The 56,178-nt window shown below is 67.3% G+C and carries 48 protein-coding genes (2 of these 48 running past the window's edge); 30 read left to right on the forward strand and 18 right to left on the reverse strand.

Annotated features, from left to right (window positions below):
* Together AB4Z37_RS27335 and AB4Z37_RS27340 are read left to right on the forward strand one after the other, a co-directional pair.
* Window positions 1-875, forward strand: the 3' portion of a protein-coding gene (locus tag AB4Z37_RS27335) for a DegT/DnrJ/EryC1/StrS family aminotransferase (RefSeq protein ID WP_441519860.1). Its footprint begins 229 nt before the window's first position; only the last 875 of its 1,104 coding nucleotides appear in the window; its start codon lies beyond the left edge, outside the window; it ends in the stop codon at window positions 873-875.
* A 154-nt stretch (window positions 876-1,029) separates the two neighbouring features.
* A complete protein-coding gene (locus AB4Z37_RS27340; protein ID WP_441519861.1) occupies window positions 1,030-1,347 on the forward strand; it encodes a hypothetical protein in 318 nt (105 codons plus the stop codon).
* A gap of 190 nt (window positions 1,348-1,537) precedes the next feature.
* Here AB4Z37_RS27340 and AB4Z37_RS27345 read toward each other — a convergent pair whose 3' ends face one another.
* Window positions 1,538-2,863: a glycosyltransferase family 61 protein gene (locus tag AB4Z37_RS27345; RefSeq protein WP_441519862.1), complete on the reverse strand. Its 1,326-nt coding sequence runs from the start codon at window positions 2,861-2,863 to the stop codon at window positions 1,538-1,540.
* Window positions 2,864-3,330: 467 nt separating this feature from the next.
* Between AB4Z37_RS27345 and AB4Z37_RS27350 the strand changes: the two genes are divergently transcribed.
* Both AB4Z37_RS27350 and AB4Z37_RS27355 read left to right on the forward strand, forming a co-directional pair.
* Window positions 3,331-4,164, forward strand: a complete 834-nt coding sequence (locus tag AB4Z37_RS27350) for an ABC transporter permease (protein ID WP_441519863.1) — start codon at window positions 3,331-3,333, stop codon at window positions 4,162-4,164.
* A 6-nt stretch (window positions 4,165-4,170) separates the two neighbouring features.
* Entirely contained in the window at window positions 4,171-4,875 is a 705-nt protein-coding gene (locus tag AB4Z37_RS27355) for an ABC transporter ATP-binding protein (RefSeq protein WP_441519864.1), read from the forward strand.
* A gap of 62 nt (window positions 4,876-4,937) precedes the next feature.
* Here the strand turns inward: AB4Z37_RS27355 and rfbC are convergent, their stop codons facing one another.
* Genes rfbC through AB4Z37_RS27380 form a run of 5 tightly spaced genes read right to left on the reverse strand, consistent with a single transcriptional unit; the run spans window position 4,938 to window position 9,248 of the window.
* On the reverse strand, window positions 4,938-5,453 hold the full coding sequence (gene rfbC / locus AB4Z37_RS27360; protein WP_441519865.1) for a dTDP-4-dehydrorhamnose 3,5-epimerase: 516 nt from the start codon (window positions 5,451-5,453) through the stop codon (window positions 4,938-4,940).
* Window positions 5,450-6,334 carry a glucose-1-phosphate thymidylyltransferase RfbA gene (rfbA, locus tag AB4Z37_RS27365; RefSeq protein ID WP_441519866.1) on the reverse strand — a complete coding sequence of 295 codons (885 nt, stop codon included), beginning with the start codon at window positions 6,332-6,334 and terminating at the stop codon, window positions 5,450-5,452. Before rfbA ends, rfbC begins: the two co-directional genes overlap by 4 nt.
* A complete protein-coding gene (rfbD, locus tag AB4Z37_RS27370) occupies window positions 6,331-7,221 on the reverse strand; it encodes a dTDP-4-dehydrorhamnose reductase (protein WP_441519867.1) in 891 nt (296 codons plus the stop codon). The genes rfbA and rfbD overlap by 4 nt, the downstream gene beginning before the upstream one ends.
* Window positions 7,218-8,312 carry a dTDP-glucose 4,6-dehydratase gene (gene rfbB / locus AB4Z37_RS27375; RefSeq protein ID WP_441519868.1) on the reverse strand — a complete coding sequence of 365 codons (1,095 nt, stop codon included), beginning with the start codon at window positions 8,310-8,312 and terminating at the stop codon, window positions 7,218-7,220. The genes rfbD and rfbB overlap by 4 nt, the downstream gene beginning before the upstream one ends.
* On the reverse strand, window positions 8,313-9,248 hold the full coding sequence (locus AB4Z37_RS27380) for a glycosyltransferase (protein ID WP_441519869.1): 936 nt from the start codon (window positions 9,246-9,248) through the stop codon (window positions 8,313-8,315).
* Between the two features lie 394 nt (window positions 9,249-9,642).
* On the opposite strand from AB4Z37_RS27380, the gene gmd reads away from it, so the two are divergent.
* Entirely contained in the window at window positions 9,643-10,734 is a 1,092-nt protein-coding gene (gene gmd, locus AB4Z37_RS27385; RefSeq protein ID WP_441519870.1) for a GDP-mannose 4,6-dehydratase, read from the forward strand.
* A gap of 85 nt (window positions 10,735-10,819) precedes the next feature.
* Window positions 10,820-11,983, forward strand: a complete 1,164-nt coding sequence (gene lptF, locus AB4Z37_RS27390; RefSeq protein WP_441519914.1) for an LPS export ABC transporter permease LptF — start codon at window positions 10,820-10,822, stop codon at window positions 11,981-11,983.
* Between the two features lie 29 nt (window positions 11,984-12,012).
* On the opposite strand, the gene AB4Z37_RS27395 is transcribed toward lptF, so the two are convergent.
* On the reverse strand, window positions 12,013-13,584 hold the full coding sequence (locus AB4Z37_RS27395; protein ID WP_441519871.1) for an ArnT family glycosyltransferase: 1,572 nt from the start codon (window positions 13,582-13,584) through the stop codon (window positions 12,013-12,015).
* Window positions 13,585-13,658: 74 nt separating this feature from the next.
* Window positions 13,659-15,152 carry a glycosyltransferase family 39 protein gene (locus AB4Z37_RS27400; protein WP_441519872.1) on the reverse strand — a complete coding sequence of 498 codons (1,494 nt, stop codon included), beginning with the start codon at window positions 15,150-15,152 and terminating at the stop codon, window positions 13,659-13,661.
* A gap of 440 nt (window positions 15,153-15,592) precedes the next feature.
* Here AB4Z37_RS27400 and AB4Z37_RS27405 point away from each other — a divergent pair, with 440 nt between their 5' ends.
* Window positions 15,593-17,134, forward strand: a complete 1,542-nt coding sequence (locus tag AB4Z37_RS27405; RefSeq protein ID WP_441519873.1) for a glycosyltransferase family 39 protein — start codon at window positions 15,593-15,595, stop codon at window positions 17,132-17,134.
* A 220-nt stretch (window positions 17,135-17,354) separates the two neighbouring features.
* The gene (locus AB4Z37_RS27410; protein ID WP_441519874.1) at window positions 17,355-18,791 is read left to right on the forward strand and encodes a glycosyltransferase; all 1,437 of its coding nucleotides are present in this window, start codon (window positions 17,355-17,357) and stop codon (window positions 18,789-18,791) included.
* Between the two features lie 24 nt (window positions 18,792-18,815).
* Here the strand turns inward: AB4Z37_RS27410 and AB4Z37_RS27415 are convergent, their stop codons facing one another.
* Window positions 18,816-19,778: a lysylphosphatidylglycerol synthase transmembrane domain-containing protein gene (locus tag AB4Z37_RS27415; protein ID WP_441519875.1), complete on the reverse strand. Its 963-nt coding sequence runs from the start codon at window positions 19,776-19,778 to the stop codon at window positions 18,816-18,818.
* Between the two features lie 436 nt (window positions 19,779-20,214).
* On the opposite strand from AB4Z37_RS27415, the gene AB4Z37_RS27420 reads away from it, so the two are divergent.
* Window positions 20,215-21,231, forward strand: coding sequence for an NAD-dependent epimerase (locus tag AB4Z37_RS27420; RefSeq protein WP_441519876.1), 1,017 nt, complete (start codon window positions 20,215-20,217; stop codon window positions 21,229-21,231).
* 11 nt (window positions 21,232-21,242) lie between these two features.
* Window positions 21,243-22,655 carry a mannose-1-phosphate guanylyltransferase/mannose-6-phosphate isomerase gene (locus tag AB4Z37_RS27425; RefSeq protein ID WP_441519877.1) on the forward strand — a complete coding sequence of 471 codons (1,413 nt, stop codon included), beginning with the start codon at window positions 21,243-21,245 and terminating at the stop codon, window positions 22,653-22,655.
* A 6-nt stretch (window positions 22,656-22,661) separates the two neighbouring features.
* Here the strand turns inward: AB4Z37_RS27425 and AB4Z37_RS27430 are convergent, their stop codons facing one another.
* Complete coding sequence (locus AB4Z37_RS27430) at window positions 22,662-23,720, reverse strand: acyltransferase family protein (RefSeq protein WP_441519878.1); 1,059 nt, start codon at window positions 23,718-23,720, stop codon at window positions 22,662-22,664.
* A 327-nt stretch (window positions 23,721-24,047) separates the two neighbouring features.
* Here AB4Z37_RS27430 and AB4Z37_RS27435 point away from each other — a divergent pair, with 327 nt between their 5' ends.
* The 5 genes from AB4Z37_RS27435 (at window position 24,048) to AB4Z37_RS27455 (ending at window position 30,750) form a co-directional block, all read left to right on the forward strand.
* On the forward strand, window positions 24,048-25,034 hold the full coding sequence (locus tag AB4Z37_RS27435; protein WP_441519879.1) for a Gfo/Idh/MocA family oxidoreductase: 987 nt from the start codon (window positions 24,048-24,050) through the stop codon (window positions 25,032-25,034).
* 32 nt (window positions 25,035-25,066) lie between these two features.
* Entirely contained in the window at window positions 25,067-26,212 is a 1,146-nt protein-coding gene (locus tag AB4Z37_RS27440; RefSeq protein WP_441519880.1) for a DegT/DnrJ/EryC1/StrS family aminotransferase, read from the forward strand.
* An 89-nt stretch (window positions 26,213-26,301) separates the two neighbouring features.
* Window positions 26,302-27,828 carry a murein biosynthesis integral membrane protein MurJ gene (gene murJ / locus AB4Z37_RS27445; protein WP_441519881.1) on the forward strand — a complete coding sequence of 509 codons (1,527 nt, stop codon included), beginning with the start codon at window positions 26,302-26,304 and terminating at the stop codon, window positions 27,826-27,828.
* Between the two features lie 86 nt (window positions 27,829-27,914).
* The gene (locus AB4Z37_RS27450; protein WP_441519882.1) at window positions 27,915-30,215 is read left to right on the forward strand and encodes a xanthine dehydrogenase family protein molybdopterin-binding subunit; all 2,301 of its coding nucleotides are present in this window, start codon (window positions 27,915-27,917) and stop codon (window positions 30,213-30,215) included.
* A 103-nt stretch (window positions 30,216-30,318) separates the two neighbouring features.
* The gene (locus tag AB4Z37_RS27455) at window positions 30,319-30,750 is read left to right on the forward strand and encodes a c-type cytochrome (protein ID WP_441519883.1); all 432 of its coding nucleotides are present in this window, start codon (window positions 30,319-30,321) and stop codon (window positions 30,748-30,750) included.
* 95 nt (window positions 30,751-30,845) lie between these two features.
* Here AB4Z37_RS27455 and AB4Z37_RS27460 read toward each other — a convergent pair whose 3' ends face one another.
* Complete coding sequence (locus AB4Z37_RS27460) at window positions 30,846-31,262, reverse strand: CHRD domain-containing protein (RefSeq protein ID WP_441519915.1); 417 nt, start codon at window positions 31,260-31,262, stop codon at window positions 30,846-30,848.
* A gap of 189 nt (window positions 31,263-31,451) precedes the next feature.
* Here AB4Z37_RS27460 and AB4Z37_RS27465 point away from each other — a divergent pair, with 189 nt between their 5' ends.
* Window positions 31,452-32,381: a c-type cytochrome gene (locus AB4Z37_RS27465; RefSeq protein ID WP_441519884.1), complete on the forward strand. Its 930-nt coding sequence runs from the start codon at window positions 31,452-31,454 to the stop codon at window positions 32,379-32,381.
* A 131-nt stretch (window positions 32,382-32,512) separates the two neighbouring features.
* On the opposite strand, the gene AB4Z37_RS27470 is transcribed toward AB4Z37_RS27465, so the two are convergent.
* The gene (locus AB4Z37_RS27470; RefSeq protein WP_441519885.1) at window positions 32,513-34,030 is read right to left on the reverse strand and encodes a porin; all 1,518 of its coding nucleotides are present in this window, start codon (window positions 34,028-34,030) and stop codon (window positions 32,513-32,515) included.
* Window positions 34,031-34,547: 517 nt separating this feature from the next.
* Here AB4Z37_RS27470 and AB4Z37_RS27475 point away from each other — a divergent pair.
* Complete coding sequence (locus AB4Z37_RS27475) at window positions 34,548-35,153, forward strand: MarR family winged helix-turn-helix transcriptional regulator (protein WP_441519886.1); 606 nt, start codon at window positions 34,548-34,550, stop codon at window positions 35,151-35,153.
* 107 nt (window positions 35,154-35,260) lie between these two features.
* Window positions 35,261-36,220 carry a DMT family transporter gene (locus AB4Z37_RS27480; RefSeq protein WP_441519887.1) on the forward strand — a complete coding sequence of 320 codons (960 nt, stop codon included), beginning with the start codon at window positions 35,261-35,263 and terminating at the stop codon, window positions 36,218-36,220.
* A 36-nt stretch (window positions 36,221-36,256) separates the two neighbouring features.
* On the opposite strand, the gene AB4Z37_RS27485 is transcribed toward AB4Z37_RS27480, so the two are convergent.
* Complete coding sequence (locus AB4Z37_RS27485; RefSeq protein WP_211963801.1) at window positions 36,257-36,493, reverse strand: Lrp/AsnC ligand binding domain-containing protein; 237 nt, start codon at window positions 36,491-36,493, stop codon at window positions 36,257-36,259.
* Window positions 36,494-36,703: 210 nt separating this feature from the next.
* Between AB4Z37_RS27485 and thiD the strand changes: the two genes are divergently transcribed.
* From thiD to AB4Z37_RS27510, 5 genes are all read left to right on the forward strand, one after another.
* Window positions 36,704-37,537, forward strand: a complete 834-nt coding sequence (thiD, locus tag AB4Z37_RS27490) for a bifunctional hydroxymethylpyrimidine kinase/phosphomethylpyrimidine kinase (protein WP_441519888.1) — start codon at window positions 36,704-36,706, stop codon at window positions 37,535-37,537.
* A gap of 146 nt (window positions 37,538-37,683) precedes the next feature.
* Window positions 37,684-38,343, forward strand: a complete 660-nt coding sequence (locus tag AB4Z37_RS27495; RefSeq protein ID WP_441519889.1) for a class I SAM-dependent methyltransferase — start codon at window positions 37,684-37,686, stop codon at window positions 38,341-38,343.
* A 54-nt stretch (window positions 38,344-38,397) separates the two neighbouring features.
* Window positions 38,398-39,213, forward strand: coding sequence for a UDP-2,3-diacylglucosamine diphosphatase (locus tag AB4Z37_RS27500; protein ID WP_441519890.1), 816 nt, complete (start codon window positions 38,398-38,400; stop codon window positions 39,211-39,213).
* Window positions 39,213-40,265 (forward strand): glycosyltransferase family 4 protein, encoded by a 1,053-nt coding sequence (locus AB4Z37_RS27505; protein WP_441519891.1) that lies wholly within the window; start codon window positions 39,213-39,215, stop codon window positions 40,263-40,265. Before AB4Z37_RS27500 ends, AB4Z37_RS27505 begins: the two co-directional genes overlap by 1 nt.
* A 54-nt stretch (window positions 40,266-40,319) precedes the next feature.
* Window positions 40,320-41,306: a threonine/serine dehydratase gene (locus AB4Z37_RS27510; protein ID WP_441519892.1), complete on the forward strand. Its 987-nt coding sequence runs from the start codon at window positions 40,320-40,322 to the stop codon at window positions 41,304-41,306.
* A 79-nt stretch (window positions 41,307-41,385) separates the two neighbouring features.
* Here the strand turns inward: AB4Z37_RS27510 and AB4Z37_RS27515 are convergent, their stop codons facing one another.
* On the reverse strand, window positions 41,386-42,522 hold the full coding sequence (locus AB4Z37_RS27515) for a hypothetical protein (RefSeq protein WP_441519893.1): 1,137 nt from the start codon (window positions 42,520-42,522) through the stop codon (window positions 41,386-41,388).
* Window positions 42,523-42,658: 136 nt separating this feature from the next.
* On the opposite strand from AB4Z37_RS27515, the gene AB4Z37_RS27520 reads away from it, so the two are divergent.
* Complete coding sequence (locus AB4Z37_RS27520) at window positions 42,659-43,849, forward strand: MFS transporter (protein ID WP_441519894.1); 1,191 nt, start codon at window positions 42,659-42,661, stop codon at window positions 43,847-43,849.
* Between the two features lie 5 nt (window positions 43,850-43,854).
* Here the strand turns inward: AB4Z37_RS27520 and dgcA are convergent, their stop codons facing one another.
* Window positions 43,855-44,850, reverse strand: a complete 996-nt coding sequence (gene dgcA / locus AB4Z37_RS27525; protein WP_441519895.1) for an N-acetyl-D-Glu racemase DgcA — start codon at window positions 44,848-44,850, stop codon at window positions 43,855-43,857.
* 138 nt (window positions 44,851-44,988) lie between these two features.
* On the opposite strand from dgcA, the gene AB4Z37_RS27530 reads away from it, so the two are divergent.
* Genes AB4Z37_RS27530 through AB4Z37_RS27540 form a run of 3 tightly spaced genes read left to right on the forward strand, consistent with a single transcriptional unit; the run spans window position 44,989 to window position 47,818 of the window.
* On the forward strand, window positions 44,989-46,128 hold the full coding sequence (locus AB4Z37_RS27530) for an ABC transporter permease (RefSeq protein ID WP_441519896.1): 1,140 nt from the start codon (window positions 44,989-44,991) through the stop codon (window positions 46,126-46,128).
* Window positions 46,129-46,130: 2 nt separating this feature from the next.
* The gene (locus tag AB4Z37_RS27535) at window positions 46,131-46,910 is read left to right on the forward strand and encodes an ABC transporter ATP-binding protein (protein ID WP_441519897.1); all 780 of its coding nucleotides are present in this window, start codon (window positions 46,131-46,133) and stop codon (window positions 46,908-46,910) included.
* An 11-nt stretch (window positions 46,911-46,921) separates the two neighbouring features.
* Entirely contained in the window at window positions 46,922-47,818 is an 897-nt protein-coding gene (locus tag AB4Z37_RS27540; RefSeq protein ID WP_441519898.1) for an MlaD family protein, read from the forward strand.
* Window positions 47,819-47,833: 15 nt separating this feature from the next.
* Here AB4Z37_RS27540 and AB4Z37_RS27545 read toward each other — a convergent pair whose 3' ends face one another.
* Both AB4Z37_RS27545 and AB4Z37_RS27550 read right to left on the reverse strand, forming a co-directional pair.
* Window positions 47,834-48,160 (reverse strand): hypothetical protein, encoded by a 327-nt coding sequence (locus AB4Z37_RS27545; protein ID WP_441519899.1) that lies wholly within the window; start codon window positions 48,158-48,160, stop codon window positions 47,834-47,836.
* A gap of 92 nt (window positions 48,161-48,252) precedes the next feature.
* Window positions 48,253-53,715: a hypothetical protein gene (locus AB4Z37_RS27550; protein WP_441519900.1), complete on the reverse strand. Its 5,463-nt coding sequence runs from the start codon at window positions 53,713-53,715 to the stop codon at window positions 48,253-48,255.
* A 504-nt stretch (window positions 53,716-54,219) separates the two neighbouring features.
* Here AB4Z37_RS27550 and AB4Z37_RS27555 point away from each other — a divergent pair.
* Together AB4Z37_RS27555 and AB4Z37_RS27560 are read left to right on the forward strand one after the other, a co-directional pair.
* Window positions 54,220-54,597: an Hpt domain-containing protein gene (locus AB4Z37_RS27555; RefSeq protein WP_441519901.1), complete on the forward strand. Its 378-nt coding sequence runs from the start codon at window positions 54,220-54,222 to the stop codon at window positions 54,595-54,597.
* 122 nt (window positions 54,598-54,719) lie between these two features.
* A complete protein-coding gene (locus tag AB4Z37_RS27560; RefSeq protein ID WP_441519902.1) occupies window positions 54,720-55,040 on the forward strand; it encodes a 2Fe-2S iron-sulfur cluster-binding protein in 321 nt (106 codons plus the stop codon).
* A gap of 444 nt (window positions 55,041-55,484) precedes the next feature.
* Here the strand turns inward: AB4Z37_RS27560 and AB4Z37_RS27565 are convergent, their stop codons facing one another.
* The gene (locus tag AB4Z37_RS27565; RefSeq protein ID WP_441519903.1) at window positions 55,485-55,937 is read right to left on the reverse strand and encodes an acyl-CoA thioesterase; all 453 of its coding nucleotides are present in this window, start codon (window positions 55,935-55,937) and stop codon (window positions 55,485-55,487) included.
* Between the two features lie 180 nt (window positions 55,938-56,117).
* On the opposite strand from AB4Z37_RS27565, the gene AB4Z37_RS27570 reads away from it, so the two are divergent.
* Window positions 56,118-56,178 carry the 5' end (the start) of an NAD(P)/FAD-dependent oxidoreductase gene (locus AB4Z37_RS27570; protein ID WP_441519904.1) on the forward strand. The gene runs 968 nt beyond the window's last position, so the window shows 61 of its 1,029 coding nt (coding positions 1-61); it begins with the start codon at window positions 56,118-56,120; its stop codon lies off the right edge, out of view.

Below are 56,178 nucleotides of genomic sequence, written 5' to 3' on the forward strand. Positions count from 1 at the left end.
GTGATGAGGTCATCGTTCCCAGCAATACCTTCATCGCGACCTGGCTGGCGGTGACCGGCGTTGGCGCCACCATCGTCCCGGTGGAGCCTGATCCTCAATCCCACAATCTCGATCCCGCCGCGCTCGAGCAGGCGATCACGCCGCGTACCAAGGTCATCATCCCGGTGCATCTCTACGGGCATCCGGCGGATATGGATCCGATCAACGCGGTGGCGCAGCGGCATGGCCTCAAGGTGATCGAGGATGCCGCCCAGGCGCATGGCGCGCTCTATCGCGGCCGCAAGGCCGGCTCGCTCGGCCATGCGGCGGGTTTCAGCTTCTATCCCGGCAAGAATCTCGGCGCGCTGGGCGACGGCGGCGCCGTCACCACCGATGACGATGCGCTGGCCGACCAGATCCGGCTGATCCGTAACTATGGCTCGAAGAAGAAATATGAGCACCTCGTGCAGGGCTGCAATTCGCGCCTCGACGAGCTGCAGGCGGCGCTGCTGCGTGTGAAGCTGCGAACGCTCGAGCAGGGCAATGCTGTCCGGCGCGCGATCGCGGACCAGTACATCGCCGAGCTCGCCAACCGCGGGATCGAGGTCGTCGAGCCGCTGGCGGACACCGTATCGTCCTGGCACCTGTTCGTGGTCAGCGCGGCGGATCGCGAGCGCCTGCGTACGCACCTGCAGGATCACGGCGTCGAGACGATGATCCACTATCCGGTGGCGCCGCACCTGCAGCCGGCCTATGCCGGGCAGAACCACAATGGCAGGACATTCCCGATCGCGGAGCGCTTGCAGAACCGTGTGCTGAGTCTGCCGCTGTTCCCGGGGATGACGGGTCAGCAGGTGGAGCAGGTGCTGGGGGCGATCACGGCCTGGCGGCCGTGAGCCGCGGCCGGGGGCGCCGCCTGATGGAACTTGTTCCGTTCAGGGATTTGCGATCGGGGGCCGTTGTTGGCGTGGCAAGCGTTTGCTAGGTAGCAGAAGGCGTTTGAGGGTTCGGCTGTGAGGCCGGGCCTGTTGATCTTGGGGACCAGCTTCGATGGGTGAGTACGAAGAGCGCTTCGGCCGGGAGTTCGACGGCTTCATCCTTCAACGTGGGCTTGGTGTTCTCAAGGCCATCGTGATCGCGATCATGATGTTCATTTCCATCGATCTGTTGAACGGCAGTGCCGCCAAGGCGCTTGCGGTCGCTTTGATCTGCGCCGTCGTGTCGCTGTTCCGGACCTGGCGCCGCTATCTCGAGCCGATCAGCTTCATTCTGCTGTGCGTGGCGATCGCGGGCTGGCTCGGCTTTCGCTGGGACAGCCTGCGGCTGGTGATCGCTTCGCTGAAGGCCGCAACCGGCCCCAACATGTAGCCTTTCGGCAATTCGAACCCGCGCGCGCCAGCCCTGCCGTTACGCAGCTACCGCTGCGCCGTGATGATGTTTCGTGCTCCGGCGCGGCAACTCCATGCCCGCCGCATCCGGCCAGCCTACGCCGACCACTGCACCCGAACGGAGGTACCCGAACAGAGGCACGCTAACGCGGCCATGCGAACGGGCTGCGTCACGCGAATTGCCGGAATGCCTTTTCCAGCGCGCCGATATCGATCTTGAAGTTTTTATGAAACGGGTGGCCTTCGCCGATCTGGGGGCCGACGACATAATACAGCTCGTGTTTCAGCATGCCGAACAGATTGGACCAGAAATAGTAGCTGGCGTCCTCGTAGTAGGGCGACATCACGATGACCTTGCACTGCTGCCGGGCGAAGATCACGTTGGAGAGTGCGGCGCCGATCTGCCCGACCACCAGTTCCGCATCGCTGAAGATCGAAAGCTGCTCGCGGAATGACAGGCCGCCGGGCTCGATGGTTTCGAAGCCGTAACGGCGGGCGAGCGCTTCCGCCTCGTGATCGTTGACCGCGGTGCGGGTGTTGCCGTTGTTGGCGCGGCGCAGATAGAGCTTGCGGTACTTCTTCTTGCCGGGTGCAGCGGCCTTCAACGCGACATCGCGCAGGCCGAGCAGCGCGGTTCGCGAAAACGGAAACTCGTCCGGGCCTGTTTTCAGGATCTTGCCGCTGGTGACGTATTCCCGGTACTCGGCGGGGATGTAGGCGACCGGTGCGACATGGACGACGCGTTCGGACGCCACCATTTCCCAGCGCTCGACCTGGATGAGCGGCCGCTTGTTGTGGTTCACCACCTGCAGCGCCTCATGGAGGTTGGGGTGAACCCAGCCATCGATCAGCAGCGGCAGGTCCTTGTCCGCGGTGCTGCTGTCGAGCACCACCAGTTTCGGCAGGATTTCCGTGAGCCAATGGGCGTAGTTGCCGGCACATTGGCCGATGATGGTCGCCGCCGGGCCGACGCGCCGCCGGCCGCGGGGCACCCTGGTCCGTATCAGCCTCTGGTCCGGATCGAGGCCCGCCTCGCCGAATGTCTCGGCCGGGCAGACTTCACGCGCCGGATTGTAGAAGCTGGAATGGATGGCTTCGTCACCGACCAGCACGAAGTCGGTGCCGCCGATCACATTGGCTTGTGGAACCTCGGTCAGCGCCAGCCTGGGAGAGGGAACACGAACGGTCTTGAGGCCGGCATATTCATCCGGCGTGAAGCCGATGAAGCGCGGCGAGGGAATCTCGATCAGGGTCTCAGGCTCGATGGTCTGCCTGGAGAGATGATGCTCCTGCGCATAGGTGTCGATCTGCACCAGCGCAAAGGTGTCGCCGCGGTAGCGCAGCGACAGCCGGATCCACTCTCGCCGGTAGCGATCGTGAACCGAGAACACCCAATTCCGCAACGTGCGAAAGGCGGAATAGCGGGAGAGGCGCTTGCGGTAGAACGAGCGAAGCTCTCCCTTGAGCCCGTGGGCCCGCCAATAAGTCGACAGCAAGGTATCCTTGAAGAATCTGAAAATCGGAAAGTGCAGAAGCCGGCTGCGATAGATCGGCCGGAGCGGGGCGAGTGAGCCCGTCTCTAAGCCCAATTCCGCGTCGATGTCGATATCGGGTCGAGGATGTTGACGCTGCATACGGGCCATCGATCTACGGTCGCACGGACAGGGAGTATACGGACAGAAGGATATTCCAGGCTGGACGCAAACTTGCAGGAACTCGTCAAAGCCTATCCGAAAGTATCGGTTCCTTCAATGTTCCGAACCGCTGGTGTCCAGCGCAACCATTGCCATTTTCATAGGTATACCAGTGGCCTGAGCCCTGTGCGGTTCCTCGGGAGCGGCCGCGGCGCGGCCGGGCGATCCCCCGATGTCAATCAGGTGACTTGGCGGACGGTGAGTGATAAGAGGCCCGCGCGATGGTTCCGCTGGGGGCGGATGCAACGATTCTGACCGGTCAGGGGCGGATGCCAGAGAGTGCCAAGAAAAAGCCGAGCTACACGATCACGGCAACAGCGATTCCAGCACAGGCGGTCAATGATCTGCTCGAAGGCGGGCGTCGCTACGAGATGTGGTGGCGCTTTGCGCTGCATGACATCAGGCAGCGCTTTCGCCGCTCGCTGATCGGCCCGTTCTGGCTGACGCTCAGCATGGGCATCATGGTCGGGGCCATGGGCCTCGTGTTCTCGACCATCTTCCAGCAGGAGATCGCCGGCATCCTGCCCTACATTTCCGTCGGCCTCATTCTCTGGGGCTTCATCAGCTCGTGCGTGAACGAAGGCGCCGGCGTGTTCATCACCAGCGCCGACTATGTCCGCAACGTGCCAATTCCGCTCAGCGTGCACGTCTATCGCATGATCGCGCGCAACGTCATCATTCTCGCCTTCAACATGACCATCTACCTTCTCGTGCTGGTGGTCTTTCCGCATCCGCTGAACGCGAACTATCTGCTGGCCATTCCCGGCTTCGCGCTGCTGCTGGTCAATGTCGCATGGTCGTCGATCGCGCTCGCGGTGCTGTCGGCCCGGTATCGCGATATTCCCCAGGTGGTCGCGAGCCTGCTGCAGGTGATCTTCTTCGTGACGCCGGTATTCTGGTCGGCGCAGACGCTGCCCAACCGGCCGGCGTTCATTCTTTTCAATCCGATCTACCATCTGCTCGAGATCGTCCGGACACCGCTGCTCGGCGGGCTGCCGCACCTGATGTCGTGGGGCGTGGCGCTCGGCTGTGCCGTGATCGGATGCGCCGCGACGGCGCTGCTTTATCGGCGCGCCTATCCGCGTGTGGCTTATTGGGTGTAAGCGGGCATGGCTCACATATCGATCTCCAATCTCACGGTCGAGTTTGCGATCTTCGGCGCCAGCTCGCGCTCCCTGAAGAACAGCATCATCGCTCAGGCGACCGGCGGCAAGGTGATGGCCGGCGCGCGTGACGTCGTCGTGGTGCGCGCGATCGACAGCCTCGACCTGGAAATCCGCGACGGCGACCGCATCGGGCTGACGGGGCACAACGGCTCCGGCAAATCCACCCTGCTGCGCGTCCTGTCGGGCATCTACAAGCCGAGCGCCGGCCGTATCGAGATCGAGGGGCGGGTGGGCACGCTGCTCGATCCCGCCGCCGGCATGGACATGGAAGCGACCGGCTACGAGAACATTTATCTGCGCGGCCAGCTGCTCGGCATGTCGATGCGGGAGATCAAGTCGAAGCTCGACGATATCGCCGACTTCACGGAGCTCGGCGACTTCCTCGCCCTGCCGATGAAGACCTATTCCGCCGGCATGGCGGCGCGCCTCGCCTTCGCGATTTCGACCGCGCCGGAAACCGATATCCTGCTGGTGGACGAGGGCATCGGCGCCGGCGACGCCGACTTCCAGAAGAAGGCCGAGCAGCGCATCCAGCGGCTGTTCGAGAAGACCTCGATCGTGCTGATCGCAAGCCATTCCGAGGAGCTGCTGGCGCGCTTTTGCAACCGTCGCATCCGGATGGAGCACGGCCAGCTGATCACGTCATAGACGCGCCCGGCAAAGCCTTCCGGCGGCAGCGTGATCAGCGCCGAGCGGTCCGCGGCCCTGCCTCAGGTCACGGCGTCCTTATCCGACAGGATCGGGGCGCGGACCGGCCACTCGATGCCGATGGCGGGGTCGTTCCAGGGAATGATGCGCTCGCTCGCGCGATCGTAGTAGTCGGTGGTCTTGTAGATGACCTCGGTGCCGTCCTCCATGGCGACGAAGCCATGGGCAAAGCCGGGGGGAATCCAGATCTGCCTGCGGTCGTCCGCGCTGAGGTGCTGGCTGACCCAGTGGCGATAGCTGGCAGAGTCTTCGCGGATGTCGACTGCGACATCGAAGATGGCGCCGCGAACGACGCGCACGAGCTTGCCCTGCGCATGCGGCGCGACCTGATGGTGCAGGCCGCGCAGCACGTTCTTCCTGCTGATCGAATGATTGTCCTGGACGAAGTCGGCATCGATGCCGACCAGGCGCTCGAAATCGCGCCGGCTGAAGCTCTCGAAGAAGCAGCCGCGCGCGTCGTCGAAGACGGTGGGTTCGAGCAGGACCACATCCGGGATGGCGAGGCGGGTGGCTTTCATTTCAGGAGTTGTTCCCGCGGCAGGTTTTCGAGGTAGCGGCCGTAGCCGCTCTTGCCCAGCGGCTTGGCCAGCGCGAGCAACTGCTCGTCGGTGATCCAGGATTTGCGCCAGGCGATCTCTTCGGGGCAGGCCACCTTGAAGCCCTGGCGCTTCTCCAGCGTGGCGATGAACTGGCCGGCTTCGAGCAGCGAGTCGTGGGTGCCGGTGTCGAGCCAGGCGTAGCCGCGGCGCATGACCTCCATCCGCAGCTGCCCCTCGTCGAGGTAGAGGCGGTTGAGGTCGGTGATCTCCAGCTCGCCCCGTGGCGACGGCTTGAGCGATTTCGCCCGCGCCACCACCGTATCGTCGTAATAATAAAGGCCGGTGACCGCATAGGACGAGCGCGGCCGCTCCGGCTTTTCCTCGATGCTCACGACCTTGCCGTCGGCGCCGAACTCGGCGACGCCGTAACGCTGCGGATCCTGAACGTGATAGGCGAAGATCGTCGCCCCTTCCCGGCGCTCGTCGGCGCGGGCCAGCAGCTGGTCGAAGCTGTGGCCGAAGAAGATGTTGTCGCCAAGCACCATGGCGCTGGGGCTGCCGGCGAGAAAATGCTCGGCGATCAGGAAAGCCTGCGCCAGGCCATCGGGGCTGGCCTGCACGGCGTAGGACAGGTTGATGCCCCACTGATGCCCGTCGCCGAGCAGGCGCTGAAAGCGCGGGGTGTCTTCCGGCGTGGAGATGATCAGGATGTCGCGCAGCCCGCCGAGCATCAGCGTCGTCAGCGGATAATAGATCATCGGCTTGTCGTAGACCGGCAGCAGCTGCTTGGAGATCGACAAGGTCGCGGGATGGAGGCGGGTGCCGGAGCCGCCCGCGAGCACGATGCCTTTGCGTGTCATGTTGCACTCTCGATCAGGGCGCGGACGGTGCGCTCGACGCCGGGGCGCCAGTCGGGCAGCGCCACGTTAAACTGCCGGACGAGCTTGCTGGTGTCCAGCCGCGAGTTGTGGGGGCGGACGGCGCGCGCGCCATATTCCGCCGATGTCACGGGATCGATGCCGTCGGATCCGCAGGCGAGCTTCACGCCATGGCTGCCGGCGATCTGCAGGAGATAGCGGGCGTAGCCGTACCAGCTCGTCGCGCCGGTGCAGGTGAGATGGTAGAGGCCTGACGGCACGTCGCCCGTGAAGGCCTGGGCCAGCGCCTGCGCCGTGACGTCGGCAACGACATCCGCGCCGGTCGGTGCGCCCAACTGGTCGGCGACCACCCGCAGGCGGTCGCGCGTGCGCGCCAGTCGCAGGATGGTGGCAATGAAGTTTGCGCCATGCGGCGCGTGCAGCCAGCTCGTCCGGAAGATCAGGTGCCGGCAGCCCGCTTCCGCGATCGCGACTTCGCCGTCGCGCTTGGTGCGGCCATAGACGCCGAGCGGGTTGGTGGCATCGGTTTCGGTATAGGACGAGGTCGAGACGCCGTCGAACACGTAGTCGGTGGAGTAGTGGACCAGCCAGATGCCGCGGTCACGGGCGAACTCCGCCAGCACGCGCACGGCGTCGACGTTGACGGTGCGCGCGAGCTCAGGCTCGTCCTCGGCGAGGTCGACATGGGCATAGGCGGCGGCATTGATGATCGCGTCCGGGGCGCGGTCGGCGACAAAGGCGCGCAGCGCATCCGGCCGGGACAAGTCGACGTCGCTGCGGCCCACGGCCACGACATCGCCCAGCGGACGCAGCGCGCGCTGCAATTCCGTGCCGACCTGTCCGTTCCTGCCGAAGACCAGAAGGTTCATGCGTACTGCTTCTGAACCCAGTCGCGATAGGCTCCGCTCGTCACGTTGGCGATCCAGTCGGAATTGTTGAGGTACCAGTCGACGGTCTTGGCGATGCCGGTCTCGAAGGTCTCCGACGGCGTCCAGTTCAGGTCGCGCCTGATCTTGTCGGCGTCGATCGCATAGCGTCGGTCGTGGCCGGGCCGGTCTTTCACGAAGGTGATCTGTTCGGCGTAGGGGCGGCCGTCGGCGCGCGGGCGCAGGCCGTCGAGGATCGCGCAGATGGTCTTGACCACCTCGAGATTGGCCTTCTCGTTGTTGCCGCCGATATTGTAGGTCTCGCCGACCGCGCCGGCCGCGAGCACGCGGCGGATCGCGCTGCAGTGATCGCCGACATAGAGCCAGTCGCGCACCTGCTGGCCGTCGCCGTAGATCGGCAGCGGCTGGCCGTTGAGGGCGCGGTCGATCACCAGCGGGATGAGCTTTTCCGGAAACTGGTAGGGCCCGTAATTGTTCGAGCAGTTGGTGATCAGCGTCGGCAGGCCGTAGGTGTGGTGCCACGCCCGCACCAGGTGGTCGGACGCCGCCTTGGAGGCCGAGTAGGGGCTGTTCGGCATGTAGCGGTTGGTTTCGCTGAACGGCGCGCAGGTCGGCGTCAGCGAGCCATAGACCTCGTCCGTCGACACATGCAGGAAGCGGAAGTGCTCACGCTCCGGCGCTGGCAGGTCGAGCCAGTATTCGCGAGCCGCCTCGAGCAGGCGGAAGGTGCCCGCGATGTTGGTGGTGATGAAATCCTCGGGCCCGTGGATCGAGCGGTCGACATGGGATTCGGCGGCAAAGTTCAGGATCGCGCGCGGCTTCACGCGGGCGATCAGCGCGCGGACGAGGTCGGCATCGCAGATGTCGCCGCGAACGAAGGTGTGCCGGGGATTGCCCTGCAGCCCGACGAGATTGTTGAGGTTGCCGGCATAGGTCAGCTTGTCGAGCGTGACCACGGGCGAGGGTTCCGCGCCGAACCAGTCCAGCACGAAATTGGCGCCGATGAAGCCGGCGCCGCCGGTCACCAGAACCGGGCGTGCCTGATCCGTATCCGCCGACCCAGTCGCCATCATTCAAAACCTTCTGAAGATTGCCGCGGTAAGAAGTCCAAGGTTGCCGAGGAGCGTCTGCCGATAGACCCCCGACCGTTTCAGGTTGTATATCCGAAATGGCAGCGAGCTGGCCCGGGCTTTTGCAAAAAATTCCAGGCTTTTGCGGCTGTCTGGTGTCATGCGGGGCAGGAATGGCCTGAGCATGGCGATATTGGTCTCGGTCCAGCTGGCAAACTGTCCGGCAAACAGCATCTGGATGCGCCGCAGGTGTGCCGACAGGTTGCGGTTCGAGCCGAGGGTGTTCGAGGTGTGCTGGCGATAGTCGAGGCTCGGCGCCGGGTCGTACCAGGTCCGGCCGCCCACCGCGGTGACGAGCTGGTAGGCAGCCCAGTCATGGGACGCAATGTCGCCGTCGATCGCTTCCATCAACCGCTTGGTGGCGCGGTTGAACACCATGGTGTTGGCGCCGCCGATGTTCTGAACCAGCGCATTCTGGAAGCTCGGCGGCCTCGTGAACAGCACCGAATGGCCCATGGGCGCGCCATTGGCCTCGATCAGCTCGGTACGAGAGAAATACAGCCCGGGCACATCGTCCGGGGTCGTCGCCATCCAGGCCATCGCGCGATCGAGCTTGTCGGCGTGCCAGACGTCATCCTGGTCGCTGAACGCGAAGCAATCGCCCTGGATGGCGGGATTTTGCGCCAGGCTGAGGAAGTTGGCGGCAAAGCCGCGGCGCGGGCCCGCGATCACCTCGACAGGCTGTGGAACGCTGGACTTGAAGCGCTCGAGCACGGCGAGGGTTTCATCCGAGGAACCATCGTCGGAGACGTAGAGCCGCCAGTTGCTGTAGCTCTGCTGCGCGAACGACTGCAGCTGCTGCTGCAGGTAGGGACCCCCGTTCCAGGTCCCGAGCAGGATGGCGACACACTTTGAAGGTGAGGATGAGGAACCGGCCATCTTGATCGCAGGTGAGTTGTTGACCAATCGAGACGGTCTGCGCCCATTCTGGCAGCAACGAGATCGGCCAGCGATGTGTTGGTGCCGAGGTGTCAACCGAAAAATCGGTGTGATGTCAATACGCTGTGTGTGCTATTTTTGCCACATGGCGTGGCAGCCTCCATGAAACGTTGCTGCGGCGCGTCGGTTCGCACGGCGGTGACGCGGTAACCATGTCGCGCACTGACCCTCGCGGGCCGGTATCACCCTGGGGGGCTACGGGTTCCAGACAATTGTCATTGTTGGATGTGCCCGCTAATGGTTTGACAGAATTTCCGCCGGGCGTTTCGTCGACCCGCCGCGTCGCGGTCGTGCCGAGCTGCGGATCCCCGCTTGCAGACTGTTGGATGATCGCATGTCGAAAAAGACTGCCCTGATCACGGGTGTCACGGGCCAGGACGGCGCCTATCTGGCGGAACTGCTGCTGTCCAAGGGCTACAGCGTGCACGGCATCAAGCGCCGCACCTCGCTGTTCAACACCGATCGCATCGATCACCTGTACCACGACCTGCACGAGAAGGGGCACGACTTCACGCTGCATCATGGCGACCTCACCGACGCTTCCAGCCTGATCCGCATCGTGCAGCAGGTGCAGCCGGACGAGATCTACAATCTCGCGGCGCAGAGCCATGTCGCGGTGTCGTTCGAGGAGCCGGAATACACCGCCAATTCCGATGCGCTGGGACCGCTGCGCCTGCTGGAGGCGATCCGGATTCTCGGGCTGGAGCGCAAGACGCGGTTCTATCAGGCGTCGACCTCCGAACTGTACGGCCTCGTGCAGGAGGTGCCGCAGAAGGAGACGACGCCGTTCTATCCGCGCTCGCCCTATGCGGTCGCCAAGCTCTACGCCTACTGGATCACGGTGAACTATCGTGAGGCCTACGGCATCTATGCCTGCAACGGCATCCTGTTCAACCACGAATCCCCGGTGCGCGGCGAGACCTTCGTGACGCGCAAGATCACGCGGGCGCTGGCGCGCATCAAGCTCGGCCTGCAGGACAAGCTCTATCTCGGCAACCTCAATGCCCGCCGCGACTGGGGCCACGCCCGCGACTATGTCGAGATGCAGTGGCTGATGCTGCAGCAGGACGCCCCCGAGGACTATGTGATCGCCACCGGCGAGCAGCATTCGGTTCGTGAGTTCGTCGAGCTGGCGGCGCGGGAAATCGGCGTCACGCTGCGCTGGGAGGGCAGCGGCGTCGATGAGAAGGGCTACGACGCCCTGACCGGCGCCTGCGTCGTGGAGGTGGATCCGCGCTACTTCCGGCCGACGGAGGTCGAAACCCTGCTCGGCGATCCCGCCAAGGCCAAGCGCAATCTCGGCTGGTCGCCGGCGACATCATTTGCCCAACTTGTGGCGGAAATGATGCAGGAGGACATGAAATCGGCGCAGCGCGACGAACTGGTCAAGCAGCACGGATTCAAGTACTTCAACTACCATGAGTAGCCTGCAGCCGCCTTCGTCCCCGGGGGAGGCCGCGCGACCGGACAACCAGAGACGCCATCGCCGCGTCGTGATGCGATAACAGATGATCAGCGCCATCGACGGTTATGTCATCAAGACGACCCTGACGTCGTTCCTGATCGTCCTCATCTCGCTGACGGGCGTGATCTGGATCACCCAGGCGCTGCGCAACATCGACCTGATGACCAGCCAGGGCCAGACCATTCTGGTGTTCATGGGGATTTCGGGCCTGGCGATTCCGCTGCTGATCGCCATCATCTCGCCGATCGCGGTGCTGGTCGCCACCATGTACGCGCTGAACCGCTTCGCCACCGACTCCGAGGTCATCGTCATCAGCGCCGCCGGCATGCCGCCGCTGCGCTTTCTGCGTCCGTTCCTGATCGCAACGCTGGCGGTGAGCGTGCTGGTCGCCGTCATTTCGCTGTACATCGCGCCGGAGGCGCTGCGCACGCTGCGGCGCTGGAACACCCAGCTCGGCGCCGACGTCGTCGCCAACATCATCCAGCCGGGCCAGTTCATCAAGCTCGACAAGCTCACCATCCGCATCCAGGAGCGGCGGCCGGGCGGCGTGCTGAGCGGGCTGTTCATCGACGACAAGCGCGATCCGGCGCAGCGCGTCAACATCGTTGCCGACCGCGGCACCGTGATTAAGAACGAGCGCGGCTCGTTCCTGATCCTCGAGGACGGCAACCTGCAGCAGTTCGAGACCGGCAAGCGCGATCCGGCGCTGGTGGCGTTCAAGAGCTACGCGTTCGACCTGTCGCAGTTTTCCAGCAATGCCCAGAACGTCACCTACAACGTCTCGGAGCGGCTGACGCCGGAACTGCTCAATCCGCCGCAGGACGATCCGTTCTATGTCCGCGCGCCCGGCGAGTTCCGGGCCGAGTTCCACAACCGCATCTTTGCGCCGCTCTATCCCATCGCCTTCGCGCTGCTGGCATTCGCCTTTCTCGGCATGCCGCGGACCACGCGGCAGAGCCGCAACTTCGCGGTCTCCAGCCTGCTGCTGACCGTGCTGGTGGTACGTATCGCCGGCTTTGCGCTGTCGACCGTCTCGGTGCGGATGCCGGGGGCGGTCATCCTGCAATACCTGATGCTGGTGGTGGTCAGCGGGCTCAGCAGCTGGTCGATCGTCCGCGGCATCATTGTCGAGGCGCCGGCGAACCTGATCGAGGCGGCGAACCGGCTCGGCGAGCGCCTGATGCCCGCGCGCCTGCGCGGGCAGGCCTGATCCGGCGGCCCGGCCAGCCGGTATTCATATTACCAGCTGCACTCTTTCAGGATGCCGGGCTCGCCGCGCGGGTCGGTGAGCCGCCAGGCGAAGAAGCCGCGCTTGCCGGTGGTCGAGGCGGGCACGGTGAACGCGCCGAGGCTCTCGACGCCGGCGTAGAACGGCTGCAGGCGGTCGGTGTCCGGGCAGGAGGTGATGAACAGCAGGGGCTGTTTCGCCTCCCGCGTCAGCGGGTGGGCGACGTCGAATTGCGGGCTGTCGGACGTGCCCCAGGACAGGATCGGCTCCGGCCTGCCGCGCAGGTAGTAGCGCAGTGCCGCGACCTCGCCCCGGTAGTCGTTGACGATGGTCGGGGCGCCGACCTCGCTTGCGAGCTGGCCGGCCCGTTCCGCATAGGCCCGCCAGCCCAGCGTGCGATTGTAGGGGTTGGCTTGCTTGACGAGGGGCAGGGCGATCCGCGTCGCCACCGTGTCGGTGACCAGCAGCAGGGCCTGCAGGGCGACGCCGAGGGCAATGCTGGCGGTCAGCCAGCCCCGCCGCCCGGTGCGCAGCAGCAGGCCGGCGGTCAGGATCAGGCCGGAGATGGCCGAGACCGAGGCCCAGTTGGCGTAGGTGTGGACGCCGACGGCGATCAGGGTGATCAGCACCACTGGCACGACGAAAAAGCACACCATCAGCCGGTCCTGGGCGATCAGGTCCGCGGAGCGCAGTTTCACGGTGGCCGCGATCATCACCGCGAACACCACCGGTCCGAACACCCCGAACTGGGCGCCGAAGAACTCCAGCACGCGGCCGATGTTCGGCCGGAACTGTTCCCCGAGCACGAGGTCGCCGGTGTGGCGGAAGGTCATGAACGAATGGCTGGCGTTCCAGATGATGTTGGGCGCCACCACCAGCGCGCCGATGCCGAGCGCCGCCCAGACATATGGCTCGCGGAACACCGCCCGGGCGCGCGGGCTCGTCGCCGCCGCCAGCAGCATGCCCGGCAGCAGGTAGATCATGGCGTATTTCGACAGCAGGCCGAGCCCGAGCGCCAGCCCGAGCGCCAGCGCCCAGCCCCAGCGCGGGGCGATCAGCAGGTGCAGATAGGCCCACAGCGCCAGTGTCCAGAACAGCAGCAGCGGCACGTCGGTCGAGATGATGCGGGCGGAGAACACCACCCCGGTCGTCAGCGCGGTCAGGACGGCCGCCCAGAAGCCGGTGCGCTCGTCATAGAGCAGGCGGGCCGCGGCATAGACCGCAAGGCTGGTCGCGGCGTAGAGCAGCGGCGCCGGGGCCCGTACGCACCATTCCGCGTCGCCGCACACCTGCCGGGTGCCTGCCAGCAGCCAGGCCAGCAAGGGCGGCTTGGAGAAATAGCCGAAGGCGAGGTCCTGCGCCCAGGTCCAGTACTGCGCCTCGTCATAGAACAGGTCGACCACCGACAGCCGCAGGCCGATCAGGCGGGCGAGGGTCAGGCCGAGCAGGATGAGCAGCAGCCAGGGCAGGTGGGTCGCCGGCAGGCCGGCTGCAAGCCTCTGGCGCCGCTCCAGAATCCAGCCGTCCGGCGGGGCAGCCGAGGGTGCAGGCGGTGGCGGTCGGCTCGACATGGCGTCGGTCATGGCAACTCGGTCATGGCAATTCGGGTCGGGTGAGGAGAGGCGAACGGGCGTCTCCTGCCGGGATCACAGTTCGGTCAGGAGCCGCAGTCCTGCGGAGCGGCGAAGCGGTAGGAATAGGTGATGGTCTTGGCCTTGTGGGTGCGCCGCAAGGGCAATGTGACCTGTTTTGCCTCGGTGGTCACGAGGCCGGGGAGGAATGTGGCGAGCAGCCCGGGGGTCATCGGACCGTCGTCGATCACCACGGCGCCGCCGGCCCGCACGGCGGCTGGATCGAACCACGGGGCGCCGGTGATCGCGTGATAGTCGATGACGCTGACCGAGCGCGGCATGGCGATGCCGACCCCGTACACGCCCTGCCGGCCGCCGATGATGTAGGCCGGGCCGCAGCGGTAGCGGCTGGTCCAGTCGTCGCGGATCGCCTTCGCGGCCGCGGCGATGGGTTCCTGCAGGCCGCTGTGGCTGGCAAAGAACGTGTAGACCACTGTGATGATCACGGCGGCGGCGAAATAGAGACCGGCAATGGTGGCGGTGACCTCGCGCTCGAACCAGCGCGCGGTGCGATCGGCCCATCGCACCAGCGGCGCCAGCGCCGGCACCGCCATCATGGCGTAGGGCGCATCGAACCGGAACAGGTAGTCGAGCCCGGCGATCAGCACGAGGCCGAGCAGGATCGCCTGCATGGTCAGGTTCATCACCACCAGGAAGCGGACGTCGTCGCGCGCCGGTGGCGCGGCCAGCGGTGCCCACGCCAGCACCCGCTTCAGCAGTCCCGCGACGACGATGACGGCGCCGGGCAGGAAGCAGATCAGGTAGCCGAGCAGGTACTCATAGAGGCGGCTCAGTGTCTGCGCGACGCCGGCGCGCTCGAAATGCGCGAGCCCCCATTCCACCGAGGAGTGATGATCGAGCACGCCCAGTGCGTGCGGGGCGACCATGACGAGGCCCACGGCGCTCGCGAGATAGAAGCCCGGCCGGCGCAGCACGGCCCTGAATGGCGCGACGGCGAGCGTCGCCGTTCCGATCCCGAGAAACAGCACCGCGGCATTGTATTTGGTCAGCACCGCGATCCCCGACCAGAAGCCGAATGCGAGCCAATGGCCGCGGCGGTCGGTGCGGGCCGCGCGCAGATAGTGAAACACGATCGCCGGCCACGGCGTCAGCTGCAGGATGTCGGCGTTGAGCGCGAAGGACAGCGGCGCGAAGGTCGTGTAGAGCGACGTGCCGAACAGGAAGGTGAACAGCGCCGCGTTGCCGGGGGCCGTCACCAGCGCCAGGATGGCATACAAATAGACCAGTCCGACGGCGAGCAGGATCTGGCCGATCAGGATCGCAGCGGCGGACGACGGCCCGAACAGCCAGTCCACCGCGCCGCCGATCCATACCATCATCGGCGGATGCAGCGGTGTCACCCACGACAGATGCCGGCCCCAGGCCATCAATTCGCGGGTGTCGTAAAGCGGCGTCGGAAACACCAGCAAGGCGAGCACCGCCGGCAGCGCCAGCGCGAACACCTGCACGGCGAAGGCACGAGTTCGAAAGGCATCGGAAAGCGGAGGCGCTGCGGGCACGTGCGTCTCGTGGAAAATTCGCTGGCGGCCCGGCTCATGTGATGGATCCGGCATTCGCAAGAGAGCCTGCCGCGGGGGATGCGAATGTCAGAGCTGGAACACTAGCGACTCCGCGCCGGGCGATAAAGGGAACCCGCTGATTTTTCCTGCATGCGTGCGATTTGGCGCAGACGGGATTGACCGTGCAACGGGACGGCAGCTAGGCTCATCTATATTGCAACGATCGTTTGGCGCATGGTTGCATCAGGTGCTGCTGTGGTGCGGCTCGGATGTGACGGCTGGACGATTGCCCAGTCGCGCTCCGACAGCGTCGTTCGCGGCAGATCATGTGCCACCGAGCGCGGGCCGGCGTAGGCCCGGCCTGGGTTTTTGGGGTGGACGTTTGAAGCGATGATTGCAGCGAACGATCCGTTTCTGCGCGCCTGTCGGAGGCGCGCATCATGACCTCCTCCACCATGGCGGCGGTGGCGCCGGCGTCGCGCTGGCAGCGACCGTTCGATGTCTGGCTCGACGGCATCGAGCGTGGCTGGGGCATTCCGCTGGCGCTGGCGCTCTTCGTTGGGCTGTGGCTGGCGATCCTGCATCTCGCCTATCTCAGCGGCGACCTGCATCCCGACACTATCGAGGCGTGGTCGCTCGGCCGCACGCTGGCATGGGGCAGCCTGAAGCATCCACCGCTGATGAGCTGGATCGCACGCGGCTGGACGACGCTGTTTCCGCTGACCGACTGGTCGTTCCAGCTGCTGGCGATGGTCAACGCCGCGTTCGCACTGTGGGCCATCGACCTGCTCGCGCGGCGCTATGTCGGCGGTGACAAACGGGCGCTGCTGCTGCTGCTGCTGCTGTGGCTGCCGGTCTACCAGTTTCATGCGCAGCGCTTCAACGCCAACACGGTGCTGCTGCCGCTGTGGCCGCTGGCGACGCTGTGCTTCCTGCGCTCGTTCGAGACCCGGCGGCCCGGATGGGCGGCCGCGGCCGGCGTCGTCGGCGCGTTTGCGATCCTCGGCAAGTACTATTCGGCCTTTCTCATCGTCGGCTTTGCCGTCGCGGCGCTGTGCCATCCGCAGCGGCGCGCCTATTACGGCTCGGCGGCCCCCTGGGTGTCGGCCGTTGTCGGGGCCCTTGTGCTGCTCCCCCATGCCCATTGGATGCTGACATCCGGCGTCGGCCCGCTCGACTATGCGCTCGCCGCCCATGGCGGCGTCCCGACGATGGCCGCGGCCACGTCGGCGCTGCTGTTCCTGCTCGGCGTCGTCGCCACGCTGGCGCTGCCGCTGGCGATCTTCGCTGTGGTGATCTCGTCGCGATGGCGCGACTACGCCGCCGCTCTGCGGTCGCTGAACTCCGGGCTGCTGCTGGTGCTGCTGATCGGCGTCGTGACCATCATCGTTCCGCCGCTGGTGACGGTCGCGCTCAGGAGCACGATCACCGCGACCTGGGCGGCGCAGGGGCTGTTCCTGTTCATCCTGGTCGCGGTCTGTGCCTGCACCTTTGCCGTCGGCCGCGCGGCCATCGACTGTGTCGCGGCGCTGTCGCTCGCGGCCACGGTGCTGACGCTGGTGTTCGCGCCGGCGCACGCGATCTATCGCAATGCCAGGCCGTTCAAGGAGGGGCGCAACTATTACGAGCTGGCGGCGCGGGAGCTCGAGCGGCGCTGGTCCGCCGAGTCGCGGACGCCGCTCGCCACCGTGAGCGGGGATACGCTGGCCATGGGCGTCAGCTTCTACGCCGCCGCGCATCCCCTCTATGTGGCGCCGTACGATGCGGCGTTCATGTCGGGGATGCCGTCGCAGGCGGTCCTCCGGAACGGCTGGGCGGCGGTCTGTCTCCCGAACGAGGCTGGTTGCCTGCTGTGGTTGCAGCAGGCGGCCTCGACCGTGCCCGGTGCGCGGTCGCTGACGTTCTCCGTCCAGCCGCAGCTGTGGGGGCGCCCCGGGCAGCCCGCGCAGGTGTCGGCGGTGATCGTGCCGCCGGCCTCCTGATCCCGGCGCAGGGCGGCCGGATGTCCCGTTTCCGGACAGCGGATTTCCCGGGGACACCGCCCGTCCAAAGGCCGAAAACACCTCGTTTGCGTGCATCAGGGCGGTCGACACAGCCGTGGTAACTGGTTATGGAACGGGCCCGTGGCACCGGCTGGGCACGGCCAGCGGTGTGCCGCACCATGATTTTTTCCAGATCGTTCGAGGCTCGCGCGCTCCCAGCATGACTGTTCTCTCCAGCCGCAAGGCGGCGATCCTCGCCCATTCGGAAACGTTCGCCGCGACGCGCGCATCGTGGCGCGAGCGGGCCCGCTTCTTTCACCAGGAAGACGAAACCTATCTGCGCTTCCTCATTCCGGAAGGCGCGCGGGTGCTGGAGATCGGCTGCGGCACCGGAGACACGCTGGCGGCGCTCAAGCCGTCGCATGGCGTCGGCATCGATTTCAGCCCGGGCATGATCGCGCAGGCCCGCGCGCGTCATCCGGACCTCAGCTTCGTCGTCGGCGATGCCGAGGATCCGGCGACGTTCGCGGCCTTGGAGGGACCGTTCGACTATATCCTGGTGCTCGACACCATCGGCGCGATCGACGACTGCCAGGCCTTCCTCGCCAAGCTGCATGCGCTGTGCAGCCGCGAGACGCGGCTGGTGATCGGCTACTATTCCCATCTGTGGTATCCGCTGCTCAATGTCGCCGAGCGGGCCGGGTGGCGGATGCCCTATCCCGAGCAGAACATCCTGTCGCCGTCGGACGTGCGGGCGTTCGCCCAGCTCGCCGATTTCGATCCGGTGAAGTCGGAGCAGCGGGTGCTGTCGCCGGCGAGGCTGTTCGGGCTCGGACGTATCATCAACCGCTTCATCAGCGTGCTGCCGCTGTTTCGGGCGCTGGCGCTGCGCCACTATGCGGTGTGCCGCTCGCTGCCGGCGGCGGCCGCCTCCGACGTCAAGTCGGCGACCGTGGTCGTTCCGGCGCGCAACGAGCGCGGCAACATCGAGCCGGCGGTGCAGCGCATTCCGCGCTTCTGCGACGATCTCGAGATCATCTTCATCGAAGGCCACAGCAAGGACGGCACCTTCGAGGAGATGGAGCGGGTCAAGGCGGCCTATCCTGACCTCGACATCAAGACCATGGTGCAGCCGGGCAAGGGCAAGGCGGATGCGGTGTTCACCGCGTTCGATGTCGCGCGCGGCGATGTCGTGATGATCCTCGATGCCGACCTCACCATGCCGCCGGAGCAACTGCCGAAGTTCTGGGAGGCGGTGCGCTCGGGCAAGGGCGAGTTCATCAACGGCTCGCGGCTCGTCTACGCCATGGACGACGGCGCCATGCGGTTTCTCAACCTGATTGCCAACCGCACCTTCTCGTACCTGTTCTCGTGGCTGCTGAACCAGCGCTACACCGACACGCTGTGCGGCACCAAGGTGATGCGCCGTTCGGACTACCAGCGCCTGAAGGCCGGCAAGGCCTATTTCGGCGACTTCGACCCGTTCGGCGATTTCGACCTGATCTTCGGCGCGTCCAAGCTCAACCTGAAGTCGATCGACATGCCGATCCGCTACGCCGCGCGCAGCTATGGCGAGACGCAGATCTCGCGCTTCACCCATGGCTGGATGCTGCTGAAGATGGTGGTGTTCGCGTTCTTCCGGATCAAGGCGCAGTAGGCGGCGCGCCGCCTACGGCTTCTCTCACTGCTCCTGCAGCTCGATCCCGCCCGCGTCCTTCGCGGCTTTCTCGGCGCTGAGGATCCAGACGAGGCCGCCGAACGCGCCGACCGCGAACGACACCGCGCCATACAGCAGCGACACCACGAGGCCATCGGCCTGCGGCAGGCCGGCATAGCCGAACGCCACCATCATCGTCGCCTCGCGCACGCCCCAGCCGGCGATCGAGATCGGCAGCATGGTGAGCAGGATGATCGGCGGGATCAGCAGGAAGACCTGAGCGAAGGTCGCGGGGGCCGCGATCGAGCGTACCACGCCCCACGCGATCACCGCGGTCAGCACATGGATGGTCAGCGACAGCACGGCGATCAGCGGCCCGCTGCGGCGGTTGAAGATCACCTTGTTGGCGATCACCGCGCAGGCATGGATATGCTTGGTCGGCAGCCACGCCGTGAGCCAGCTCCACGACAGCCGTCCGAAGGCGAGAAAGGCGAGGCCGCCGGCGAGCGCGGTGATGTCGATCAGCGACAACGCCGCGCGGCCATGGGCGTCGCCGATCAGCTGATAGCTCCACGGCAGGCTGCCGACGATCAGGATCGCGAGCGCGATCAGGCCGATGGCGCGGTCGACCAGCACCGAATAGGTCGCCGCGCGCCAGCCGGCGCCGGTGCGGTTGACCAGCCACAGGCGGACCGCGTCGCCGCCGATCGAGGACGGCAGGGTCTGGTTGAAGAACGAGCCGATCAGGTTGAAGCGCAGCGCCTGCGCCGCCGACAGCGGCGCGTCGCACCGCGCGGTGATCTCGCACCAGCGCAGCGCGCCGAGCAGGATCTGCAGCAGCGTGACGCCGATCGCGAATGCGAGCCAGCCGAAGCTGATCTGGTTCATGCGGGCAAGGATCGCGCCGACATTGACCCCGCGCAGCGCCAGGTAGAGCAGGGCGCCGGAGATCAGGATCTTGAGGGCGACGAGGACGAACTGGCGCATGGCGGGCCGGACGGGCCTTTGATCAGGAAAAACAGCCAAATGCCCAAAAAATCTGGCTGATTTGCGAACAGGTCGCGCGGCGGTTGCGCTGGGCGCGCAACTGTTCCGCGGCCCGGCGGCGTAGGCGCTAGGTATGGCTTTCGCGCCCGTCTGGCAATAGGGAAGCGGGGCCGGCGGAACGTGGCGGATATCGGCCGGGACGGGCGTTTCGATGTGTTCCGCAACGGGCGGCGCGGGGCGTCCCCTGCGGCGCTGGTCGGTGGACGGCTCATCGGTGGACGGCTAAACAGGCGCGCCGGGGTGGCGGCAACGCTGTCGCGCGCTCAATGACATGTCACGTCGGCGCGGATCGCGGTGGTGGGGTGGCAGATCGACGCCGCATGACCGCGTGCCGCCGCGCCGGCAGCGAGATTTCGGGCCCGCAGGAGAAACGGTGATGACGGACCAGGCAATCTTGGTGACGGGAGCCGCGGGCTTCATCGGCTTCCATGTCAGCCAGCGGCTGCTGCAGGCCGGCCGCACCGTGGTCGGGCTCGACAACCTCAACGATTATTACGATCCGGCGCTGAAGCAGGCGCGCCTCGACATTCTCGGCAACGATCCGCGCTTTCGTTTCGAAAGGCTCGATCTCGCCGATCAGGCCGGCATGACGGCGCTGTTCGCGTGTGAAAAATTTCCCGTCGTGGTGCATCTCGCCGCCCAGGCCGGCGTGCGTTATTCGCTGCAGAACCCGCAGGCCTACATCTCTTCGAATTTCCAGGGCTTCGCCAACGTGCTGGAAGGCTGTCGCCATCACGGCTGCGGTCATCTGCTCTATGCCTCGTCGTCGTCGGTCTATGGCGCCAACACCAAGCTGCCGTTCTCGGTGCACGACAATGTCGATCATCCGGTCAGCCTGTATGCGGCGAGCAAGAAGTCGAACGAGCTGATGGCGCATGCCTACAGCCATCTGTTCAGGATTCCGATGACGGGGCTGCGCTTCTTCACGGTGTACGGTCCGTGGGGCCGTCCGGACATGGCGATGTATCTCTTCACCAAGGCGATCCTGGAGGGGCGGCCGATCAAGCTGTTCAACCAGGGCAACATGCGCAGGGATTTCACCTATGTCGACGACATCGTCGAGGGAATCGTGCGCCTGATCGACCGCGTCCCGCAGCCCGATCCGGCCTGGAACGGCGCGGCGCCGGATCCCAGCGCTAGCTCCGCACCGTGGCGGGTGTACAATATCGGTAACAACAAGTCGGAAGAGCTGATGCATGTGGTCGCGGTGCTGGAGCAGGCGCTCGGGCGCAAGGCTCTCAAGGAGCTGCTGCCGATGGAGCCGGGCGACGTGCCGGCGACCTTCGCCGATGTCGATGATCTGACGCGCGATGTCGGCTTTCGGCCGTCCACGTCGATCCAAGACGGCGTTAGTAAATTCGTGCGATGGTATCGGGATTATCACCGGGTGTGACGGCGGGTTTCATGAGTGAGCGTATCATTCCGTTAATCATGTGCGGCGGCGCGGGAACGCGGCTGTGGCCGGCGTCGCGCGAGGGGCGGCCCAAGCAGTTCCTGCGGCTGTTCGGCGAGCGCTCCACGTTTCAGGAGACCATGCGCCGCGTGTCTGATCCGACGCTGTTCGAGCGCGCCGTCGTGATCACCAATGCCGCCTATCGCTTCATGGTGACCGAGCAACTCGCCGAGATCGGCCTCGAGGCCGACGTGCTGCTGGAGCCGGCACGGCGCGATTCCGGTCCGGCGATCGCCGCCGGTGCCGCCTTCGCGCGCACGCGCAGTGCCGATGCTGTCGTGCTGGCGCTCGCCGCCGACCATGTGGTGCGCGACGTCGCTGCGTTCGTGGCGGCGTGCCGCAGCGGTCTCGACGGCGCCAATGCCGGCCGCATCGTCACCTTCGGCGTCACCCCCGAGCATCCGTCGACCGAATATGGCTACATCCGCCCCGGCGCCGTCATCGCCGGCGACATCCGCGCGGTGGACTCGTTCGTCGAGAAGCCGGATGCCGCGACCGCGGCCCGCTATGTCGCCGACGGCTATCTCTGGAACAGCGGCAACTTCATGTTTCGCGCCGAGACGCTGCTCGCCGAATATGGCCAGTTCGATGCCGACAGCATTGCGGCCGTGACCGACGCGGTGACGAGGGCCGGGCGCGATCTCGGCTTCGTGACGCTCGACAAGGCGGCGTTCGAGAGCGCCCGCGCCATCTCGATCGACTATGCGGTGATGGAGAAGACCGACCGCGCCGCGGTGGTCGCGGTGTCGTGTGGCTGGTCGGATGTCGGCTCGTGGCGCGCGGTGTGGGAGCTGTCGCCCAAGGACGGCGACGGCAATGCCGCGCAGGGGCCCGCGGTGTTCGAAGGCGCGCGCAACTGCAATGTCGCGACCGAGAAGACGCTGGTGGCTCTGGAGGGGGTCGAGGATCTCGTCGTCGTCGCCACCCAGGATGCGGTGCTGGTGTCGCGCCAGAAGGACGCCGGCGGCCTCAAGCGGCTGGTCGGCAGGCTGCGCACCGTGGCGCCGCAGGTCACCGAGGATCATCCCAAGGTGCATCGGCCGTGGGGGTCGTACCAGTCGCTCGATGTCGGCGACCGCCATCAGGTCAAGCGCATCATCGTCAAGGCTGGCGGGCGGCTGTCGCTGCAGAAGCACCACCACCGCTCCGAGCACTGGATCGTGGTGCGCGGCGCCGCGCTCGTCACCGTCAACGACACCCAGAAGATGGTGCACGAGAACGAGTCGGTCTACATCCCGATCGGCGCGGTGCATCGCATGGAGAATCCCGGCAAGATCCCGCTGGAGCTGATCGAGGTGCAGACCGGCAGCTATCTCGGCGAGGACGACATCGTCCGCATCGAGGACGATTACAAGCGCTCGTGAGCCGCCCTATCGCGTGCGGGCCGCGGGCGCGGCGTTCTGCGGCGCCGGGGCTCGCGCGGGTGACGGCCGCAGCAGACCGAGCGCGGGCCGTTCGATCACGCGATAGCTGACGAGGCCGACAAGGTTCACAGCAGTGAGGCAGGTGGCGAGGAAGGCGGCCTCGATCGCCGCGTTGTGCCAGGGCAGGCGAACGAAGGCATGGCCGAGCGCCGAGACCACCAGCACATGGCTGAGATAGGTCGAATACGACGCGTCACCGGCCTTGTGCAGCCACGCCGGCCATGACCGGTGGTGTGTCGTCTCCAGCGCCGCCGCGCCATAGACGATGGGAACGAAGGCCGCGCCGAGCAGCAGGATCGTGCTGCCCGCATCCTGCGGGGCGCCGAGCAGCGTGTAGGTGACCAGGCCGGCGGGCATGAGCACGGCGCCTGCCAGCAGGCTGGCGCGGGCGCCGCGGCTGATGCCGGCGCGGACCGCTGTGCCGACCATCGCGCCGGCGATGAACAGATAGGTGAGCGGACTGAAGACCACGCCGAGCACGGGGCTGCCCGCAAGCCCCGCAATCAGCACGGCGGCGATCACGGCGGCCCAGGCGAGCAGGGCCGGGACGAGCGGGATGCGCAGGCACAGCAGCAGCGCGACCACGAGGTAGAAATACATCTCGTGGATCAGCGTCCAGCCGACGGCGAGCAGCGGGCCGACATCCTGCGGCCACAGCAGATAGGATTTCAGCAGCGACGGCGGATGGGCATAGGACGAGTTCACCGCGCCGGGCGCCACCAGGAACACCGCGAGCACGATCGTGGTGTAGAACCAGTAGGCCGGGACGATGCGCAGGACCCGCGACAGCGCGAAGCGGGCGGGCGTCGAATCCCCGGCGATGTAGGCGATGACGAAGCCCGAGATCACGAAGAAGAAATCGACCCCGGCGGGGCCGAGCGCGCGCGTCCAGTCCGGCAGCAGCGCGATGCCGTGGCCGTATTTGGCTTCGATCGATGTCAGGTGGGCGAGCACGACCGCATTGGCCGCGAGGCCGCGAAAGCACTGGATGCTGGAAAACTTCATCGACTCGACTTGATCCCTGCCGGCCCGCGGTGCCGGCACCTTATCGCAGGCGGGTGGTCGGCCATAGCGCGGCAGCCCGGCGTCCGCCAGGGGGCCTGCGGCGACCGCGCGGCACGCGCGCCGGAGGTTGTCGGGCCCGACATGGCACCGGACGGATCGCGATCCGAATCCCGAACCTGCCGCTAGCGTGCTGATTTTTCGATGTAATTCTTTGAATCAAAACGTGTTTGATGTCCTGCCGGGAAGGTTCGCAACAGCGCGGTGGCCGTGCTAGACCGTGCCGCGGCGCGATCGGGGTTCGCGCCGGACGATTTTTCGGGGATTCGGATGAATTTGAAAGACGGGGCGCCCCTTCGCATGGGCGTGGTCGGCGCGGGCGTGATGGGCAGCAACCATGCGCGCGTGCTGATGGGCCTTCCAGGCGTCACCATGGTCGGCATCGTCGACCCGCTGCCGGCGCACCGCGAGCGCGCCGCGCGCCTCGTGGGATGCCCGACCTTCGAGAACCTGGACGACCTGATCGCCGCCGGCGTCGATGCCGTGACGGTGGCCGCGCCCACCCACCTGCATCATGAAGTCTCGCTGGCGCTGATCGCGCGCGGCATTCACGTCCTGGTCGAGAAGCCGATCGCGTCATCCGTCGAGGAGGGCGAGGAGATCGTCGCCGCCGCCCGCAAGGCCGGCGTCACGCTGATGGTCGGCCATGTCGAGCGCTTCAACCCGGCGGTCGCCGCGATCAAGCAGGCGATCAAGGGCGAGGATATCCTCTCCATCGCCATCACCCGCGTCGGTCCGTTCCCGCCGCGCATGTCCAATGTCGGCGTCGTCATCGATCTCGCCGTGCACGACATCGACCTGATTCGCTGGTTCACCGAATCCGATATCGTCGATGTGCAGCCGCAGCTGTCGAGTGCGGTGGCCGAGCGCGAGGATATCGCGCTGCTCCAGTTCCGCACCGAGTCCGGCGTGCTCGCCCACATCAACACCAACTGGCTGACCCCGTTCAAGGCGCGCAGCGTCACGGTCGCGACCCGCGGCAAGTACGTGATGGGCGACCTGCTGACGCGGCAGGTCACCGAATGCTTCGGCTTCCAGCCCGACGGCGCCTATTCCATGCGCCATCTCTCGGTCGGGCACGACGAGCCGTTGCGCGCCGAACTGCTGGCGTTCGCCGATGCGGTGCGCAGCGGCAAGGCGCCGGCCGTGACCGGAGACGAGGGCGTCGCCAGCCTCGCGATCGCGATCCAGTGCCTGGAGGCGCCGTCGCAGGCCGTCGGTGCCGCCGTCCACAAGCCGCGCCGCGCCGTCGGCTGAACCCGTTTCTCCATTCTTCATCGCAGGTCCGCATGAACCAGCATACGCCGCCGCAAGCCATTCCCTTCATCGACGTCGCGGCGCAGCGCCGCCGTCTCGGCCGCGCCATCGATGACGCGGTGACCAGGGTGCTCGACCAGTGCCAGTTCATCAATGGTCCCGAGGTGACGCGGTTCGAGGCGGATCTCGCCGCGTTCTGCGGCGCCAGGCATGTGGTCGCCTGCGCCAGCGGCACCGACGCGCTGCTGATGGTGCTGATGGCGAAGGGCATCGGTCCGGGCGACGCGGTGCTGTGTCCGACATTCACGTTCTGCGCCACCGGCGAGGTGGTGGCGCTGCTCGGCGCGACGCCGGTGTTCGTCGACGTCGACGAGACCACCTTCAACATCGATCCGGCATCGCTGACCCGCGGCATCGTGACCGCGCGCCAGAACGGTCTCAAGCCGAAGGCGGTGATTCCGGTCGACCTGTTCGGCCAGAGCGCCGACCATGACGTGATCGGCGCGATCGCTGCGGCCGAGGGGCTGTTCGTGCTCGACGACGCCGCGCAGGGCTTCGGCGCGACCTACAAGGGCCGCCGGCTCGGCACGTTCGGCCTCGCCACTGCGACCAGCTTCTTCCCGGCCAAGCCGCTCGGCTGCTACGGCGACGGCGGCGCGATCACCACCGACGACGACGAGCTTGCCGCCACGCTGCGCAGCATCCGCGTCCACGGCCATGGCACCGACAAGTACGACAACGTCCGCATCGGCCTGACCGGGCGCCTCGACACCGTGCAAGCGGCGGTGCTGATCGAGAAGCTGAAAATCTTCCAGGACGAGATCGACGCCCGCAACCGCGTCGCGCGTCGTTATTCCGACGCGCTGCAGGACGTCGTCGGCGTGCCGCGCGTCGTCGACGGCGTGTCGGTGTGGGCGCAGTACACCATCCGCCTGCCGCATGCCGATCGCGACGGCTTCGCTGCCAGGCTCAAGGCGCGCGGCGTGCCGACCGCGATCTACTATCCGAAGTCGATGCACCAGCAGACCGCCTACAAGCACTATCCCGTGGCGAGCGGCGGCCTGCCGGTCAGCGAGAGGCTGTCGGCCGACGTCATCAGCCTGCCGATGCACGCCTACCTCGACGAGCCGACCCAGGATCGCGTCATCGCGGCGGTGCACGAGGCGCTGTCGAACTGACCGGCCGCATTGTCTTCGTCCGCCGGCGGCGATAGCGTCCGCCGCGGACGCGGATCGGTCGCGATCGGGGCGCGCTGGAAAGAACAGGGATGTTGGGGCGCATCTTCACCGTCGGCGGGTACACGCTGCTGTCGCGGCTGACCGGCTTTGCGCGCGACATCATGCTCGCCGCGATCCTCGGCGCCGGCCCGGTGGCCGACGCCTTCTTCGTGGCGCTGCGGCTGCCCAATCACTTCCGCGCGATCTTCGCCGAGGGCGCCTTCAACGCCGCCTTCGTGCCGGCCTATGCCCATGTCCATGGCGAGCGCGGAGAGACGACGGCGCGGCTGTTTGCCGACCGCATCTTCACGCTGCTGTTTGCCTCGCAGGTGGTGCTGCTGGTGGTCGCCTGGCTGTTCATGCCGCAGGCGATGTCGATCCTCGCGCCGGGCTTCAGCGACGATCCGGCGCAGCGCGCGCTCGCCATCGAGCTCACCCGCATCACCTTTCCCTACCTGCTGCTGATCACGCTGGTGACGCTCTATGGCGGCATGCTCAACGTGATGCATCGCTTCGCCAGCGCCGCCGCGGCGCCGATCTTCCTCAACCTCGCGATGATGGCGACGCTGGCGCTGGCCGCATTTTTTCCAAGCGCCGGCCATGCCGCGGCATGGGGCGTGCTGATTTCGGGCTTCCTGCAGTATTTCCTGCTCGCCGGCGACGTCGCCCGCCATGGCGGCCTGCCGAAATTCACCGGCCTCAGGCTCGATGACGACGTCCGCGCCTTCTTCGGCGCGCTCGGGCCGGCGACGCTGGGCTCGATGGGCACCCAGGTCGCGCTGTTCGCCGACACCATCATCGCCACCTTCCTGCCGGCGGGCGCGCTGTCGGCGCTGTACTATGCCGACCGTCTCAACCAGCTGCCGATCGGCGTCATCGGCATTGCGATCGGCACCGTGCTGCTACCGGACATGTCGCGGCGGCTGACATCGAGCGACCATGCCGGCGCCATGGCGATCCAGCGCCGCGCGTTCGAGTTCACGCTGCTGTTCTCGATCCCGTTCGTGGCGGCTTTCCTCACTGTATCCGGGGTCATCATGCGGGCGATGTTCGCCCGCGGCGCGTTCACCAGGGCGGATGCGGCGGCGGCCGCCGCGACGCTTGCGGCCTATGCCATCGGGCTCATCCCGTTCGTGCTGATCCGCAGCGCGGTTGCGACCTTCTATGCCCGCAAGGACACCGCGACGCCGGTCAAGGCGGCGCTGACCGGCGTCGCCGTCAATGTCGTGCTCAAGATCGCGCTGGTCGGATCGCTGGCACAGATCGGGCTCGCGCTCGCCACCGCGATCGGCGCCTGGGTCAACCTGCTGCTGGTGACGGCCTTCGCGGTGCGCGCCGGCTATCTCGACTTCGATGCGGCGTTTCGACGCTCGCTCGGCAAGTTCGTCGTGGCGGGCATCGTTCTGGCGGCGGCGCTGTGGGCGACCGCGCGCGCCGCGCCGGTCCTGCTCGGGGGCATCTCAACCTTGCGTGATGAGATCACCCTCGGCCTGCTGATTGTCGTCGGTGCCGCCGTCTATGGTCTTGCGATCTGGCTGCTGTTCGGCGCCCGCTGGGTGAGGGGGCTGGTGCGCTAGCCGGTCCGCTAAACGGGTTTGCGCTGTCCGGCGATCCGCTGCAATATGGAACAGTTCCAAAGTTTCAGGTTGCCCCCGGAGATCCCATGGCTCCCATCAAGTTCGGCGTCGGTCACAGCGTTCGGCGCAAGGAAGACGATGCCTTCATTCGCGGCCAGGGCCACTACACCGCCGACCATTCCCTTCCGAGCGTGCTGCATGCGCTGGTGCTGCGATCGCCGCACGCCCATGCCCGCTTCAAGCTCGATGCGGCCAAGGCGCGCGCGCTGCCGGGCGTCGCGGCGATCCTGACGGCGGACGATATCGCCGATCTCGGCGGCCTGCCGTGCCTGTTCAACCTGCCGGAGCAGCCCTTTACCGCCCCGCCTTATCCGATCCTCGCCAAGGATGAGGTGCGCCATGTCGGCGACGCCGTGGCGTTCGTCGTGGCCGGAACGCTCGACCAGGCGCGCGACGCGCTCGAGGCCATCGAGGTCGCGTGGCAGCCGCTGCCGGCGGTGGTCGGTGCCGCGAACGCGCTCAAGCCCGGCGCGGCGCAGGTGTGGCCGGATCACGCCGGCAACCTGCTGTTCGACACCGCGCTCGGCGACAAGGCCGCCGTCGAGGCAGCCTTCGCCAAAGCCGATGCGGTCGCCGAGATCACCATCGTCAATCCGCGCATCGTCACCAACTACATGGAGACGCGGGCGGTCCTCAGCGATTACGACCCCAAGCGCGACCATCTCACGCTCACTGTCGGCAGCCAGGGCAGCCATCGCCTGCGCGACATCCTCTGCCAGAACGTGCTCAAGATCCCGGTCGAGAACATGCGGGTGATCTGTCCGGATGTCGGCGGCGGCTTCGGCACCAAGCTGTTCCCGTATCGTGAATACGCGCTCGCGGCGGTGGCGTCGCGCAGGCTGCGCAAGAGCGTGAAGTGGGTGGCTGAGCGCGCCGACCATTTCGTCGGCGATGCGCAGGGCCGCGACAATGTCACCACCGCGCGCATGGCGCTTGCCGCCGACGGCAAGTTCCTCGCCATGGACGTCGATCTCGTCGCCGATATGGGCGCTTATCTCTCGACCTTCGCGCCCTACATTCCCCATGGCGGCGCCGGCATGCTGCCCGGCCTCTATGATTTCCAGGCGTTCCACTGCCGCGTGCGCACCGTGTTCACCAACACCGTGCCGGTGGACGCTTATCGCGGCGCCGGCCGCCCCGAGGCGGCCTATGTCGTCGAGCGCCTGGTGGATGCCGCCGCGCGCAAACTCGGCATGACGCCGGACGCCATCCGCCGCAAGAACTTCATCCCGCCGCGGGCGATGCCGTACACCACTGCGACCGGCAAGGTCTACGACTCCGGTGATTTTGCCGCGCATCTGAAACGCGCGATGGAGATCGCGGACTGGAAAGACTTTCCCAAGCGTGCCCGTGCCGCGAAGAAGCAGGGGCTGGTGCGCGGCATCGGCCTTGCGAGCTATGTCGAGGTGTGCGGCACCATGGGCGAGGAGACCGCGCAGGTGCGGCTCGATCCCAACGGCGACGTCACCATCCTGATCGGCACCCAGTCGAGCGGCCAGGGCCACGCCACGGCCTATGCCCAGCTCGTCGCCGAGCAGTTCGGGCTGTCGCCGGAACGCGTCCACATGTTGCAGGGCGACACCGACAAGATCGCGACCGGCCTCGGCACTGGCGGCTCCAGCTCGATTCCCTCCGGCGGCGTCAGCGTCGAGCGCGCCACCCGCAAACTCGGCCTCAGCCTGAAGGAGATCGCCTCCGAAGCGCTGGAGACGGGCGCCGGTGATCTCGAGATCGTCGACGGCACCATTCGCATCGCCGGCACCGATCGCGCGGTGTCGTTCGCCGATATCGCGAGGCGCGCGGGTGAGCATTCGAACAAGCTGAGCGCCAGCGACGCCTTCAGCAGCGCCGATGGCACCTATCCCAACGGCACCCATGTGGTCGAGGTCGAGATCGATCCGTCGACCGGCGTGATCCGCATCGTCAATTATGTCATCGTCGATGATTTCGGCGTCACCCTCAATCCGCTGATGCTGGCGGGGCAGGTGCACGGCGGCACCATGCAGGGCATCGGCCAGGCGCTGATGGAGCAGGCGGTCTATGACCCGAAGGACGGCCAGCTCGTGACCGGCACCTTCATGGACTATGCGCTGCCACGCGCCGCCGATGGCCCGGCGATCGTGTTCGAGACCCACAACGTGCCGTGCAAGACCAATCCGCTCGGCGTCAAGGGCGCGGGCGAGGCGGGCGCGATCGGGTCGTGTCCGGCTGTCGTCAATGCCATCGTCGACGGGCTGTGGCGTGAATACGGCATCGACCACATCGACATGCCCGCGACCCCGGAGCGGGTCTGGGTCGCGATCCAGCATGCCCCCAAAGCGTCGTGACCGCGTCACCCCCCGGGAATAACCCGTCTCCGGGCGGTGTTGACGTCGTCTGATATCCCTGAGCCTTTCATGCAGCGCGGGTGACACCGCAGAGGAGTGATTGATGAAGCGTGCAGTTGTTGTTGCCGGAGCCTTGGTGCTGGGGTTCTCGGCGGTCGCGGCCCAGGATCCGATCGCGGCCCGCAAGGCCCTGATGAAGGAGACGGGCAAGCAGGCCGGCGCCGGCGCGGCGATGCTGCGCGGTGAGGCACCGTTCGATCTCACCAAGGCCAAGGCGATCTTCGTCGCCTTCCAGGATGCGGCGTCCAAGGCGCCGGCGCTGTTTCCCGATACCTCCAAGGAAGGCGGCGAGACTGCGGCGCTGCCGAAGGTCTGGGAGAGCAAGGCGGACTTCGACGCCAAGTTCGCCAAGCTCGGCACGGACGCCAAGGCCGGCGAGGCGAGCGTGACCGATCTCGACAGCTTCAAGGTCGCGTTTTCCGGAGCAACCAAGAATTGCGGCGGCTGCCACGAGCTCTATCGCGTCAAGAAGTGAGGCCGCGACCGCGTCGTCGGCTCCCCGACAGCCGCACAAACGAGAGGGCGAGGCCGGCAGGCCTCGCCTTTTTTGCTGACTTTGTTGGATGACCGCTACTTCGTCACCTGGCCGCGGATTTCGCCGCCGGGGTTCGCCGCGGTGTGCACGTTGACATAGTACTTGCCCGCCAGCAGATCGGCGGCCTGGGCGTCGGTCAGGGTCGCCGACCCCTCCGTGCCGCTGGCGCTGTTGGGGATCGGCACCGCGACGCCGCTGTTCTTGCCGGCTTCGGCCGGGCCATGGAAATGAGCCGTGGTCGCCGGGCCTGACAGGCCGGAATAGCTCAGCTTCCAGCTCAGGGTCTTGGAGGCGGTGTCATAGGTGATGTCGGCGGAGCCGGTGCCCTTGCTGGTGGTGGCGGGCACCTCGGCGCTGCCGCTGAGCGCGGCCTTCATCGCGACCTTGTCCGCGCGCGCGGGGCCCGCGGCCAGCATCAGGACGGCGGTGGTGGCGGCAAGGATGCGGGACATTCCTCTCACGGCATGGATCATGGTGCTCTCCCTCTGTTCGATTTGAACGGTTTCGGTCGCACGGAATACATGCTCTCCTCGCATGGTCTCCGTTCTGGTCAGGGTGGCCGTAGCAGCAGGCGCGGCGCACAGCCTAAAACCTGATCGAACCATCGACGATGCGATTTATTCCTGCGGGCAGGTTCCAAGATGCGAAAATTGCTGATTTTCATCGTCATCGTCGCGGTGGCGGGCTGTGGTGTGTTCTGGTCGGTCACCAGCCCGGCCGTTGTGCCGGCGAGCATGCTGTCCGCCCGCGCGCCGGATGTCGCCAACGGCCAGACAACCTTCAATGCCGGGGGATGTTCCGCCTGCCATGCGACGCCTGACCAGCCGGACCGCCTGCGGCTCGGCGGCGGCCTCGCCATTCCGTCCCCGTTCGGCACCTTCTATGCGCCCAACATCTCGCCGGATCCCGACGACGGCATCGGCCGCTGGAGCGAAGCGGATTTCGTCACCGCCGTGCTGAAAGGCACCTCGCCGCAGGGGGCGCACTATTTCCCGGCCTTCCCCTATGCGTCCTATCAGAAGGCCAGGGCGGAGGATGTGCGCGACCTGTTTGCGTACCTGAAGACCCTGCCGCCGGTGCGCGGCCGCATCCGCGACCATGCGCTGCACTTTCCGTTCAACATCCGCCGCCTGGTCGGCGGCTGGAAATTCCTCTTCCTCGATGACAAGCCGTTCACGCCGGATCCCTCGCAGTCGGCGGAATGGAATCGGGGCGCGTACCTCGTCAACGGGCTCGGCCATTGCGCCGAGTGCCACAGTCCCCGCAACGCCCTTGGCGGCATCGTCGCGGCGCAGCGCTTCGCCGGCGGCCCTGATCCGGAGGGCAAGGGCTGGGTGCCGAACATCACGCAGAAGGGGCTTTCCGACTGGTCGGTGAAAGCGATCGCCTATTTCCTCGAGACCGGCGACACGCCGGACGGCGACTCGGCCGGCGGCTCGATGACACGGGTGATCCGCAACATGGCGCAGCTCGGCGAGGCGGATCGTATGGCGATGGCGGTGTATCTCAAATCGCTGCCGGCGGTCGAAGGGCCGCCGCGGCCGAAGACCATCGGCGAGCACGCGCACTGACGAGGCTTGCGCGGGCCGGCCTGCCCGGCACGCGCGTGATGCGGCCTGGACAAGAAAAAACCTCCGGCGGGGCATCGCCGGAGGTTCCTGGAGGTTTAAGCTAGATGGTTTCTCCTTTTCGTTGTTGACGATCAGAAGCTGCGGAGAATCTGAACCGAGCCGTTGTAGAGGTTCTGGTTCTTCAGCTCGAAGGTGTTGCCGGCGGCAACGCCGGGGACGCCGGTGCCGACGGTGTACAGGCCGTTCTGGTTCTGGATCAGGCGGCTGTAGGTGAATTCAGCCGACAGCGTCAGGTTCTGGACGGGGGTCCAGGCCGTACGCGTACCAACCTGGGCAATCGCGAAGTTGAAGTTGCCGGTGTTGGTGCCGTTGAACGAACCTGCGCCCAGGAAGCCCGTGCCGTTCGCCGCGGCGAGCAGCGCCGCGTTGCCGGCCGAGCCGTAGTTGATCGCGGTGTACGAACCGAACAGCGAGGTGCGCCACGCCGGGGTCCAGTAGTGCTCGTAGTACGCGCTGACTTCCCAGGCCGAGGTCAGGTCGATGCTCGAGCCGTTCGCGCCGTTGGTGCCCGAGTACACGCCGTCGAGCACATAGCCGAACGCCAGGCTGCCCGCGGTGCCGGCACCGGTGCCGACCTTGGCGAAGCGACCGCCGCCGGAGGTGTCGATCGTGCCGCCGAACACGTACTTGGCCGCGCCCTTGGCGTAGCTCGCCTCAACCTTCAAGCTGTCGCCCGCGCCGGTCGGCAGGTTCTTCAGCTCGAAAGCGCCGGTGAAGGCATAGCCCCAGGCCGACGACGGATGGCCGCTGTCGCTGTTGGAGCTGGTGTAGTAGGTGCCGTGAACTTCATGCGCGGCAGCGCCGAAGTGCAGCGAGCCCCAGGCCTGGTCGAGGCGCAGGTTGGCGACGATATCCGGCACGTGGTCGCCGGTCTGGGTGTTGCCCGTGAAGGTGTTGGACGACACGCCATACGCCTGGGTCGCGGCGCCGAACGGGCCGAGGAAGCCCGCGGTCGCGTTCACGACGCCGGCCGAGCGGTAGGGCTGGGCGTCTTCCAGCGAGATCGTCGCCGACACGCCGTTGCCGAACGAGGCGGTGTAGGCGATCTGCGGGATACCGGTGGTGTTGTTCGAGCCGCCGAGGAAGCCCGACGAGATCCACGGCTTGGCGAGTGCCCACTGCGGGTCGAACTGCGACACCGCCTTACCGAAGGTGAAGCCAGCGAACTGGATGAACAGGAAGTCGTTCTCGACGAAGCCGCCCGCGATGCTCTCACGGCCCTGCAGGAAGTCGAACTGCAGGTTGGCGTAGGTGCGGACCACGCCGTACTCGGTGGCGGTGCGGGTGTCGAGGAACAGGTTCAGACGCTCACGCGTCGTGAAGTAGTTGCGGTTGTAGGAGTTCGCGCCGCCGGCGCCGCCCTGCCAGAACGGAGCGTCGAAGGTGTTGCCGTTGAACGAGGTGTCCAAACGCAGCGCACCGCCGATGCGGATGCAGGTGTCGGTGCCCGGGATGTAGTAGAAGCCTGCGCCGTACAGCGAGCAGACCTTGACGTATTCGACGGCTTTCGCCTTGACCGGAAGATCGGCAGCCTGCGCGCCGCCGAGAGCGACGAGACCCGCCGCAGTACCGAGCACAAAGCTCTTCATGATGTTCGTCAAAATAGACCTCCAAGTGTGTCAGGTGGGCCCGGTCCGTCCGGCCTTGACTCGGCCGGGCGGAGCAGCGCGCCCGCGAACCCGGCATGGCGCTTCGCGGACAACGCGACGCAACTGGGCGAAAGCCGCCAGACGGGACGACCTGAGGGAGCCCCCCTCCGTCGCCCCTGGATTGTTATGTAACAGAAGCAAGTAATTCAAATATCAAACCAAGTTACATATTTTTATGCAGGAAAATGTGACATTCCTGCCACATTTGCTGCGGTGCATGGTCGAAATTTTCAAAAAAGCATGGAATTTCAGTAGCCTAGGAGCGCTTCAGTGCTTGTGTTGGTTATATTTCTTACTTACACTTCTTCACGTTCGCGTGAGATTCGTTGCGTTTCCGTCGGGGCCGATATGTCCTAGCGATGGAGCATTGCGCCGGACGCAGCTAAGCTCGCCAACAACAGGGGACGTCGAGCCAATCGGCGCCCATCGGGAGGTTTCACATGGCGGAGGGCGGGGTATGTCGACGCGGAGAGGCGCGCAAGGGGCGAGGCTGACGTCTCTGGCCGCGAGCAAGGGGGCCGCTGCCAAGGGCACGGCCAAGACGGCGCGATCCGGCGCGACCAAGCCGGCCAAGGACCGCGTGCCTCTGATCGCCAGCCCTGAATACAAGATCTTCCGCCAGATCGTCTGGGATCTCGTGGCGATCAACAACAACCTCGAGGACATGCGCCGGCGCTGGGCCAAGAAGTTCGGCGTCACCGGGCCGCAGTGGATGATCATGATGGCGATCAACGACCTGGATCAGGGGCGGGGCGTCTCGGTCGGCGAGGTCTCGGCGAAAATCCAGGCGGTGTCGACCTTCGTGACGACGCAGACCAAGCTGCTCGAGCAGCGCGGTCTGCTCAAGCGCGTCACCTCGACGGATGACGCCCGCGTCGTGCTGATGTCGCTGTCCGATCGGGCGTGGAGCGAGATCTCCAGCTATTTCAGCCGCTGGGGCGAATTCCACGATTTCATCTTCGGCGATCTGGACGCCGCGGCGCTGCACCAGTTGCAGCACCAGATGGAGGATCTCAAGAAACGTACCGACACGGTGTGTCGCCGCGTCAGCGAGGAGAGCTGAGCGCCGCACGGGATGGGGCTGACGGCATCGGCTTCGCCGGGTGATGGTTGCCGGCGCGACGACGGCCGTGCTCCCGCAATCCGCCGCATCGTCGCGCCCGTCCGTTCATGCAGATCGTCAAGGCCGTTTCGCTCAAGATCACCAGCACGCTGATGTTCGCCCTGATGGGCGCGCAGGTGCGCTTCCTCGGCGGCAGCTATCCGGTCGGCGAGGTCGCGTTCTGCCGGGCGCTGTTCGCGCTGCTGCCGATCCTTCTCGTGTTCGCCTGGCGCGGCGAACTGCGCGGCGCGCTGCACACCAGCCGGCCGCTCGACCACGTGCTGCGCGGCATGTTCAGCATCGTCGGCACGTTCTGCACCTTCGGCGCGCTGGCGCGGCTGCCGCTCGCCGATTTCACCGCCATCGCCTTTCTCGCCCCGCTGATCACCGTGGTCCTCGCCGCGCTGTTCCTGAAGGAGCATGTCCGCGCCTATCGCTGGAGCGCGGTGGCGGCCGGCTTCGGCGGGGTGGTGCTGATGCTGCTGCCCTATCTCGGCAGCCGCGTGGAATTGACGACGTCGCTGCTGATCGGCCTCGGCTTCGCGCTCACCAATGCCTTCACCTCGGGCAGCGCGACCATCCAGATCCGGCGGCTGACCGCGACCGAGAGCACCGCCTCCATCGTGGTGTTCATGACGCTGCTGGTCATGCTGGTGTCGCTGCTCACGGTGTTCGCCGGCTGGCGCTGGCCGGAGCGTCCGATCGAGGCGGTGGCGCTCGTCGGCGTCGGCTTCGCCGGCGGCCTCGGCCAGATCTTCTTCACCGACAGCTACCGCTACGCGCCGGCCTCGTTCCTGGCGCCGTTCGACTACACCGCCATGTTGTGGGCGTTCATGTTCGGCTACCTGTTCTTCGCCGAGGTGCCGACGCACGAGGTGGTGGCGGGCGCCGCCATCGTCTCCGGCGCCGGCATCTTCGTCATCCTGCGCGAACGCTATCTCGGCCTGCAGCGGCTGCGCGCCATGACGGTCGCCCCGCTTGCCGACGAGGCCGACGTCGAGGCGGCGGAGCCGGCCAGGCGCTCGTGAGCCGCCGGCGGTGGTCGCTCGGCGGCCTAGGGCCGGTCAGAACGCCTTGAAGGTGATGATGGTGTAGGTGTCCTGGATGCCCGGCAGCACCTGCACCTTCTCGTTGACGAAGTGGCCGATGTCGATGTCCTTGTCGACATAGAACTTCACCAGCAGGTCGTAGTCGCCGGCGGTCGAGTAGATCTCGGACGCGATCTCGGCTTCCGCCAGCGCGTTGGCGACCGTGTAGGACTGGCCCAGCTTGCATTTGATTTGAACGAAAAAGGGGATCATGTCCGGTCTCTCCAGCGTGGCGGTTTGGGCCGCACTATAGCGTTTTCGCGCCTCGGGGATACCCGGTCTGGAGCAGGAAAACGTGCAAAAACAACAGAATGAGGGGCGTTTCCGGCAGGGCGGTTGCCGCCGCCGCACGGCTGCGGCCGATCGCCCCCTGCGGCTGTGCAAGGGTCGCATGGGCGCAGGTTTTGTGGCAGGTGTTGCGCCATGACCACGCCCATCGCACTCACCATCGCCGGCTCCGACTCCAGCGGCGGCGCCGGCATCCAGGCCGACCTCAAGAGCTTCGCCGCCTGCGGCGTCTACGGCGCTTCGGTGATCACGGCGCTGACGGCGCAGAACACCCGCGGCGTCACCGCGATCCATGCGGTGCCGGCCGATTTCGTCACCGCGCAGATCGACGCGGTGTTCAGCGATCTCGATGTCGAGGCGGTCAAGATCGGCATGGTGGCGCAGCGCGATGTCATCGAGGCGATCATCGCCGGTCTCGCGCGCTGGTCGCCGCGCCACGTCGTGCTCGATCCGGTGATGATCGCGACCTCCGGCGATCGTCTGCTGCAGGAAGATGCGATCGCGCGGCTGTGCGGCGGGCTCATTCCGCAGGCGCACCTGATCACGCCGAACCTGCCGGAGGCCGCGGCGCTGCTGGGATGCGCGATGGCGCGGAACGAGGCGGAGATCGAGCGGCAGGGGCGGGCGCTGCTCGCGCTCGGCTGTCCGGCGGTGCTGATCAAGGGCGGACACGGCACCGGCGCCGAGAGCACAGACTACCTGATCGATGCGAGCGGCACCACGCGCCTTGCGGCGCCGCGCATCGCGACGCGCAACACCCACGGCACCGGCTGCTCGCTGTCGTCGGCGATCGCGGCCGGCCTCGCCCGCGGCGAGGATCGTCTCACCGCCGTGCGCCGCGCCAAGGACTACATCACCGCGGCGATCGCCGCTGCCGATCAGCTCACGGTCGGACGCGGATCAGGGCCGGTGCATCACTTCCATGCCTTCACGCATGTCGATGGCCGCAGCCCGCGCAAGCCGTCCTGAGCAAGCTCGACTGTACGCGTCCCGAACACGCCCGCCTCGACTTGCGAACATGTCAGTGTGCTGACTGTCGTGTGACTGTCGCAGTCCGTTGCTATGCGGATTCCACAGGTTGCTGACACGATTCCAACAGCCGGCGCGGACAGGGCATGACCTCCACCGACCTCAACAAGACCATCGTTGAAACTGCGTACAGCCGCTGGGCGCCGATCTACGACGCTGTTTGCGGCCCGGTGATGCTGCAGGGACGACGAGCCGCGGCCGCGGCCGCGCGCGCGGTCGGCGGCAAGATTCTCGAGGTCGGCGTCGGAACCGGACTGTCGTTCGACGACTACGACGCGCGCACCGAAATCACCGGCATCGACCTGTGCGAGCCGATGCTGGCGAAGGCCCGCGCCAAGATGGCGAGCGGACGCTATCCTCACGTCAAGGCGGTGCACCTGATGGATGCGCACCAGATGGCGTTCGCGGACGAGACCTTCGATTGCGTCGTCGCGCAGTTTGTCATCACGCTCGTCGCCAATCCCGAACAGGTGCTGTCCGAGTGCCGCCGCGTGGTGAAGCCGGGTGGCCGCATCATCCTGGTCAATCATCTCTATTCCGAACGCGGCGTCGCCGCCGCGGTCGAGCGCTGGGCCGCGGAGAAGACCCGCGGGCTCGGCCTGCGGCCGGAGTTTCCGTTCGCCCGGCTGCAGGCCTGGGCAAATGCCAACAACGAAGCCATTTTGGTCGAACGCCGCAAGGTTGCGCTCGGCATCTACACGCTGGTGTGTTTCGAGCGGACGATGGCGCAGCAGGTCGCGGCGTGATCCGGCGCTCTCTGTGTCATTTTACTGTCACTTGAATCTGATAGCGCCTCGCGCATGGGACGTGACGTTATGAGCGAAAGTCATCCGGAACGACGCTTCCGTACACTGTTCATCTCCGACGTGCACCTCGGAGCCCGCGGCTCCCAGACCGACCGGTTGCTCGATTTCCTGCGTTACCATGATGCCGACACGATCTATCTGGTCGGCGACATCATCGATGGCTGGGCCCTGAAGTCGAACTGGTACTGGCCGCAGTCGCACAACGATTTCGTGCAGAAGATGCTGCGCAAGGCGCGCAAGGGCGCCCGCGTCGTCTACGTGCCGGGCAACCACGACGAGTTCCTGCGGTCGTACTACGGCACCCATGCCGGCGGCATCGAGGTGGTCGAGCAGATCATCCATGAGGGCGTCGACGGCAAGCGCTATCTCGTGATCCACGGCGACATCTTCGACCTCGTGGTGCAGAACGCGCGCTGGCTCGCCCATCTCGGCGACAAGGCCTACGACTTCGCGATCCAGATGAACCGTCTGGTCAACATGTTCCGCCGCCTGTTCGGCTTCCCGTACTGGTCGCTGTCGCAGTGGGCCAAGCTCAAGGTCAAGAACGCGGTCAACTACATCGGCGCGTTCGAGAAGACGCTGGCGGCCGAGGCGCGGCGCCACAACGCCGACGGCGTGATCTGCGGCCACATCCACTACGCCACCATCCGCGACGAGCACGGCGTGCGCTACATGAATTGCGGCGACTGGGTCGAGAGCTGCTCGGCGATCGTCGAACACGACGACGGCCGTTTTGAGGTGCTGCGCTGGACCGGTCCGCTGACACAGACCGCGCCGGTGGCGCAGCCGATGCCGGCCCAAGCCGCCTGATGCGCATCCTCATTGCAACCGACGCCTGGCACCCGCAAGTCAACGGCGTCGTGCGCACGCTGACGATGATGGCCGATGCCGCGCGCAAGCTCGGCGCCGAGGTCAGCTTCCTCACCCCGCAGTCGTTCCGTACCGTGGCGCTGCCGAGCTATCCGGACCTGCGGGTGGCGCTGCCCAATCCGGCGCAGATCAGCCGCCTGATCGCCGCCGCCAAGCCGGACAACATCCATATCGCGACCGAGGGGCCGATCGGCTTCCTGGTTCGCCGCTATTGCCGCAAGCACGGCATTCCCTTCACCACCAGCTTCCATACCCGCTTTCCGGAATATGTCTCGGCGCGCTTTCCGATCCCCGAGTCGTGGGTGTGGGCGGCGCTGCGCCGCTTCCATGCGCGCAGCGGCGCGGTGATGGCGGCGACGCCGGCGCTGGCCGACGAATTGCGCACGCGCGGCTTCCGCAACGTGGTGCTGTGGCCGCGCGGCGTCGATGCCGGCCTGTTCCACCCGCGCGAGAGCGACCTCGGCCTGCCGCGTCCGGTGTTCCTCTCGGTCGGGCGCGTCGCGGTGGAGAAGAACCTCGAGGCGTTCCTGTCGCTCGATCTGCCCGGCACCAAGGTGGTGGTTGGCGATGGTCCGGCGCGGGCGCAGCTCGAAAAGCAGTTCCCCGATGCGGTGTTCCTCGGTGCGCGCCATGGCGAGGCGCTCGCGGAGGCCTATGCGGCCGCTGACGTGTTCGTGTTCCCGAGCAAGACCGACACCTTCGGGCTGGTGCTGCTGGAGGCGCTGGCGTCCGGCGTGCCGGTGGCCGCGTTCCCGGTCTGCGGGCCGAACGACGTCATCGGCAATGCGCCGGTCGGCGTGCTCAGCGACGACCTGCAGCAGGCCTGCCTGTCGGCGTTGCAGATCCCGCGCACCGCATGCCGGGCCTTCGCGCTCAGGCTGACCTGGGAGGCCTGCGCGCGGGCCTTCATCGACAATGTGCTGCGGGTGCGCAGCGAGCATGACGGTAACAAGGCGCCGTTGCTGCCGTCGGATCCGCACCTCGCTGCCTGATCGCCGCCGGCCGGCGCCTTGCCGCGCCGTCGCGGCCGGCGATAACATGGCGCCATGACCGACTCACTTCCCGTCACATCCGCCGACATCGATGCCGCGGCCGCGGTGCTCGCGCCCTATGCCGTGCGCACCCCGCTGATCACGTCTCCGGCGCTCGATGCGCGCACCGGTGGCCGCGTCTTCCTCAAGGCCGAGGTGCTGCAGCGCACCGGCTCGTTCAAGTTTCGCGGCGCCTTCAACAAGGTTGCCGCGATTCCGCCGGCGGCGCGGGCGGCCGGCGTCGTCGCCTTCTCGTCCGGCAACCATGCGCAGGGCGTCGCTGCCGCGGCCCAGCTGCTCGGCATGCCGGCGACCATCGTGATGCCGTCGGATGCGCCGCTGTCGAAGCGCGAGCGCACCAAGGGGTATGGCGCCGAGGTCGTGCTCTATGACCGGCTGCGCGAGGATCGCGAGGCGATCGCGCGCGGCATTGCCACGGCGCGCGGCGCGACACTGGTGCCGCCCTATGATGACGTCAGCATCATTGCCGGGCAGGGCACCGCGGCAAAGGAATTTGGCGAGGATCTGGCCGCACGCGGGCTTGCCCCGGACATCGTGGTGGCGCCGGCGTCCGGTGGCGGATTGATTGCCGGCACGGCGATCGCGATCAGGGCGCGCTTTGCGCAGGCGACGATCATGACCGCCGAGCCCGCGGGCTTCGACGACCATGCCCGCTCGTTCGCCAGCGGCCACCGCGAGCCGCATCGTGCTGAGGGCACCACCATCTGCGACGCGCTGATGGCGACAATCCCCGGCGAGATCACGTTTGCAATCAATCAGCGGCTGGTGTCGCGTGGCGTCACCGCGACCGATGCCGAGGTCGGCGCGGCGGTGGCATTCGCCTTCCGTGAGCTCAAGCTGGTGGTCGAGCCGGGCGGCGCAGTGGCGCTCGCGGCTCTGCTCGCCGGGCGCATCGACGCACGGGACAAGACCCTGGTCGTGATCTTGTCCGGCGGCAATGTCGACGCTGACATGTTTTCACGGCTGATCAGCGCGGCGTAGGCCGGCTCGCACAGCGACCCCCCGGAAGGCTGCGCACACGCACCTGAGGACGGCCCTGACGCGGCCGCGGGCGGTTGCGTCAGCTGAAGAACGCGATCTTCTCGGCCTGGCTCATGCGCAGGATGGCCGCCAGCGGCTGCGGTCTGGGCGCTGTCACCATGCCACGGGCGAGCAGGGCGTCGCCGAGCGATGGCGATGCAGCCGCAGTCTCCAAGACGGCAGTCGGCTCGGACGCGACGGCGGCGGCCGGCGCCGCCGAAGGCATGGCTTGCGGGACCGCTGCCGGCGCGGTCACGGGCTCCGGCATGGCGGCCGCCATCGGCGCGGCAGCGGCCTCGACAGGTGGGGGCTCGACAGAAGGCGCCTGGCCGGCGTCCGCCGCGATCCGCGCTTCGGCCCGCGGCTCCACCACGGCCATCGCGGTGAGGGCGGCGATTTCATCCTCGATGGAGGGCATCGCCGGAGCGGCAGCAGCCTCGGGCACGGCCGGCGTTTCGGCGGCCGCCTCGCGGGCGATCTCCTCGGGCGCCGCCGCGGCGGGCGCCGCAGCCATGCCAGCCGTCTCCTCGGCCAGCGCCGGCGTGGCGCGGGCCGCGGGCGCGGCAGGCTTCAGACTGACGACATTTTCGGCCACCGGATGCGGGGCGGCAGTTTCCGCTGCGGCGGGCGCCGGCGGCGCGTCGGTCAGTGCGCCGATCTGGCGCAGGATGTCGTCGAATGCGGCGAGCACCGAGTCGCTGGTCTGCAGCGCAGCGAGCGCATCCTGGTTGGCGCCGATGGTGTTGGCCTGGGTCTCGAGGATGTCGCAGATGCGGGTGTCGTAGCCGATCTCGCGCAGCCGCCAGGCGATCTCCAGGATGATGCGCAGCCCCTTGCGGGTGGGCGCGCGGGCATCCTCGGCATTCAGCCCCGCGAGCGCTTCGGCAGCCGCGCCGCGGGCGTTCTCGACGATGGCGCGGACCGCGGCGATGGTTTCGGCGATTGGCGCTGCGGCCGGCGCCGGCTGCTTCTGGGCGGCGAGCACGCCCTCGATGCGCTCGACCGCCTCCAGCACCATCGCAGTGTCGGCGTTGCGGTTGCGGCGGGAATATTCCTTCAGGAACCAGCGGCCGCGCGACGTCTCCATGAAGGCTTCGCTGATCGCATGATAGTCCGCTTCCGAAGGCAGCGCGCTGCTGGCGGAGATCGGCGACAAGGCGAAGGCGTCGTTGGCCATGAAAGTCCTGCTACGGGCTGTCACGCCGTCGCGCGACAGATCGGTCTCGAAATCATTGTCGTTTGCGCTGTATCGACGCAAAACCACCCGCGCTACATACGAACACCACGAACCGCGCCGAATCGCAATTCTTTTGATGTCCCCGGACCGACAAAATCCCGTTGCGCAACAGCTTGAGACAAGGCGATTCGCCCGCCGTCTGGCGCTGGTCTATGGCGCCGTTTTCGGGCTCGGCGGCATCAGCCTGCCGTATTTCCCGGTGTGGCTCAAAGCCGTCGGCGTCGATGTCGGCTGGATCGGCCTCATCACCGCGGTGCCGGCGCTGACCCGCTTCACCGTGCTGCCGTTCATCACCGGCTTCGCCGAGCGGCGCAACCGCCTGCGCGAGGGCATCGTGGTGCTGGCGTTGCTGACCTCGCTCGGCTTCCTGGCGATCGGCCAGCTGCGCGATCCGCTGCACATCCTCGCGGTGTTCGCGCTGACCGCGTGCGTGTGGACGCCGATCATCCCGATGGTCGACGGCTACGCGCTCAAGGGCGTGACGCGCTACGGCATCGACTATGGGCCGGTGCGGCTGTGGGGGTCGGCGGCCTTCATCGTCGGCTCGCTCGCCTGCGGCCTGATGATCGATTTCGTCACCGCGTCGTTCGTGATCTGGGTGATCGCGGCGATGGCGCTGATCGAGGCGGTGACCAGCTTCGGCCTGCGGCCGCTGGCGGGCGACGGCCCGGCGGCGGGCGAGGCGCCGCGTGCCGGTGCGCTGCTGCGGCAGGCCGGCTTCCTCGCCATCATCTTCACCTCGGCGCTGGTGCAGGGCAGCCACGCCGTCTACTACGCCTTCGCCTCGATCGCCTGGCAGAATGCCGGCCATAGCGGGCTCACGGTGTCGGCGCTGTGGTCGATCGGCGTCGTCGCCGAGATCATCGTGTTCGCGGTGTCGCCGCGCTTCTCATGGTCGCCGCTGGCGATGGTGGCGTTCGCCGCCGCGGTTGCGGCGCTGCGCTGGATCATCACCGCGCAGCAGCCGGCGCTGCCGCTGCTGGCGCTGGTGCAGACGCTGCACGGGCTGTCGTTCGGGCTTACGCAAGTGGGGATCGTCGGGCTGTTCACCCGCAACGTGCCGAGCCAGGTCATGGCGTCCGCGCAGGGTTATCTGGTCGCCGCCACCGGCCTCGTCATGAGCAGCGCCACCATGGGCGCCGGCGTGCTCTATGCGCGCTACGGCGAGGGCGCGTACTACGCCATGGCGGCGATGGCGCTCGGTGGCAGCGCGCTGATCGTGCTGGCGCGGAAGTGGCTGGTGACGACGGATGCGGCGGACAGTTAGGGGCGTCAGCCCCACAGCGCCGCGTCCGGCGGATAGACCGTGCTGCCGTCGTAGCGCAGGCCGTCGTCGCGGTCGCGGRCGAGCAGCAGCGGGCCGTCGAGATCGACGACACGGGCGTCGCGCGCCACCAGCATCGCCGGCGCCATGGCGAGCGACGTCGCCACCATGCAGCCGACCATGATGTCGAAGCCGAGCGCACGGGCTTCGTCCGCCATCGCCAGCGCCTCGGTGAGGCCGCCGGTCTTGTCGAGCTTGATGTTGACGGCGTCGTAGCGGCCGCGCAGCGCCACAAGCGATAAGCGGTCATGCACGCTCTCGTCGGCGCACACCGGCAGCGGGCGCTGGATGTCACCGAGCGCGGCGTCGCGGCCGGCGGGCAGCGGCTGCTCGACCAGCGTGACGCCGGCGTCGGCGCAGGCCGCGAGGTTGGCGGCGAGGTTGTCGGTGGTCCAGGCTTCGTTGGCGTCGACGATCAGTTCGGCGCGGGGCGCGGCGGCGCGCACTGCGCGGATGCGCGCGCCATCGCCGTCACCGCCGAGCTTGACCTTGAGCAGCGGGCGGTGCGCGGCGCGCCCGGCCGCCTCCGCCATGACCTCCGGCGTGCCCAGCGAGATGGTGTAGGCGGTGGTGCGCGGCTGTGGCGCCTGGCGGCCGAGCAGGTCCCAGACGCGGCGGCCGGCCGCCTTGGCGGCGAGGTCGAGCAGGGCGCAGTCGAGGGCGTTGCGGGGCGCGCCGGGCGGCATCAAGGCCTGCAACGCCGCGGCGTCGAGGCCGCCGGCGAGGGGCGCCTGCAGGGCCTGGACGGCTTTGAGCGTCGCCTCCGGGGTCTCACCATAGCGCGGGTAGGGCGTGCATTCGCCGCGCCCGGTGTGGACGCCGTCGGAGATTTCGGCGATCACGACCACGGCCTCGGTCTTGGCACCGCGGCTGATGGTGAAGGCGCCTGCGATCGGCCAATGTTCGATTCGCGCCACAAGATGCAGTAGGTTGCCGGAAGCCATTCAAAAAACTGACGATTTCTTTTTGCCGGTGGGCTGTCTCTGCCCCAGTATGGCTTTAAATCTATGGCTGTAAATGCACCCGACCACAGCGGGTTGCGCCGGGTGGTCTGAATTTTTATGCCAGAACAAGGATTTACGGTGGGTGCTGAGCCGGCTTTGGAACGCATCGCGCAGGCGGGCGGAGCGGTCGCCTTGCAGGCGTCGGGCACCTGGACGGCCCAGCACGCCCATGCGCTGGAGCGCCTGATCGAGGCGGCCGAGCGCGCCGGCGCGTCGGGCGCGGCGGTGCTGATCGACGTCTCGCAGGTCGCGCGGCTCGACACCTTCGGCGCCTGGCTGATCGAGCGGCTGCGGCGCAGCCTGACGACGGGCGAGGTGGCGCCGGAGATCGCCGGCCTGTCGGCCGATTATTCCAGCCTGGTCGACGAGGTCCGCCGGGTCGGCACCGCGACGCTGTCGCGGCCGCGCTCGCTGCTGTCGCCGGTCGCCGCGCTCGAGGGCGTCGGCCGCGGCGTCGCCCATATCGGCACCACCCTGATCGCGCTGGTGGCGATGACCGGGGCTCTGATCGCGGCGGGCACGCGCGTGCTGCTGCACCCGACGCGCATCCGCCTGACCTCGATGGTGCACCATATCGAGCAGGTCGGCTGGCGCGCGGTGCCGATCGTCGCGCTGATCACCTTCCTGATCGGCGCCATCATCGCCCAGCAGGGCATCTTCCATTTCCGCCGCTTCGGCGCCGATATCTTCGTGGTCGACATGCTCGGCATCCTGGTGCTGCGCGAGATCGGCGTGCTCATCGTCGCCATCATGGTGGCGGGCCGCTCCGGCAGCTCCTACACCGCCGAGCTCGGCTCGATGAAGATGCGCGAGGAGATCGACGCGCTGCGCACCATGGGCTTCGATCCCGTCGAGGTGCTGATCCTGCCGCGCACGCTGGCGCTGTTGGTGGCGCTGCCGGCGCTGACCTTCATCGGCGCCATGGCGGCGCTCTACGGCGGCGGCCTCGTCGCCTGGTTCTATGGCGGCGTCGATCCCGACGCGTTCCTGTTCCGCCTGCGCGACGCGATCTCGCTGGAGGACTTTGCCGTCGGCATGATCAAGGCGCCGATCATGGCGCTGGTGATCGCCATCGTCGCCAGCGTCGAGGGGCTGCTGGTCGAAGGCAGCGCGGAATCGCTGGGAAGCCACACCACCGCCTCGGTGGTGAAGTCGATCTTCCTCGTCATCGTGATGGACGGCATGTTCGCCATCTTCTTCGCGTCGATCGGGGTGTGACGATGGCGGACGCCCTTAACGTGCAGGACGCGATCATCGCCGTGCGCGACATCACGGTGCGGTTCGGCGCGCGCAACGTGCTCGACGGCCTCGAACTCGACGTTCGCCGCGGCGAGATCCTCGGCTTTGTCGGAGCCTCGGGCGCGGGCAAATCGGTGCTGCTGCGCACCATCATCGGCCTCGTGCCCAAGCTGCGCGGCACGGTCACCGTGCTCGGCACCGACATGGATGCGGCCGACGGTGCGACACGCCGCGGCGTCGAGCGGCGCTGGGGCGTGCTGTTCCAGCATGGCGCGCTGTTCTCCTCGCTCACCGTGCGGCAGAACATCCAGTTTCCGGTGCGCGAGTATCTGAAGGTGTCCGAGCGGCTGCTCGACGAGATCACCCTTGCCAAGCTGGCGATGGTCGGGCTCAGGCCGGAAGTGGCGGATCGCTATCCGTCCGAGCTGTCGGGCGGCATGATCAAGCGCGTGGCGCTGGCGCGCGCGCTCGCGCTCGATCCCGACATCGTGTTCCTGGACGAGCCGACCTCGGGACTCGATCCGATCGGCGCCGGCGAGTTCGACGAGCTGGTGCGCACGCTGCAGCGAACCCTCGGGCTGACGGTGTTCATGGTCACCCATGATCTCGACAGCCTGCGCACCGCCTGCGACCGCATCGCGGTGCTGGGCGAGGGCAAGGTCATCGCGATCGGCACCATGCAGGACATGCTGGCGTCGACGCATCCATGGCTGCGATCGTATTTTCACGGCGCGCGCGCCCACGCGCTCGCCGGTTCGTAGGAGTAGGTTTGATGGAAACGCGGGCGAACTACGTCCTGATCGGTCTCTTCACGCTGGCGGTTCTGGCGTGCGGATTCGGCTTCGTGATGTGGTTCCAGAGCATCCACGCGGCGAAGGCGCGCAATCCGCTGCGGATCGTGTTCGAAGGCTCGGCCTCGGGGCTGCGCACCGGCGCCAGCGTCAACTTCAACGGCATTCGCGTCGGCGAGGTGACCTCGGTGCGGATCGACGATCCCAAGCGGGTGATCGCGCTCGCCTCGGTGGACAAGAGCGCGCCGATCCGCCAGGACACCGTGGTCGGCCTCGAATTCCAGGGCCTGACCGGCGTCGCCGCGATCGCGCTCAAGGGCGGCTCGCCGGACGCCTCCGAGGTGCCGCCGGGTGCCGGCGGCATCCCGACGCTGACCGCCGATCTCAGCGCCACCCAGGACATCATGGAGTCGGTGCGCTCCTCGGTGCAGAATCTCAACCGCCTGGTCGCCGACAACCAGGAGGCGGTGCGTGCCTCGCTGCGCAGCATCGAGGCGTTCGCCACCACGCTGGCGCAGAACTCCGAGCGCATCGACAGCATCATGAGCGGCGTCGACGCCTTCGTCGGCGGCAAGGACGGCGGCCAGCTGGCCGCCGCCGTGCGGTCGTTCAAGGATCTTGCCGACAACCTCGACAAGCGCACCGCCGAGATCACCGCCAACGTCAACCGCCTGACGCTCTCCACGGGACGTGACTTCGGCGCGCTGGTGGTCGATGGCCGCCGCACGCTCGACGACATCAGCCGTGCGGTCAACAACTTCGACCGCAACCCGACCCGCGTGCTGTTCGGCGCCAGCAACACCGACGCGCGGGCGCCCGAGCCGCGCTCGGTGGTGCGCATCCCGGCGAATGCCAACGCCAGGGCACGGGGGCGCTGACGCCGGCGCGGCGCTTCACGCGCGCGGCGTCCCGTCGACCAGGCCGATCCCCGTTCCGGCGACGACGGCGTCGCCATCGAATTCATGCCACAGCCCGCGCGCGTCGCCTGTCGCGGCGCGGATCGGCATGAAGCCGCCGGACCAGGCGAGGGTGGCATTGTCCATCAGTTGCCAGCCGCCGCCGGGAAACACCGGCGAGCGCGCCAGCAGTACCGCGCCCGGCCGCGCGTCCTGCACCTCGCCATCGAGCGCGAAAATCTCGGGATGATCCTGGCAGTAGAGCTGCATGGGCACCTGCATCGTTCGCGGCGGGGGCGAGTTCGTGGCCGTTGCGTAATCCATCCGGCCCCCTCGGCGCAGCAAGCGCGACCACGCCAAACAAAAAAGGCGGAAGCTTGCGCTTCCGCCTTTATCTGTTCCGGAGAACGCCGTGGTCAGCCGAGCCGGCCGGCGGCGTGGGCGAGCAGGGTGTAGACCAGCCCGGTCTCCGAGGTCAGGTAGCTGCGCAGCGTTGCGGCGCCGCGGTCGTCCTGCGCCACGTCGTCGAGCAGCCGCTCGAACTCGGTGACATAGCGGTCGACCGTCTGCTTGAAGCCGCGGTCAGAGCGATACTTGCGGCTGACCTCGTCGAATGCCTTCTGGCCGGCGGGGGTGTAGAGCCGCTTGCTGAACGCCTTGCGTTCGCCGCGCTGGTAGCGGTCCCACATTTCGGCGGCGAGGTCGCGGTCCATCAGCCGGGCAATGTCGACGGTGAGCGAATCCAGCGGATTGCCGCTGCTGCTCGGGCGCGCGGCCGGCTGCGGCGCCGGGCGGGGCGCGCGCGGCGGTTCGGCGTCGGCGCGGTTGAGCAGCCCGGACAGCCAGCCGTCACCGCTCTGGTCGGTGCTGGGGCTGACCGGCGGCGCCTCGGTGCGGCGCGGCGGTCCCATCGGCACGCCGAGGTCCGGCGGCGGCAGCGTGGCGCTGCTGTCGCGGCGCGGCGCGGGGCGCGGGGCCGGGGCCGGCTCGCTGCGGCCGCCGACGGCAAGGATCGCCGGCTCCTCGTCGCGCTGCTGGTAGGCGCGGCTGCTGCTGCTGCCGGCGCTGACCACGTCGAGGCCGCGGCCGTGGCGGGCCACGATCCGGTTCAGCTCGGCGAGGGCTTCGATCTGGTCGACGATCACCTTGCGCATCTGCGAGGTGCTCTCGGCGGCTTCCTGCGGAATCTCCAGCACGCCGCGGCGCAGCTCGCTACGCGTCGCCTCGAGCTCCTGCTGCATCTCGGCAGCCATCTGCTTCATGCCCTGCACGACGGCGGCGAACCGTTCGGTCGACTGCGTGAACATGGCATCGGCGTGCTTGATGCTCTGCTGATAGATCTCGTTCATGGTGTCGGCGGTCTGGCGCCGCTCGTCTTCGGCCGCAACTCGCACCGCCTCGAACTGGCGCGAGATCGCGGTGGCGCCGACGCCGGCGGTTTCCGCCACCACCCGCGCGATGTCGCGGGCGCGGCCTTCGGCGGCGGCGAGCGACTCGTCGAGCAGGCTGGTGAAGCGCGACAGCCGCTGGTCGAGGTCGGTGGTGCGCAGGTCGATCGTCGTCACCAGCGATTCGAGGTCGGCCTTGCGCTCGGACACGGTCTGATGCGTGCTGCGGTTGCTCTTCTCGACGAGGGCGGCGGCGTCCGTCAGCATCTGGCCGTGGGCGGCGAACTGGCCGGACAGCGCGCCGAGGTGCTCCAGCGCCTTCGAGGTCTTGGTGGTGAAGACGCTGAGCTGATCCTCCAGCGTGCTGGTGGCGACGCCGTTGCGCGAGGTGACGTCGTTCATGGTGGTGACGAAGTCGGCGACGCGCGTCACCAGCGCCTGTTCCAGCGAGTTGAGGTTGTCGTGGGCGCCGGTCAGCACCTCCTGCAGCAGGATGTTGCCCTCGCGCAGCCGCTCGAACAGCGCGACCGTGTCGGTGCGCAGGATCTTGCTGGTCTCCTGCATCTCGGTGACGGCGGCGCTCGCCACCTGGCGCGACTGGTCGATCGCCGCGCGGGTGGTCTGCTCGATGTCACGCAGCGACTTGTTGATCGCGCCGGTGGCGATCTCGCTGGCGTTGGTGATGGTGCGGGCGAGATCGGCGCTGTTCTTGACGAGGCCCTGCGAGAACAGCGTGCCCTTGTTCTCGATCGCCTTCAGCGCGTCGTCGGTGACGCGCGTGATGTCGATGTTGATCTGGTTGCTGCGGTCGCCGAGCGCCTGCACCAGCGAGCCGCGCGAGGCGTCGATCATCTGCGCCAGGCGGTCGGTCTGCTGCTTGACGCCGGTCACGATCTCGTCGGTCTTGCCGAGCAGCACGGTGCCGAACTGGCCGGTCACGGTGATCACCGAACGCTCGATTTCGCCGGACGCCGACTTGATCCTGGTGGTGGCCTCGCCGGAAGCCGTGATCATGCGGGCGCTCGCCTCGTTGGAGGCGGTGGCCAGCGCGGCGCTGGCCTCCTTCGAGGCGTCGATCAGCGCCGCCTTGGTGGCGTTCGAGGTCGCCAGCAGCGAGGCGCCGACGTCGCTCGAGGTGTTGGTCAGCGTGCTGCTCGCCTGGTTGGAGGCCGCGACGATGGCGTGGTGCGCCTCGCGCGAGCTCGACTGCAGCGCCTCGCTGGCGGAAGCGGCGACCGTGCCGATGACGCGCTCGATGTCGGCCGAGATGACCTTGATCTGGGCGGCGGCGTCGGAGGAAACGGCCGTCAGCGTGCTGTGGGCGTCGCGGACGCTCGCCACGATGGACTCCGCGGTGGAGCTGCCGGCATAGGCAACCGAGCGCTCGATCTCGCCGCTCAGCGTCTTGATGTTGTTGGCCGCTTCCGACGAGGTCATCAGCAGCGTGTTCTGTACCTCGCGGGCGCTGCTGAGGATCGCGGCCGCGGTGGCGTTGCCGGCGGACGACAGCGTCTGCTCGATGTCCGCGGTCAGGCTGCGGACCTGGCTGGTGGTCTCCGCGGTCGCCGACAGCAGCGTGCTCTGGGCCTCGCGGGCCTTCGACAGCACGGTTTCCACGGAGGCAGCGCCGGCGGTCGACAGCAGGTGCTCGACCTCCGCCGACAGGCTCCGGGTCTGGGCGTGGGCGTCGGACGACATGCTGACCAGCGTGCTCTGCGCTTCGCGAACGCTCGCCAGCACCGCGTCGGTGGTGGCGGCGGTGGCGGCCGCAAGCGCCTGGGCGATCTCGCCGGACAGGGTGCGGGCCCGCGCGGTGGCCTCCTCCGCGCCGGCGACCAGGGCGACATGGGCGTCGCGCGAGCTGTTGAGCAGCGCGCTGGTGGTATTGGCGCTGGAGGCGGTGAGGGTCTGCTCGGCTTCCGCGGCGGCGCTGCGGATCTGGGCGCTGACGTCGCCCGACACGTTCAGCAGCGATTCGTGGGCGAGGCGGGCGTTGTTCTGGATCGAGTCCGCGGTGTTGCTCATCAGCGCGAGCAGCGAGCGCTCGGCGTCGTCGACGCGGGCGCGGATGCCCAGCGTGAGCTCCTCGGTGCGGGCCACCAGCACGTCGCTGGCCTGCCGGCCGGTGGTCTCGAACCGCGTCGCGACCGTCTCGATGCGGGCGCCGAGCAGGTTCTCGAACTGGGTGACGCGGGTCTCGATGTCGCTGGCGACCGCGCCGGCGCGGCTCTCGAGGCCGTCATGGATCGCCTGGAAGCGGGCGGTGACGGTGTCGGCGAGATGCGCGGTGCGGCCGTCGACGGCCTCGGTGAGATTGGCGATGCGCTGGTCGATGGCATCGATGGTCTGGTGGGTGCCCTTGGCCAGCGTCGAGGTCAGGGTGGCGATGCGGCTGTCGAGCGCATCGGTCACGGTGTTGACGCGCTGGTCGATGGTCTCGATCGCATGCTGGGTGCCCTGGGTCAGCGTCGAGGTCAGGGTCGCGATCCGGCTGTCGAGGGCGTCGACCGCATGCGAGGTGCCGTCGGTCAGCACGCTGGACAGCGTCGCGGCCTTCTCGTTCAGCGCCTCGACGGCTTGCGCGGTGCCGCTGCTCAGCGTGGTGTTGAGGTGGTTCAGCCGGCTGTCGATCGAGGCGGTGACGGACTGGGCACGGCTGTCGAACGAGGTCTCCAGCGCCTTGAGACGGCTGTCGACGGCGTCGTCGAACGCCTTGATGCGGGTATCCAGCGACAGGTCGAGATGGGTGACGCGGGACTCCAGCGTGTTCTCGAACGCGGCGAGGCGCTGGTCGAGCGTGCCGTGGATGTCGCCGGCCTGCGCAGTGACGCGGTTGTCGAAGGTGTCGACATAGGTCTTCAGCGTCTCGGCGATGTGCTGGGTGCGCTGGCCCATGCGGTCGACGATCTCGCCACCGAAGGTCTTCACGGTGCGATCGAACTCGGCGATGTGGCGGGTGATGAGGGCCCCGAGGTTGCCGCTGTCGCGTGCGAACCGCTCGGCGAGCTCGGCGCCCTGGTCGCGCATCAGCTCGTCGAACGCGTTCATCTGCGAGCTCAGGCTGTCGTGCGCGGCCTCGGTCTGGCTCACCACGCGGGCGACCAGGGTGTTGACGGTGTTGTCGAGCGAGGCGCTGGCCTTGTCGCCGCTGGCGGCGATGCGGCCGGCGAGGCGCTGGCCGGCGTCGTCGACCTTGCTGGCGAGGTCGCCGCTGCGCAGCTCGAGCTCGAGCAGCAGCGATTCGCTCGAGGTCTTCAGCGAGTCGTGCATCTGCTCGGTGCGCTCGGAGATGCTGTCGACGATGTTGGCGGACTGCTCGGCGAACTCGCGGGTGACGCGGTCGATGCGCTCGTTGAGCATGTCATGGACGCGGTCGGCGAGGTCGACGAATTCCTCGTGCACCGCGCCGGTCTTGAAGTTCAGGCTGGCGGTCAGCCGCTCGCTGGCGTCGAGCACCGCGCGCGTGGTCTGCGAGGAGGCTTCCTCGAGGCGGTCGAGCAGGTCGCCGCCGCGCTCGCCGAGCGCCAGTATCATGGTGTCGCCGGCGTTGCTCAGTGCCTGGGTGATGTGCTGGCCGCGCTCCTCGAGCGCAGTGGTGATGGTGCGCGCGACCTCGTCGACGCGGGAAGCAATGGCGTCGCTGATCACCGCGATGTCCTGGCGCAGGTCGATCTGCACGCCGGAGATGGCGCTGCGGACCTGCTCGGCCTGGCCGACGAGGTTGTCGCGCTGGTGGGCGATGTCCTGCAGCAGGGCGCGGATGCGCACCTCGTTGTCGCTGTAAGCGCGCTCCAGCGCCGCGACCTCGTTGGCGACCAGGGTTTCAAGCTCGCCGGCGCGGGCGATGGCACGCTCGATGCCGTCGCCCATCGCCGCGACCTCGCGGCGCACCGCCTGGCCGACGGTGACCATGGAATCGCTGGTGGCGCCCTCCGGCTCGGAGAAGCGCACCGCCACCTGCGCCATCGACTGCGCGATCATGCGCAGCTCCTGGCCACGCCAGGCGAGGTTGGCGAGGAAATAGAACAGCAGGATCGGGGCGACGAACAGCGCGATCAGCCCGACCAGCGCCAGCGTGCCGCCGGGGCCCTGGCCGATCAGCGCCTGCAGCGACGGCAGGAAGCTGATGATCAGCAGGCCCGCACCGGTGATCCAGATGCCGGAAAACAGCGTGGCGAGGGTGTAGAGGTTGCGGCCGGGGCGGCCCTTCTGGATCGCCTGCAGCAGCTGGCCGATGGTCTCGCGGTCGTCATTGGCGGCGCGGCGCGGCGGCAGTTCGTCGCTCGCCGGGAACATCGGGCGGTCGGTGGGCGACAGCGGCTTGTCCTGGAAGGGGTCGGCGGCGGGCGCGGGCGCAGCTCCGCCGTCCTGGCGCGAAGACGCCTCCCGCTGCGGCTCGCCCGGGGCCACGTCGCTGATGTTCAGCGCTTCCTGGATGGCCGAGAGAGCAACTTCGGTGGGGTCTTTCACCTTCTTCGGAGTATTCGCCATGTCAGTCTACGCCCTTGGTTTACGCGTCGGGGATCAGGCGGACGGCGGCAGAGCCGTGTCGTCCGCGGGTTCCCCGGGGGGAGGGTGCGAAGCGAAGTCGCTGGTCGCCGTCAGAACGTCTGCCGGCAAAGTGAACACCGGTTTGCCGCGGAAAACGTTCGTCTTGTCACGTCTTGCACACGTTCAGGTCGCAAAACCGGTACCCACTTCTGCGGAACGTGCGCTCAAAGCTTGTCCCCTACTTCTCCGAACATCCTATTGGCTCGATGCCTCGAATGAAATGGTCGGCGTTAAGAACATTTTAATCATCGTTAACGGCGGTTAGCGTAACGCCTTCTAACTGCACGAAATTCCAAATCGCTATTGGATTTCCCGGGTTCCAGCGGGCCAAATTGTGGCGAATTGGCGTCATTTTGGTGCAACGAACCGTTAACCACCAGCATGTTTGGCTGGTCGCGTTTCGGCCGGCGGCGTTCGCCATGGGCCGGAACCATGGACCCGCATATGGCGCACTCGTTCGAACGGATCATCTGGATGCCCTCGCCGCCGCTCGTGCCCGACGACGCGCCCATCGACATGGCCCATCTGCGCCGCATGACCATGGGCGATGCCGACGTGGAACGCGAGGTGCTGGCGATGTTTGCGGCGCAGGCGGTCGAGCTGACCGAACGGCTGGCCAAGGCCCCGGCGGAGGCTGAGCGGCTGGCGCATACATTAAAAGGGTCGGCGCGGGCGATCGGCGCTTTCCGGGTGGCGGAAGCCGCGGCCGATCTCGAGATGGCGATCCGGGCCGACCGGCCGACCGCCGCGCCGGTCCAGGCGCTGCGTGGGGCGGTGGCCGAAGCCCGCGGCGCCATCGATCTTCTGCTCAAACGCTCTTAAGGCCTCGCTCCCAGCGCTGCGGGGCCGCCTGCGGCGACAAAACCCTGGGTTCGGTGCTGGCGTGGGGCGATCGGACCCGTTATACGACTGCCATCTTTCCCTTTCCGGCAACACGAGTCGTCATGGTCAAAATCAATTTTGTCGATCCTGCGGGCACGACCCGTTCCGTCGACGTCGATGCGGGGGCAACCGTCATGGAAGCCGCCATCCGCAACGCCATCCCGGGGATCGAGGCTGAGTGCGGCGGCGCCTGCGCCTGCGCCACCTGCCATGTCTATGTCGACGCGGCCTGGCAAGAGAAGGTCGGCGCGCCGACGCCGATGGAAGAAGACATGCTCGACTTCGGCTACGACGTGCGGCCGAACTCGCGGCTGTCCTGCCAGATCAAGGTCACCGCAGAGCTCGACGGCCTCGTCGTCACCACGCCTGAGCGGCAGGCCTGAACGACGGGCTGCGCCCTGCCTGCCGTCGCGCGCCCGGATCGTCCGTCGCGTCGGACAGACGAGGGCCGGCACATCACCGGGCGCTGTTCACTGGACGCTGTCCGTCAGCCGACACTCGGTTGGCGTCATCCCGAACGCGCCGCGGAAGATGCGGTAGAACATGGCGATGCTGTCGAAGCCGCACGCCAGCGCGGTCTCCGACGCTCCTGATCGGGCGATGACGCCAGCTGCCGCCGTGCGTCCGCAAGCCGCATCGCCGTCATCGTGCGCGACACGCTCATCCCTGTCGGCGCGAACACCAGATGCAATTGCCGGATCGACACGCCGAGCTTCGCCGCGATCATCGCCGGCGTCAGGCTCGGCCGCCGCATGGCGCGCATCTCGCACCGATGATCGAAGCGCTCAAGCGGCGAAAGATCATCGCGCTCGAACTGGATCAAGGGTTCAGGCGCTCGGCGCGCGCCGCATCCAGGGCTGGAATTTGGCGATGACGTCGTCGGTGAGCGGTGCCGGCTTGCGGGTGTGGCGGTCGACCAGCACGGTGATCGCGACGGCCGAGGCCGCGCAGATGCCGTTGTGGAAGATCACCTGGTCGTAGGTGACCGAGGTGCGCCCGAGCCGCGACACCGCAAGGCCGAGCTCCACCGTACCCGGCCAGTGCACCTCCGCCTTGAAGTCGATGGCGAGGTGGGCGAGCACCCAGCTGAGCCCCTCCGGCATCAGGCCGAAAGCAGGCGCCCGGATCAGCGACACCCGGCTGGTCTCGAAATAGACCGCAAAGCTGGCATTGTTGACATGCTGATTGGGATCCTGGTCGCCGAAGCGCACATTGTCCGTCAAGCGGTAGGGGTAGTCGTCGAGGCGGATCACGGGCTTGGACGAACCGGGCTGGCTCACGCGAAGGTCTCCGGAAAATCAGGGCGTCGAACGCCATCTTTCTGGCCGAGACGGCGGCCGCCCGCAAGGGGCCGCCTGCACGCCCGCCGGCAGCGCTGGACAGGGCGAGCGCTCTCGTCGAAGATGCAGGCAAGGATGTTCTTGCCCGACTGCATTTTCCCCAAGGAAGAAGATTGAGCAATGAGCGAGCCGATCAAGACTGATGTGCTGATTATTGGTGCCGGGCCCTGCGGCCTGTTTG

It is taken from the genome of Bradyrhizobium sp. 2TAF24 (genome assembly GCF_052115025.1).
GTDB lineage: Bacteria > Pseudomonadota > Alphaproteobacteria > Rhizobiales > Xanthobacteraceae > Bradyrhizobium_A.

Excerpts from the sequence above, each read along its gene's own strand:
- AB4Z37_RS27450 (WP_441519882.1), top strand. The coding sequence starts at position 27,915 with ATGGCTCCCATCAAGTTCGGCGTCGGTCACAGCGTTCGGCGCAAGGAA.
- AB4Z37_RS27480 (WP_441519887.1), top strand. The coding sequence starts at position 35,261 with ATGCAGATCGTCAAGGCCGTTTCGCTCAAGATCACCAGCACGCTGATG.
- rfbA (WP_441519866.1), bottom strand. The coding sequence starts at position 6,334 with ATGACACGCAAAGGCATCGTGCTCGCGGGCGGCTCCGGCACCCGCCTC.
- AB4Z37_RS27355 (WP_441519864.1), top strand. The coding sequence starts at position 4,171 with ATGGCTCACATATCGATCTCCAATCTCACGGTCGAGTTTGCGATCTTC.
- AB4Z37_RS27485 (WP_211963801.1), bottom strand. The coding sequence starts at position 36,493 with ATGATCCCCTTTTTCGTTCAAATCAAATGCAAGCTGGGCCAGTCCTAC.
- gmd (WP_441519870.1), top strand. The coding sequence starts at position 9,643 with ATGTCGAAAAAGACTGCCCTGATCACGGGTGTCACGGGCCAGGACGGC.
- AB4Z37_RS27495 (WP_441519889.1), top strand. The coding sequence starts at position 37,684 with ATGACCTCCACCGACCTCAACAAGACCATCGTTGAAACTGCGTACAGC.
- AB4Z37_RS27465 (WP_441519884.1), top strand. The coding sequence starts at position 31,452 with ATGCGAAAATTGCTGATTTTCATCGTCATCGTCGCGGTGGCGGGCTGT.
- AB4Z37_RS27470 (WP_441519885.1), bottom strand. The coding sequence starts at position 34,030 with ATGAAGAGCTTTGTGCTCGGTACTGCGGCGGGTCTCGTCGCTCTCGGC.
- AB4Z37_RS27410 (WP_441519874.1), top strand. The coding sequence starts at position 17,355 with ATGACTGTTCTCTCCAGCCGCAAGGCGGCGATCCTCGCCCATTCGGAA.
- AB4Z37_RS27460 (WP_441519915.1), bottom strand. The coding sequence starts at position 31,262 with ATGTCCCGCATCCTTGCCGCCACCACCGCCGTCCTGATGCTGGCCGCG.
- rfbC (WP_441519865.1), bottom strand. The coding sequence starts at position 5,453 with ATGAAAGCCACCCGCCTCGCCATCCCGGATGTGGTCCTGCTCGAACCC.
- AB4Z37_RS27415 (WP_441519875.1), bottom strand. The coding sequence starts at position 19,778 with ATGCGCCAGTTCGTCCTCGTCGCCCTCAAGATCCTGATCTCCGGCGCC.
- murJ (WP_441519881.1), top strand. The coding sequence starts at position 26,302 with ATGTTGGGGCGCATCTTCACCGTCGGCGGGTACACGCTGCTGTCGCGG.
- AB4Z37_RS27405 (WP_441519873.1), top strand. The coding sequence starts at position 15,593 with ATGACCTCCTCCACCATGGCGGCGGTGGCGCCGGCGTCGCGCTGGCAG.
- AB4Z37_RS27425 (WP_441519877.1), top strand. The coding sequence starts at position 21,243 with ATGAGTGAGCGTATCATTCCGTTAATCATGTGCGGCGGCGCGGGAACG.
- AB4Z37_RS27420 (WP_441519876.1), top strand. The coding sequence starts at position 20,215 with ATGACGGACCAGGCAATCTTGGTGACGGGAGCCGCGGGCTTCATCGGC.
- AB4Z37_RS27350 (WP_441519863.1), top strand. The coding sequence starts at position 3,331 with ATGCCAGAGAGTGCCAAGAAAAAGCCGAGCTACACGATCACGGCAACA.
- AB4Z37_RS27520 (WP_441519894.1), top strand. The coding sequence starts at position 42,659 with ATGTCCCCGGACCGACAAAATCCCGTTGCGCAACAGCTTGAGACAAGG.
- AB4Z37_RS27505 (WP_441519891.1), top strand. The coding sequence starts at position 39,213 with ATGCGCATCCTCATTGCAACCGACGCCTGGCACCCGCAAGTCAACGGC.
- AB4Z37_RS27430 (WP_441519878.1), bottom strand. The coding sequence starts at position 23,720 with ATGAAGTTTTCCAGCATCCAGTGCTTTCGCGGCCTCGCGGCCAATGCG.
- AB4Z37_RS27555 (WP_441519901.1), top strand. The coding sequence starts at position 54,220 with ATGGCGCACTCGTTCGAACGGATCATCTGGATGCCCTCGCCGCCGCTC.
- AB4Z37_RS27440 (WP_441519880.1), top strand. The coding sequence starts at position 25,067 with ATGAACCAGCATACGCCGCCGCAAGCCATTCCCTTCATCGACGTCGCG.
- rfbD (WP_441519867.1), bottom strand. The coding sequence starts at position 7,221 with ATGAACCTTCTGGTCTTCGGCAGGAACGGACAGGTCGGCACGGAATTG.
- AB4Z37_RS27395 (WP_441519871.1), bottom strand. The coding sequence starts at position 13,584 with ATGACCGACGCCATGTCGAGCCGACCGCCACCGCCTGCACCCTCGGCT.
- AB4Z37_RS27515 (WP_441519893.1), bottom strand. The coding sequence starts at position 42,522 with ATGGCCAACGACGCCTTCGCCTTGTCGCCGATCTCCGCCAGCAGCGCG.
- AB4Z37_RS27545 (WP_441519899.1), bottom strand. The coding sequence starts at position 48,160 with ATGGATTACGCAACGGCCACGAACTCGCCCCCGCCGCGAACGATGCAG.
- thiD (WP_441519888.1), top strand. The coding sequence starts at position 36,704 with ATGACCACGCCCATCGCACTCACCATCGCCGGCTCCGACTCCAGCGGC.
- rfbB (WP_441519868.1), bottom strand. The coding sequence starts at position 8,312 with ATGATGGCGACTGGGTCGGCGGATACGGATCAGGCACGCCCGGTTCTG.
- AB4Z37_RS27500 (WP_441519890.1), top strand. The coding sequence starts at position 38,398 with ATGGGACGTGACGTTATGAGCGAAAGTCATCCGGAACGACGCTTCCGT.
- AB4Z37_RS27455 (WP_441519883.1), top strand. The coding sequence starts at position 30,319 with ATGAAGCGTGCAGTTGTTGTTGCCGGAGCCTTGGTGCTGGGGTTCTCG.
- AB4Z37_RS27510 (WP_441519892.1), top strand. The coding sequence starts at position 40,320 with ATGACCGACTCACTTCCCGTCACATCCGCCGACATCGATGCCGCGGCC.
- AB4Z37_RS27435 (WP_441519879.1), top strand. The coding sequence starts at position 24,048 with ATGAATTTGAAAGACGGGGCGCCCCTTCGCATGGGCGTGGTCGGCGCG.
- AB4Z37_RS27535 (WP_441519897.1), top strand. The coding sequence starts at position 46,131 with ATGGCGGACGCCCTTAACGTGCAGGACGCGATCATCGCCGTGCGCGAC.
- AB4Z37_RS27540 (WP_441519898.1), top strand. The coding sequence starts at position 46,922 with ATGGAAACGCGGGCGAACTACGTCCTGATCGGTCTCTTCACGCTGGCG.
- AB4Z37_RS27550 (WP_441519900.1), bottom strand. The coding sequence starts at position 53,715 with ATGGCGAATACTCCGAAGAAGGTGAAAGACCCCACCGAAGTTGCTCTC.
- AB4Z37_RS27475 (WP_441519886.1), top strand. The coding sequence starts at position 34,548 with ATGTCGACGCGGAGAGGCGCGCAAGGGGCGAGGCTGACGTCTCTGGCC.
- AB4Z37_RS27380 (WP_441519869.1), bottom strand. The coding sequence starts at position 9,248 with ATGGCCGGTTCCTCATCCTCACCTTCAAAGTGTGTCGCCATCCTGCTC.
- AB4Z37_RS27340 (WP_441519861.1), top strand. The coding sequence starts at position 1,030 with ATGGGTGAGTACGAAGAGCGCTTCGGCCGGGAGTTCGACGGCTTCATC.
- AB4Z37_RS27560 (WP_441519902.1), top strand. The coding sequence starts at position 54,720 with ATGGTCAAAATCAATTTTGTCGATCCTGCGGGCACGACCCGTTCCGTC.